The organism is Elizabethkingia argenteiflava, from assembly GCF_009904105.1.
In the GTDB taxonomy this organism is placed as follows: domain Bacteria; phylum Bacteroidota; class Bacteroidia; order Flavobacteriales; family Weeksellaceae; genus Elizabethkingia; species Elizabethkingia argenteiflava.
In genome coordinates, this window is record NZ_JAAABJ010000518.1 from 1 (window position 1) to 57671 (window position 57671).

At 36.7% G+C, this 57671-nt stretch carries 52 protein-coding genes (1 of these 52 running past the window's edge); 31 read left to right on the forward strand and 21 right to left on the reverse strand.

Annotation, left to right across the window (positions count from 1 at the left end):
* A partial coding sequence (locus GNY06_RS15660) for a transposase-like zinc-binding domain-containing protein (protein ID WP_449390389.1) occupies positions 1–120 on the reverse strand: 120 nt, incomplete at its 3' end.
* 63 nt (positions 121–183) lie between these two features.
* Between GNY06_RS15660 and GNY06_RS07575 the strand changes: the two genes are divergently transcribed.
* On the forward strand, positions 184–1455 hold the full coding sequence (locus GNY06_RS07575) for an alkaline phosphatase family protein (RefSeq protein WP_166519509.1): 1272 nt from the start codon (positions 184–186) through the stop codon (positions 1453–1455).
* Between the two features lie 246 nt (positions 1456–1701).
* On the opposite strand, the gene GNY06_RS07580 is transcribed toward GNY06_RS07575, so the two are convergent.
* The 3 genes from GNY06_RS07580 to GNY06_RS07590 form a co-directional block, all read right to left on the reverse strand.
* Positions 1702–2865 carry a putative sugar nucleotidyl transferase gene (locus GNY06_RS07580; protein WP_166519510.1) on the reverse strand — a complete coding sequence of 388 codons (1164 nt, stop codon included), beginning with the start codon at positions 2863–2865 and terminating at the stop codon, positions 1702–1704.
* A 45-nt stretch (positions 2866–2910) separates the two neighbouring features.
* Positions 2911–4218 (reverse strand): branched-chain amino acid transport system II carrier protein, encoded by a 1308-nt coding sequence (gene brnQ, locus GNY06_RS07585; RefSeq protein WP_317163769.1) that lies wholly within the window; start codon positions 4216–4218, stop codon positions 2911–2913.
* A gap of 97 nt (positions 4219–4315) precedes the next feature.
* On the reverse strand, positions 4316–4570 hold the full coding sequence (locus tag GNY06_RS07590) for a type B 50S ribosomal protein L31 (protein WP_166519511.1): 255 nt from the start codon (positions 4568–4570) through the stop codon (positions 4316–4318).
* A 246-nt stretch (positions 4571–4816) separates the two neighbouring features.
* On the opposite strand from GNY06_RS07590, the gene GNY06_RS07595 reads away from it, so the two are divergent.
* The 5 genes from GNY06_RS07595 (at position 4817) to GNY06_RS07615 (ending at position 9354) form a co-directional block, all read left to right on the forward strand.
* On the forward strand, positions 4817–6361 hold the full coding sequence (locus GNY06_RS07595; RefSeq protein ID WP_166519512.1) for a MazG nucleotide pyrophosphohydrolase domain-containing protein: 1545 nt from the start codon (positions 4817–4819) through the stop codon (positions 6359–6361).
* Positions 6362–7156, forward strand: coding sequence for an SDR family oxidoreductase (locus tag GNY06_RS07600; protein ID WP_166519513.1), 795 nt, complete (start codon positions 6362–6364; stop codon positions 7154–7156).
* 121 nt (positions 7157–7277) lie between these two features.
* Positions 7278–8066 carry a hypothetical protein gene (locus GNY06_RS07605; protein ID WP_166519514.1) on the forward strand — a complete coding sequence of 263 codons (789 nt, stop codon included), beginning with the start codon at positions 7278–7280 and terminating at the stop codon, positions 8064–8066.
* 33 nt (positions 8067–8099) lie between these two features.
* Positions 8100–8774, forward strand: a complete 675-nt coding sequence (trmB, locus tag GNY06_RS07610; protein ID WP_166519515.1) for a tRNA (guanosine(46)-N7)-methyltransferase TrmB — start codon at positions 8100–8102, stop codon at positions 8772–8774.
* A 16-nt stretch (positions 8775–8790) separates the two neighbouring features.
* Complete coding sequence (locus GNY06_RS07615; protein ID WP_166519516.1) at positions 8791–9354, forward strand: DUF6759 domain-containing protein; 564 nt, start codon at positions 8791–8793, stop codon at positions 9352–9354.
* Positions 9355–9550: 196 nt separating this feature from the next.
* Here GNY06_RS07615 and GNY06_RS07620 read toward each other — a convergent pair whose 3' ends face one another.
* Complete coding sequence (locus GNY06_RS07620; RefSeq protein ID WP_166519517.1) at positions 9551–10189, reverse strand: Crp/Fnr family transcriptional regulator; 639 nt, start codon at positions 10187–10189, stop codon at positions 9551–9553.
* Positions 10190–10352: 163 nt separating this feature from the next.
* On the opposite strand from GNY06_RS07620, the gene GNY06_RS07625 reads away from it, so the two are divergent.
* The 3 genes from GNY06_RS07625 (at position 10353) to aspA (ending at position 15168) form a co-directional block, all read left to right on the forward strand.
* A complete protein-coding gene (locus GNY06_RS07625) occupies positions 10353–11684 on the forward strand; it encodes an anaerobic C4-dicarboxylate transporter family protein (protein WP_166519518.1) in 1332 nt (443 codons plus the stop codon).
* A 31-nt stretch (positions 11685–11715) separates the two neighbouring features.
* The gene (gene ansB, locus GNY06_RS07630; RefSeq protein ID WP_166519519.1) at positions 11716–12768 is read left to right on the forward strand and encodes an L-asparaginase 2; all 1053 of its coding nucleotides are present in this window, start codon (positions 11716–11718) and stop codon (positions 12766–12768) included.
* A 996-nt stretch (positions 12769–13764) separates the two neighbouring features.
* Positions 13765–15168, forward strand: coding sequence for an aspartate ammonia-lyase (gene aspA, locus GNY06_RS07635; protein WP_166519520.1), 1404 nt, complete (start codon positions 13765–13767; stop codon positions 15166–15168).
* Between the two features lie 124 nt (positions 15169–15292).
* On the opposite strand, the gene ruvC is transcribed toward aspA, so the two are convergent.
* Positions 15293–15847, reverse strand: coding sequence for a crossover junction endodeoxyribonuclease RuvC (gene ruvC, locus GNY06_RS07640; RefSeq protein WP_166519521.1), 555 nt, complete (start codon positions 15845–15847; stop codon positions 15293–15295).
* Between the two features lie 125 nt (positions 15848–15972).
* Complete coding sequence (locus tag GNY06_RS07645; protein WP_166519522.1) at positions 15973–17100, reverse strand: serine hydrolase domain-containing protein; 1128 nt, start codon at positions 17098–17100, stop codon at positions 15973–15975.
* 285 nt (positions 17101–17385) lie between these two features.
* On the opposite strand from GNY06_RS07645, the gene GNY06_RS07650 reads away from it, so the two are divergent.
* The 6 genes from GNY06_RS07650 to guaB all read left to right on the forward strand — a co-directional run bounded on the left by GNY06_RS07650 (position 17386) and on the right by guaB (position 22675).
* A complete protein-coding gene (locus GNY06_RS07650) occupies positions 17386–17718 on the forward strand; it encodes a hypothetical protein (protein ID WP_166519523.1) in 333 nt (110 codons plus the stop codon).
* 336 nt (positions 17719–18054) lie between these two features.
* Entirely contained in the window at positions 18055–18510 is a 456-nt protein-coding gene (gene rplM / locus GNY06_RS07655; protein ID WP_166519524.1) for a 50S ribosomal protein L13, read from the forward strand.
* Between the two features lie 6 nt (positions 18511–18516).
* Positions 18517–18903: a 30S ribosomal protein S9 gene (rpsI, locus tag GNY06_RS07660; RefSeq protein WP_166519525.1), complete on the forward strand. Its 387-nt coding sequence runs from the start codon at positions 18517–18519 to the stop codon at positions 18901–18903.
* A 190-nt stretch (positions 18904–19093) separates the two neighbouring features.
* Positions 19094–19852: a 30S ribosomal protein S2 gene (gene rpsB, locus GNY06_RS07665; RefSeq protein WP_166519526.1), complete on the forward strand. Its 759-nt coding sequence runs from the start codon at positions 19094–19096 to the stop codon at positions 19850–19852.
* Between the two features lie 432 nt (positions 19853–20284).
* The gene (tsf, locus tag GNY06_RS07670) at positions 20285–21106 is read left to right on the forward strand and encodes a translation elongation factor Ts (protein ID WP_166519527.1); all 822 of its coding nucleotides are present in this window, start codon (positions 20285–20287) and stop codon (positions 21104–21106) included.
* Between the two features lie 108 nt (positions 21107–21214).
* A complete protein-coding gene (guaB, locus tag GNY06_RS07675; RefSeq protein WP_166519528.1) occupies positions 21215–22675 on the forward strand; it encodes an IMP dehydrogenase in 1461 nt (486 codons plus the stop codon).
* Between the two features lie 82 nt (positions 22676–22757).
* Here the strand turns inward: guaB and GNY06_RS07680 are convergent, their stop codons facing one another.
* The 3 genes from GNY06_RS07680 to gltX form a co-directional block, all read right to left on the reverse strand.
* Positions 22758–23804, reverse strand: coding sequence for a hypothetical protein (locus GNY06_RS07680; RefSeq protein ID WP_166519529.1), 1047 nt, complete (start codon positions 23802–23804; stop codon positions 22758–22760).
* Between the two features lie 106 nt (positions 23805–23910).
* Complete coding sequence (locus tag GNY06_RS07685) at positions 23911–24867, reverse strand: acetyl-CoA carboxylase carboxyltransferase subunit alpha (RefSeq protein ID WP_166519530.1); 957 nt, start codon at positions 24865–24867, stop codon at positions 23911–23913.
* A gap of 46 nt (positions 24868–24913) precedes the next feature.
* Complete coding sequence (gltX, locus tag GNY06_RS07690) at positions 24914–26425, reverse strand: glutamate--tRNA ligase (RefSeq protein WP_166519531.1); 1512 nt, start codon at positions 26423–26425, stop codon at positions 24914–24916.
* Positions 26426–27321: 896 nt separating this feature from the next.
* Between gltX and GNY06_RS07695 the strand changes: the two genes are divergently transcribed.
* Positions 27322–28437: a glycosyltransferase gene (locus GNY06_RS07695; RefSeq protein ID WP_166519532.1), complete on the forward strand. Its 1116-nt coding sequence runs from the start codon at positions 27322–27324 to the stop codon at positions 28435–28437.
* Positions 28438–28439: 2 nt separating this feature from the next.
* Positions 28440–29519 (forward strand): glycosyltransferase family 4 protein, encoded by a 1080-nt coding sequence (locus tag GNY06_RS07700; protein ID WP_166519533.1) that lies wholly within the window; start codon positions 28440–28442, stop codon positions 29517–29519.
* A gap of 1 nt (position 29520) precedes the next feature.
* Here GNY06_RS07700 and rocD read toward each other — a convergent pair whose 3' ends face one another.
* The 6 genes from rocD to pdxA form a co-directional block, all read right to left on the reverse strand.
* Positions 29521–30756: an ornithine--oxo-acid transaminase gene (rocD, locus tag GNY06_RS07705; RefSeq protein WP_166519534.1), complete on the reverse strand. Its 1236-nt coding sequence runs from the start codon at positions 30754–30756 to the stop codon at positions 29521–29523.
* Between the two features lie 116 nt (positions 30757–30872).
* Positions 30873–32231, reverse strand: coding sequence for an acetyl-CoA carboxylase biotin carboxylase subunit (accC, locus tag GNY06_RS07710; protein WP_166519535.1), 1359 nt, complete (start codon positions 32229–32231; stop codon positions 30873–30875).
* 91 nt (positions 32232–32322) lie between these two features.
* Entirely contained in the window at positions 32323–32805 is a 483-nt protein-coding gene (accB, locus tag GNY06_RS07715; protein WP_166519536.1) for an acetyl-CoA carboxylase biotin carboxyl carrier protein, read from the reverse strand.
* A gap of 103 nt (positions 32806–32908) precedes the next feature.
* A complete protein-coding gene (rpmF, locus tag GNY06_RS07720; RefSeq protein ID WP_166519537.1) occupies positions 32909–33112 on the reverse strand; it encodes a 50S ribosomal protein L32 in 204 nt (67 codons plus the stop codon).
* Between the two features lie 30 nt (positions 33113–33142).
* Positions 33143–33673 carry a YceD family protein gene (locus tag GNY06_RS07725; RefSeq protein WP_166519538.1) on the reverse strand — a complete coding sequence of 177 codons (531 nt, stop codon included), beginning with the start codon at positions 33671–33673 and terminating at the stop codon, positions 33143–33145.
* Positions 33674–33721: 48 nt separating this feature from the next.
* Positions 33722–34810 (reverse strand): 4-hydroxythreonine-4-phosphate dehydrogenase PdxA, encoded by a 1089-nt coding sequence (pdxA, locus tag GNY06_RS07730; protein WP_166519539.1) that lies wholly within the window; start codon positions 34808–34810, stop codon positions 33722–33724.
* A gap of 43 nt (positions 34811–34853) precedes the next feature.
* On the opposite strand from pdxA, the gene GNY06_RS07735 reads away from it, so the two are divergent.
* From GNY06_RS07735 to GNY06_RS07745, 3 genes are read left to right on the forward strand one after another with little or no spacing between them, the layout of a single operon-like run.
* Complete coding sequence (locus GNY06_RS07735) at positions 34854–35435, forward strand: riboflavin synthase (RefSeq protein ID WP_166519540.1); 582 nt, start codon at positions 34854–34856, stop codon at positions 35433–35435.
* 3 nt (positions 35436–35438) lie between these two features.
* Positions 35439–36893, forward strand: coding sequence for a sensor histidine kinase (locus GNY06_RS07740; RefSeq protein ID WP_166519541.1), 1455 nt, complete (start codon positions 35439–35441; stop codon positions 36891–36893).
* Positions 36893–37582 carry a tRNA1(Val) (adenine(37)-N6)-methyltransferase gene (locus GNY06_RS07745; RefSeq protein ID WP_166519542.1) on the forward strand — a complete coding sequence of 230 codons (690 nt, stop codon included), beginning with the start codon at positions 36893–36895 and terminating at the stop codon, positions 37580–37582. Before GNY06_RS07740 ends, GNY06_RS07745 begins: the two co-directional genes overlap by 1 nt.
* Before the next feature lie 51 nt (positions 37583–37633).
* Here the strand turns inward: GNY06_RS07745 and GNY06_RS07750 are convergent, their stop codons facing one another.
* Together GNY06_RS07750 and rpmH are read right to left on the reverse strand one after the other, a co-directional pair.
* A complete protein-coding gene (locus GNY06_RS07750) occupies positions 37634–38344 on the reverse strand; it encodes a cell division ATP-binding protein FtsE (RefSeq protein ID WP_166519543.1) in 711 nt (236 codons plus the stop codon).
* Between the two features lie 205 nt (positions 38345–38549).
* Entirely contained in the window at positions 38550–38705 is a 156-nt protein-coding gene (gene rpmH, locus GNY06_RS07755; RefSeq protein ID WP_166519544.1) for a 50S ribosomal protein L34, read from the reverse strand.
* 536 nt (positions 38706–39241) lie between these two features.
* Here rpmH and GNY06_RS07760 point away from each other — a divergent pair.
* Together GNY06_RS07760 and GNY06_RS07765 are read left to right on the forward strand one after the other, a co-directional pair.
* Positions 39242–40246: a DHH family phosphoesterase gene (locus tag GNY06_RS07760; RefSeq protein WP_166519545.1), complete on the forward strand. Its 1005-nt coding sequence runs from the start codon at positions 39242–39244 to the stop codon at positions 40244–40246.
* Between the two features lie 115 nt (positions 40247–40361).
* Positions 40362–43457 (forward strand): TonB-dependent receptor, encoded by a 3096-nt coding sequence (locus tag GNY06_RS07765; RefSeq protein WP_166519546.1) that lies wholly within the window; start codon positions 40362–40364, stop codon positions 43455–43457.
* Between the two features lie 57 nt (positions 43458–43514).
* Here the strand turns inward: GNY06_RS07765 and GNY06_RS07770 are convergent, their stop codons facing one another.
* From GNY06_RS07770 to tilS, 3 genes are all read right to left on the reverse strand, one after another.
* Entirely contained in the window at positions 43515–44273 is a 759-nt protein-coding gene (locus GNY06_RS07770; RefSeq protein WP_166519547.1) for an alpha/beta fold hydrolase, read from the reverse strand.
* A gap of 67 nt (positions 44274–44340) precedes the next feature.
* Complete coding sequence (locus GNY06_RS07775; protein ID WP_166519548.1) at positions 44341–46383, reverse strand: protein-disulfide reductase DsbD family protein; 2043 nt, start codon at positions 46381–46383, stop codon at positions 44341–44343.
* Positions 46380–47675 carry a tRNA lysidine(34) synthetase TilS gene (tilS, locus tag GNY06_RS07780; RefSeq protein WP_166519549.1) on the reverse strand — a complete coding sequence of 432 codons (1296 nt, stop codon included), beginning with the start codon at positions 47673–47675 and terminating at the stop codon, positions 46380–46382. Before tilS ends, GNY06_RS07775 begins: the two co-directional genes overlap by 4 nt.
* 140 nt (positions 47676–47815) lie before the next feature.
* Here tilS and GNY06_RS07785 point away from each other — a divergent pair, with 140 nt between their 5' ends.
* From GNY06_RS07785 to GNY06_RS07830, 9 genes are all read left to right on the forward strand, one after another.
* Positions 47816–48463: an O-methyltransferase gene (locus GNY06_RS07785; RefSeq protein WP_166519550.1), complete on the forward strand. Its 648-nt coding sequence runs from the start codon at positions 47816–47818 to the stop codon at positions 48461–48463.
* Complete coding sequence (locus GNY06_RS07790; RefSeq protein WP_166519551.1) at positions 48463–49200, forward strand: C40 family peptidase; 738 nt, start codon at positions 48463–48465, stop codon at positions 49198–49200. Before GNY06_RS07785 ends, GNY06_RS07790 begins: the two co-directional genes overlap by 1 nt.
* 64 nt (positions 49201–49264) lie before the next feature.
* Positions 49265–50506, forward strand: a complete 1242-nt coding sequence (locus GNY06_RS07795; RefSeq protein WP_166519552.1) for a 3-deoxy-D-manno-octulosonic acid transferase — start codon at positions 49265–49267, stop codon at positions 50504–50506.
* 140 nt (positions 50507–50646) lie between these two features.
* Positions 50647–53466, forward strand: a complete 2820-nt coding sequence (gene leuS / locus GNY06_RS07800) for a leucine--tRNA ligase (protein ID WP_166519553.1) — start codon at positions 50647–50649, stop codon at positions 53464–53466.
* 319 nt (positions 53467–53785) lie between these two features.
* Complete coding sequence (locus tag GNY06_RS07805; RefSeq protein ID WP_166519554.1) at positions 53786–54652, forward strand: MotA/TolQ/ExbB proton channel family protein; 867 nt, start codon at positions 53786–53788, stop codon at positions 54650–54652.
* Positions 54653–54722: 70 nt separating this feature from the next.
* The gene (locus GNY06_RS07810; protein WP_166519555.1) at positions 54723–55313 is read left to right on the forward strand and encodes an ExbD/TolR family protein; all 591 of its coding nucleotides are present in this window, start codon (positions 54723–54725) and stop codon (positions 55311–55313) included.
* A 20-nt stretch (positions 55314–55333) separates the two neighbouring features.
* On the forward strand, positions 55334–55879 hold the full coding sequence (locus GNY06_RS07815; protein ID WP_166519556.1) for a biopolymer transporter ExbD: 546 nt from the start codon (positions 55334–55336) through the stop codon (positions 55877–55879).
* Between the two features lie 29 nt (positions 55880–55908).
* Positions 55909–56736, forward strand: coding sequence for an energy transducer TonB (locus tag GNY06_RS07820; protein WP_166519557.1), 828 nt, complete (start codon positions 55909–55911; stop codon positions 56734–56736).
* Positions 56737–57033: 297 nt separating this feature from the next.
* Positions 57034–57671 carry the 5' portion of a PstS family phosphate ABC transporter substrate-binding protein gene (locus GNY06_RS07830; protein ID WP_244614385.1) on the forward strand. 169 nt of this gene lie beyond the right edge of the window, so only the first 638 of its 807 coding nucleotides appear in the window; its start codon is at positions 57034–57036; the stop codon falls past the right edge of the window.

A 57671-nucleotide genomic window follows, 5' to 3' on the forward strand; every position in this document is an offset into this window, starting at 1 on the left:
TTCACCCCCTCTTTTATATACTGTAAAATTAAATCCACAATTTTTACATTTGTATCTTTGAAGATTCCTGACAATACCGTTTTTTACTTTTTCAGACTCATGACATTTTGGACAATCCATTATTTTTTTTAGTAAAGACAAGAAAAACTATCTTAATTTAGCAATACTAAAATTTTAAATAAAATGAAACATATTTTTTTTATTTTTTATTTTCTGCTAGCGTCATATATATGTGCTCAGAAAAAAGTAGATACAGCACAAATTGTAGTATCTGGTAGAGTAAATGCTCCCGAGACCTTTACCAAACCCTATGTTATATTGATATCTGCAGATGGTTTTAGATATGATTATATGCATAAATACAAGGCAAATAATCTTTTAAAACTTGCAGAAAATGGAGTATGGGCATCTAAGGGGATGTATCCATCTTATCCCTCTATTACCTTTCCCAATCATTATAGTATTATTACAGGCCTATATCCTTCTCATCATGGGATTGTAGATAATGATTTTTACGATCCTACCAGGCAGGAAACTTATACAGTAGGGTCTTCAAATGTGACGGATGGGAGTTGGTATGGAGGTGCTCCCTTATGGGGAGTGGCAGAGAAACAGGGTGTTTTATCGGCCTGTTTATTTTGGGTAGGTTCTGAGAGCGATGCAGGAGGTATTCGCCCTACTTACTCTTATCAATATCATGAAAAGTTTTCCAGTGACGATAAGGTAAAAATTGTTAAAAATTGGTTAGAGCTTCCGGATGAAAAAAGGCCTCATTTTATTACTCTTTATTTTCCAGAGGTAGATAAGGCAGGTCATAAATATGGACCCGATGCCCCACAAACGGAAGAGACGGTGCAGTATATTGATTCTGCAGTACAGAAACTTACAGAAGCGCTAAAACCTTTGAATTTACCTATTAATTTTATTTTTTTATCGGATCACGGTATGATTAAGATTGATCCTAAGGATTATATTCCCGTACCCGATATTATCGACAGAGATAAATTTACAGTAATCAATAGTAATACTTTTGTGAGGATTACGGCTCGGCATCAAGAAGATATTTTACCCCTTTATAAGGCCCTGAAGAAAAAAAAACATAAGGATTATAAAATTTATTTGGCCGAAAATTTTCCCAGAAAACTGCATTACAGCCGTGCGGATGATCCCCATCGGAGAATAGGGGATATTCTATTGGTGCCTCGCGGAGCCAAAGCTTTAGTCGATCCAGGAAAAAAAAACTCTCTCGGTAAGCATGGATTTAGTCCTTATAGGGTACCCGAAATGAAAGCTACTTACTTTTCGTGGGGTCCTGCGTTTCAAAAACGTCAGAGAATAAAACCTTTTGTAAATGTAGATGTTTACCCGATGATGGCTAAAATACTAGGACTGAAAATAGAGGATTCTATAGATGGCTCGGTCAGAACATTGAATAGAACACTACAGAAAAAATAAAATATACTTCATAAACAAAAAGAGGGAGATATTTTTATTTTTGAGTATAGTTCACCATTCTTTGTGCAGTAGTAGCTCTTTGAAAGCTTACACTAAAATAGATACTAACTTGCTGTATAAATCAGTACGGCAAGTTTTTATTTTATACAAAACCCTATGATATGAATTGAGAGGATTTATATCCTGCCTAATTAGTACGATGAAATAACAATAGAAGAGAGCTCTCCTATTTTATTATTAATATTTCTAAAATTGATGGTAAATATATTTTAAAATAGCTTTATCTTCCTCAGAGAGCGTAATTTTCCTTCTGGACATTACAATTTCGGCTGTTTCATAAACTTTATCAAGGTGGAATTTAGGAGCATTATTTTCCCCTCCCCAAGAGAAGTTTCCCACGAGATTAGGAGGAAAGCCAGCCTTGAAGATATTGCAGGCTACTCCTACTGTAGTACCCGTATTCAGTTGTGTATTGATGGCTGTTTTAGAATGGTCTCCCATAATAGTTCCACAGAATTGCAGTTCCGTGGGTTTGAATGTTTTTTCCGCATAGGACCACATTTTTACAGGAGCGTAATTATTTTTTAGATTAGAGGTATTGGTATCTGCACCCAGGTTACACCATTCACCCATTACCGAGTTGCCTAAATAGCCATCGTGACCTTTACTGGTATAGCCAAAGATTACGACATCGCTGACTTCTCCACCTATTTTAACATGAGGCCCAAAGGTACAAGCTCCATATATTTTTGCTCCCATTTTTATAACAGAATGTTCACCAAGAGTAACAGGCCCTCTCAACATGGCACCTTCCATCACCTCGGCCTCTTTTCCAATATAGATAGGGCCTTTTTGTGTGTTAAGAGAGGCATATTCTACTTCTGCACCTTCTTCGATAAAAATATCTTTAATATTTCCACGCAGCCGATTGGTCGCTGAGAGACTTTGGGAAGATCTTCCTCCAGTTACCAATGGAAAATCGAAAGCAATGGCTTTATCATTATAGGAGAAGAGATCCCAAGGTTTTTTAAAGATCATCAGATTCTCCGTGATATCGATACATTTCTTAAGCTGACCGATATGAAAATTATCCAGATCTATATAAGAAGCAATTACTTCATTTTCATATACCAATGCTTCACCTTTTTTTAAATTTTTAATCTGTTGTAATACCCCTGTGGTAGGAAGGAAATTAGGGACAATTAATAATGCTTCCTTTTGCTTGGGTGCCGGATATTTTATCTGAAGGTACTTTTCAGTAATAAAAAAACTCTTATCAAAACCCAATAGTTTCTCCCATCTTTCCTGGAAAGTTAAAATACCTACTCGCATACAGGCGATAGGTCGGGTAAAACTAAGGGGTAAAAATTCTTCCCAGTATTGAGCGTCGGAGAATACAAGTTGCTTCATTGCTTTATGATAATGGAATTACAAATTTAATTAAAAACAGGGTTTTCAAAATGGGCGTGAGTCTAAAAAATCTTTATTTTTAGAAAACAATGATGAGATGATAAAAGCAATAAAAGAAGGGAGTAACCAATCCATGTTGTGCTCGGCGAAAGGAAGTTTGTTTCTAATAGCCCCCAGAATGGGCATATGCGGGAAATAATACAAGAAAGCGGATAAAGAAGATACCAAAGAGGTAACGATAACGGCTGCTATATAAGGCGCTTTGGCTTTAACAAACTTTCCTAAAAATACCAGATAGATTACCAGTGCAAAGACAATAGGGTAGATTAGGCCCAGTAAAATTTCCGCGTAGCTGATAATTTCATCTACTCCTTTTACCGAGAGGATCGCCGATAAGAGGCTACACAAAATCACATTCAGCTTGTAACCTATTTTTCCTTTGGTTATTTTTTCCATAAAGCTAGCAAAGGCTGAGGTTAATGCAATAGCAGTGGTTAAACAGGCTAAAGTCATTGTTAATGCAATAAGGTAGGTGCCGATAGGGCCTAAGATAGAAGTTGAAATATACAACAGAAGGGTAGTTCTGGAAATATGATCTGCTAAAGGGTAGTCCGATATAGCACCTAAATAAATTAAACCAGCGTAGATAAAAAATAGTGCTAGTGCAGCAATAAGGCCTGCCTTAATCGTTGTATACAGTCTTTGCTTAGGTGCTAATTCACCTTGTTCACTCATCGTTTTGAGAATAATACCCGCGAAAATAACCGCAGAGAGAATATCCATGGTTTGGTAGCCTTCATGAAAACCTAAAGCAAAGAGATTAATGGTATTTACTTCAGGTAGATGTTGTACATGGGAAGGGAATATGATACCGATTAGAATGAGGGTTAAGAGTAAGATAATAAGAATAGGAGTCAGGTATTTACCTATGATATCGATAATTTTATGGGGAGAAATAGATAAGCTAGCGTTTAGCGTAAAAAAGGCCAGAGCAGCCATATTTGGAGAGATATTTGGAAATATTGGGCGCAGTCCTATTTCAAAAGTGGTTGCTCCTGTCCTTGGAATACCAATGACTGGACCAATTAGGCATATGGTGATAAAAGCCAGGATCATAATGAGCTTAGGGTTAACACGCTTCCCCATATCCATGAAGTTATTTCCAACTTGTCCAACAGCGATCAGGCTGATAAAAGGAGCAATAACGGCTGTTAGACTAAAGCCGATGAGAGCATAGATCCAGCCCGAGGTAGAATTTATACCAATGAAAGGAGGAAGTATAAGGTTACCTGCTCCAAAAAACATTGAAAATAAAGCGAAACCTAAAGTAAACGTTCTGTTTTTGTTTTTCACTTGTGCGAATAATTTTAGATTTTTTTAATCTGGTTTTAAAAAAAAACACCAAAGCCTCCAAGACTCTGGTGTTTTCATTCGAAATATTGTCTATATATTAGTTTTTAGCAAACTTTTTATATTTATTCATAAACTTATCAACTCTACCCGCCGTATCAACGAGTTTCACTTTACCTGTATAGAAAGGGTGAGAAGTATTAGATATTTCCATTTTTACCAATGGATATTCTACACCATCAACTTCCAAAGTGTCTTTGGTCTCTGCAGTAGATCTTGTAATGAAAACTTCATCGTTGCTCATATCTTTGAAAGCAACTAATCTGTAATTGGATGGATGGATATCTTTTTTCATTGTCTTAACTTTAGACTGCAAAATTATAAATATTTTTTTAATTGACAAAAAGATTTTTAATCAAAAAATTTACAATCAAATATTTAGCTAAATATGAGAGTGGAATAGAAAAATAAGGAAATAGCTTATCCACTAATATAAAAGATTTTGAAATTAGGAATGGTTAATTCTTCTATTTGTATCTTTGTTAAAAATAAGTAAGCTACAAGATGTAAAAGGGCTACAAGCTAATATATAAACGGATTTATGGAGGAAATTAAAAGTCTACAATTTCAGGTTGATGAGTGGATAAGAAATGTAGGATTGCGTTATTTCGACGAGTTGACCAACATGGCCATGCTTACTGAGGAAGTAGGGGAGGTCGCCCGTATTATCGCTAGAAGATATGGAGAGCAATCGGAAAAGGATTCCGATAAGCTTAAAGATTTAGGAGAAGAGTTGGCTGATGTACTCTTCGTAAGTTTATGCCTTGCCAATCAAACAGGATGCGATTTACAGAAAGCTTTTGATAAAAAGATGAAAATGAAAAGTGTAAGAGATAAAGAAAGACACCAAAACAATATGAAATTGCAATCCCGTATCCCTTTATGCGAAATGCTATCCGGAGAAACCATTCAAATTGGGGGATCCAAAAGCCTTACCAATAGACTGCTTATTTTAGAAAAAATATTTGGCAATATAGAGCTGGTGAATATTTCTGACTCTCAGGATTCTTCATTGTTACTGAAAGCTCTTCATTCAAACATCAATACGATAGATATTCATCATGCTGGCACGGCGATGCGGTTTCTCACTTCTTATTATGCCATACAAGAAGGTGAAACGGTGGTGCTCACCGGATCAGAAAGGATGCAGCAGCGGCCTATTAAACCTCTGGTAGAGGCTTTGCGAAAATTGGGAGCCGAAATTGAATATATGGGAGCGGAAGGATTTCCACCTTTAAAAATAACAGGAAAGTCCATAGAAAAAAACAAGGTAAGTATTTCTGCTCATGTCAGCAGTCAGTTTATTACGTCTCTTTTACTGATAGGAGCACGGTTGAAGAATGGACTCAATTTACATCTTGAAGGTAAAATCACCTCACTTCCTTATCTTTTGATGACGATTGAAATATTGAAAAAAATAGGCGTTGAGGTAAGGATGGAAGAAAGCAGTATTTGTATACAGCCAATATCTAGCAACTTAAAGCCATTATCTTGTGTGGTGGAAAGCGATTGGTCATCAGCTTCTTATTTTTATTCCTTAGCAGCGATAGGTAGAAAAAAAATTAATTTAAAGAGTTTGAATATGAAGTCTCTACAGGCCGATTGCCGTTCTGTAGTCTTATATCGGGAATTTTTTGGTATAGAAAGTATACAGGTTTCCGAGAATGAGGTGGCTTTGCAGCCCCTGCCAGCATTTAAATTTCCAACACAAATAGATGTAGATATGAACGATTGCCCCGACATTACACAAACGCTTTGTGTAACAGCGGCAGCGCTTCATATCCCCTTTCATATTACGGGATTAGAAACTTTAAGGGTAAAAGAGACCGATCGTTTGGTTGCCTTACACAATGAACTCAAAAAAATAGGATTAAATACCGAGATTACAGACGATAGTATTCGTTCGATGGAAGAAATATCAATGCCTGAGGAGATTAAAATTTCCACCTACAATGACCATAGAATGGCCATGGCGTTTGCTCCCTTCGCATTGAAAAAGGCTGTGGAAATAGAAAACCCGTCTGTAGTCGAAAAGTCGTATCCCCACTTTTGGAAAGATTTTTATAAAGTAATAAAAAGAAAATAAATGATTATTATTATTACGGGCACCTCTAAGGGGATTGGTTTTGAGATAGCAGAGCTATTAGGAAAAAAAGGGCATATCGTGTATGGATTCAGTCGCAGAACGGTGAATAGTTCCTATTTTACTAGTCTTTCAGTAGATGTTACCGATAAGGAGCAGATTGAAGAGGCTGTGAGCATGATTCTACGTAAAGAAGGACGCATTGAAGTGTTGATTAATAATGCGGGCATGGGAATGGTCGGTGCTGTTGAAGATACTTCTAAGCAAGATATTCAGAATTTATTTACACTCAATTTAATAGGGCCCGTACAAATGATAACAGCCGTCCTACCTGCCATGAGAGAACAAAAACTAGGTAAGATTATTAATATATCGAGTATTGGGAGTGAGATGGGATTACCTTTTAGAGGTTTTTACTCGGCTTCTAAATCTGCGCTGGATAAAGTAAGTGAGGCCTTGCGTTATGAGGTTAAAAACTGGCATGTTCAGGTGACCACAGTCCATTTAGGAGATATTAAGACTACCATTGCTGAAAGTCGCATTAGGACAAAAGTATCGCAGGTTTATAAGAAAGTATTTGAGAGGGTTTATCATTTAATGAATCAACATGTAGCTAAAGGTACAGAGGCTATAGAGGTGGCCGTCTATATAGAGGGCTTGTTGGAGCGCCGAGATTGGAAAGCGCATTATTATTTTGGAAAACTGGGGCAGAGGATAGGGGTTCCCTTAAAGTGGATACTCCCCCAGAATTTCTATGAAAAGTTAATGCGCAAATATTCGCAGATGGATGAATATTGAGGTGTTTTTTTTCAGTTTCTTTTCAACAAAGCATATTAAAATTTAATAAAACTTTAGCGGCTAGGCTCTACAGCTCATCAAAAGCATGTATCTTTATACTTAATGAAGTTATCTTATTTTTATGAAGAAGCTTTTCATCGGCTTGTTGTTTTTATTAATCTGTAAGGTCCAAGGGCAGACTTTTGAGGGTATCGTTTATATAAAAGACAACACAGCCGCCTATCTTAATCAAATCTATGTTACCAATCTCAATACTCGGATCACCATTCTGGCAGATTATCGAGGCGGATTTAGAATTCCTGCCCAGGCTGGGGACACAATTAGATTTACCTCTGTTAATACAGAAAGAAAAGATTTGCAGTTGCCCCCTCAGTATTTGCGGAATAAAAAAATGTTGATTGAACTTTCCGTCGCTTATCGGGAAATTCAGGAGCTTGTTATCCATAAGTTTAAGCCTACCGGAAATTTTAAAGTGGATGTGCTTTCCACAAAACAGGACAAAAGAATAGCCCTTACCAATAAAATAGGATTACCTTCTCCTAAAGAAGGTTTTCCCCAGGCTCCCATTGCTTCACTTAATAATGGGAGTGTTCAATTGAATATACAGAGTGTATTCGATATAATAACGGGTGAGCGTAAGAAGCAGGAACGCCTTTATGCCTATGAAATGATGTTAAAAAATGTAAAACAGTTGCATAATTACTATGGAGATAATTATTTCACCCAGATGAAAATACCTAAAAATTTAATCAGTAATTTTTTAGAGTTTGTCTATACATCAGATGATCTGGGGAGACAGGTAAAGGAAGGAAATTATCCTCTAATAGAAATGTCTATACAAAAATACCTTCCCATTTATCTTAAAAGGTTGCACAATTCGAGTTTGCAGACCCTGGGAGGGAAGCAATAATCTTAAAATGATTACTTTTGTTCCCAAAAAAAATTGGGAAAGAATAAGATTAGACGTTTTGAAGAGAATAAAACTCTTGTAAACGTATTTCAACCTACACGCGAACAAGCATTAGCAGGCTATGAAATGAAAGGGAAATGGAGGGAAGACTTCTTTAAAAACGATCATCCCATTATACTGGAGCTCGGATGTGGGAAAGGAGAATATAGTGTGGGAATGGCAAAAGCTTTCCCCGATAAGAATTTTATAGGAGTGGATATTAAAGGGGCTCGTTTTTGGTTTGGAGCCAAAGAAGCGATAGAAAATAAACTCTCCAATGTGGCTTTCCTAAGAACTCAAGTAGAATTAATAGATTGTTTTTTTGAGGAAAATGAGGTGGACGAAATATGGATTACCTTCCCAGATCCTCAGATTAAATTTAAAAGAGCTAAACACAGAATGACGCATCCTGATTTTTTAGAGCGTTATAAAAAAATTGTTAAAAAAGGGGGGTATGTCCACCTAAAAACAGATTCCGAATTTTTACACGGCTATACTTTAGGTCTGCTTCAAGCTTTGAATTATGAAGTGGAAGCATCGCATCATGATATTTATGGAGCTCCTGAATTTGAAGCTGATTTCGACTATCTCAGAACGATTAAAACTTATTATGAAGATCTTTTTTCAAAAAAAGGAAAAACAATAACCTATCTGAAATTTAAAATTTAATTATATTTGCCATAAGATGAAAAAAAATTTAACCATAATGATTGGCGTATTTCTCTTGTGGAGTTGCGCCAGTCGAGTTCCTCGGTCCCATATATTGAACACGAATGATATTAAGGAGCTAGAAGCCTATATTAAAAAGTATCCTAAAGACAAGGACATTCTTTTTTTAAAACAAAAATACTTAGCCTTAAAGGTGGCGGCACAACCTAAAGTCGCTGCTGAGGTTCCGATGCCTAAGGTGCAGACCTTTATAGATGAGGAGGCAGAAGAGTTTGCTAAATTGATGGAGCACGACCGGAGAGTCCATAATGACAAAACGGTGAAAATTCTCAATCAAATTTTTAACAACGACATTAGCGATACCAATGCCATACTCTTGGTGCACAATACTTCGGATTGCAATATGATTCTAAGGATTCAAGGGGAGAAATTCTATAATCTTGCCATACCCGCTCATGGGGAAAACTCTCTGGTATTAAAGCAAGGGGAGTATGACCTTAAAGGTTCTATGTGTGGAGTGATTTATAATTCGCGCAAGGTAATAAAAAAGAACCTCTCTTTGGGACTAGGGGTCCAATAAAAATAAGGTTGCAATAAAAAAGAATATTTCTCAGTTCGCCTATTAGGGTAAGGAGAAACAATTTTTTGAATGAGTTTTGTTGAGAAAATAGACCAGATCTATTTTCTCCATTATAAAAAGAATACCTATTGATAATCGACGTTTTAGCTCAATAGAAGCGTCGCAGTAGATTGTTTTGTTCGGCTATTTTACAACTTTAACCATTTTTGTAGAGATTTCGTAATTTTTCTTTATCAATAATTTCAAAACCATATGTATGGTTAGCTATAAAATCTTCTTCTAATAATTTTTTAAGGGTATGGGTAATATTTTCTCTTGAGTATCCTGTGAATTCAGCGATTTCTTTTCGGGTGAGTTCCAGTGTAAAAAGATTTTCTTTCTCATATTCTAAAAAGAAATGTGCCAAGACTGCCTGAATATTTTTATAACGATAATCCAATAGGCGCTGGATCATTTTATTTGCACTTTTATGGGCTTCGTTAAAAATACCGATAGCGAAGTTCGTATTTTGTAGCATAAGCTCTCGAAAAATTTTGGCACTTATCTGTAAGGCTTTTGTTCCTTTTGCGGCGACCGCGGAGTAATTAAATCTCTCTTCAGAATAGATATAACTGAGACCTACAAATTCTGAGCAGGTAGAGATGTCGTACAGACCCTCTTTAGAAATGAGTTTAAGGTAACCTTCTTCAATATAATATACAAAATGCGCCATTCCGCAACGTTTAAATACCATCTCTTCATTCTCAAACTCCAGTAAAGAACAATTAGAGTGTAAAATACTCCGTTGGTCTATAGTTAACAATTGAAATAAAGGATTCTCAATAATTTCCCCCATAAAAACATCCACGATTTAATGTGAAATATTATTATTTTATATATAAAATAATAATATTTATGCTATACAAATGTACTTAATTGCAAGTGAAATATAACATGTAATTTCATAGTAATAGCGCTATTTAATTATATAAATTTGCTTCATAAAATAATATGAACAAATGATTCTTACTTTTATTCAGTTTTTAATTGTACTAGCATCCATATTTATAGGAGCGAGAATAGGGGGTATAGGGCTTGGTATTTTTGGCATGATAGGTTTGGCTATATTGGTTTTCTTCTTTGGGTTGCAGCCTGGTGAAGCCCCCATAGATGTTATGTTAATGATACTTGCCGTTATTACGGCTGCGGCAACTCTGCAAGCCGCAAAAGGTTTAGATTATATGGTATATCTAGCAGAAAAGATATTAAGATCTAAACCCTCAGCCATTACCTTTTTAGGACCATTGGTGTGTTATTTATTTACCTTTTTAGCCGGTACAGGTCATATAGCCTACTCTTTGTTACCTATTATATCCGAGATTGCCACACAGAGCAAAATAAGACCTGAAAGGCCTTTAAGCATTTCTGTCATTGCCTCTCAGCAAGCCATCACAGCAAGTCCTATTTCAGCGGCTACGGCAGCTTTGTTAACGCCCGCATTACTGGGGGGCCAAGGAATTACTTTATCACATATATTGATGATTAGTATTCCTGCCACCTTAACCGGAGTATTGGTAGGAGCATTGATATCCAATTATATGGGAAAAGAATTGGAGCAAGATCCTGAGTATTTAAAACGATTAAAAGCGGGACTTATTGCTACAAATGTAGATGGGGATCAAAAATCAAGTATTCAAAATGATAAAAGGGCAAAACGATCTGTGCTTATTTTTCTATTAGGAGTCGCCTTGGTAGTGCTATTAGGCTCGTTAGAAAATTTACGACCCAGTTTTAACGTCAATGGTCAGGTGCAGAGACTACGAATGCCAGAAGCCATTGAGATGATCATGATGGTTACGGCAGGTCTTATTTTGTTTTTTTCAAAAGTAAATATAAATAAAGTGCCTAGCAGTAGTGTTTTTCTTGCCGGGATTCAAGCTGTAGTCGCTATCTTTGGCATCGCTTGGTTGGGAAACACTTTTTTTCAGGGCAATTTGAAATTTTTTCAAGAAAGTATACACAGTATAGTGACTCAGTATAATTTCTTATTTGCCTTAGCTTTATTTATTATGTCGATTTTTCTATTTAGTCAGGCAGCGACTGTTCGAACTTTATATCCCCTAGGGATTGCTTTAGGGATATCACCATGGGCTTTACTGGCCATGTATCCTGCTGTGAATGGATATTTTTTCATTCCTAATTACCCTACTGTGGTCGCAGCGATTAATTTTGATAGAACAGGCTCTACTAGAATTGGGAAATATTTGTTGAACCATTCGTTCCAGGTGCCTGGGATTGTATCAACAATTATCGCAGTATCGATGGGATTTCTTTTGATTAGTTTTATTTAAGTATATTTCATATTTTTTAAATTTTATGAACATGAAAATTATAGCACGCTTTTTTATCCCTGTTTCATTGTTGATGGCCCTCTTTGCATATGCTCAGAAGCCAAGAATAAGAATTTTGGCAACAGGAGGTACTATTGCAGGGGTGAGCAGGTCCATAACAGAAACCAACTATAAAGCAGGTGAATTGGGGATATATCAGTTAATACAGGCAGTACCTCAAATTAAGGATAACGCGGAGGTTTCAGGCGAGCAAATTGTGAAAATAGGTTCACAAGATATGAACGATCAGGTATGGCTGACGCTAGCGAAAAGAATTAATAAGTTATTGAATGAAGAGGCTTATGATGGGGTGGTCATCACCCATGGTACCGACACGATGGAAGAAACGGCTTATTTTCTTAATCTGACGGTAAAAAGCGATAAACCCGTCGTATTGGTGGGGGCTATGCGTCCGGCCACGGCTATGAGTGCTGATGGCCCGCTTAATTTATACAATGCAGTGAGAACGGCAGCAGACAAAAATGCAAAAGGGAGAGGGGTAATGGTGTGTATGAATGATGCGATCTTGAGTGCAAAAGATGTGATAAAAGCACATACAACTGGTGTCCACGCCTTTCAGTCTAGCAATTTCGGTAGCCTTGGTTATATTCATAACGGGCAAGTTTTCTTTAATAATATACCCGAAAAAAAGCACACACTTCATTCTGTATTCGATGTAAGTAGTCTGAGCCAACTGCCTAGAGTAGGTATTGTTTATAATTATTCTAATGCTTCTTCTCTTCCCATGAAAGCATTCATAGAGGCTCAATTCGATGGTATTATAAGTGCGGGTGTAGGCAATGGCAATCTCTACAAAGACATTTTAGAATTAGCAATCCAAGCTCAGAAAAAGGGCATTCAGATCGTGAGATCATCTAGAGTGCTAACCGGAGCCACTACTTTAGATGCGGAAGTGGACGATGCTCAATATCACTTTGTGGCAGCCCAGTATTTAAATCCGCAAAAGGCTCGTATTCTTTTAATGCTAGCGCTGACTAAAACTAAGGATTGGCGTCAGATCCAAACTTATTTTAATGAATACTAGTTGGTAGAAGTATGTTTAGATAAGAGAAATATCGATAGTTAGAATAGGAACCTGCCGTTACACGCAAGGTCCAATGTCCATATCAATAGTGAAAATCCGAATGCGCTTACCACTGAAATTACAGTGTGTCAGTTCCAGTCCGCAACAATAAAAAGTGAATCACCTATTTTATAGATTTCGGCAGTGTATCCGTGAAAAGATACTTCTTCTAAAGTTCCCGATATGTCGGCTATAACATCAGCGATAAATCTTCTATGATAGTGGGTAAATAAGTTTGGACTCGGGTATTTGTTTAGGTATATGAACTTTCAATATTATTGAATAGCTGAATACTTTATCTATAAATTCTTGAATAATTATGCATTTGATTTACGGTTTCCCAATCAGGCAAGGGTCGGTTGAAAAAATAATATGGGTATGAAAGAGCTGAGATACCACAGGTTAAATCTCCAAAAATATTCGAAAATCTATCTCTTAAACAGGAATGATAACTTATTTTAAGAATAAAATCTTGATGATGGGTACAGAGTTTAGGGAGCGATATACATAGGGTACTCTGGATAAAAAACTTTTAGCATTGGCTTGTAATTAGATGCATCCCTGTGATGCTTGTAAGTAGAAGACTTATTGCGATCCAATAGATCCGAAGTCTATCAAAATAAAAAATAGCTGAAAATGTGAATATAATAGCTTTTTAGCCACCTAAGAGTGGTCTTTATGCAGAAAAAGGATTTTTTTGTAAAGGATATAATATCAAATCAACAGCTTTAGTGATAATCAAAATTTTAGAAAAGTAGATTTCCGAAGCTTAAAGAAATTCAGTTTTTCAACTTGACGAAGAAGCTTTGAAAATATTTTAGACCCTTGTAGTTCGCCAATATAATTTTACACCGATAAAAGAAGCAGGAACATTTTAAATTTGATGCAGAACGCATATCTATTAAGACTTATTTTTGCAGTATAAAAACGATTGAATTAAAAATAAAAATTAACCTTATGAAAAATTATAGATTGGAGAGTGATCTTTTGGGAGAGTTACAAATTCCTGAACAAGCTTATTATGGAGTGCAGACCCAAAGAGCCATAGATAATTTTAAAATATCCAAAACCAAGTTATCGGATTATCCAGTATTTATTAAAGCCTTAGCATATGTAAAACTCGCTGCGGCCAGGACAAATTATGAATTAGGAGTGCTAGAAGAAAATATCTTTAAAGCCATTCAGTTTGCGTGTCATGAACTCCTGGAAGGTAAATATCGAGACCAATTCCCTATTGATATGATACAAGGTGGTGCCGGAACTTCTGTCAATATGAACGCCAATGAGGTTATAGCAAATATTGCATTAGAGTATATGGGGTATCAAAAAGGAGATTATCAGTACTGTTCGCCCAATGACCATGTGAATCTTTCTCAATCCACCAATGATGCCTATCCTACCGCTATAAAATTGGCATTTCTGAAGATGAATCAAGAACTGGTGAAACGGGTAGAAAGATTGGTAACAGCATTTAGAACCAAGGGTGATGAATTCTCAGGTATCCTAAAAATGGGGAGAACTCAATTACAGGATGCCGTACCTATGTCATTAGGTCAGGAATTTGAAGCCTTTGCGGTGAATATGCAGGAAGAAGTAACAAGATTGAATTCCAATGCGGATTTGTTTCTTGAAATTAATATGGGAGCCACTGCTATAGGTACAGGTCTAAATTCCATACCCGGATATACTCCGTTGTGTACGCAGCATCTCGCAGACGTTTCCGGTTACCCGTTTACGCCAGCTCCTAATCTTATAGAGGCTACTCCAGATACGGGTTCTTATGTAATTTATTCCTCTTCATTAAAAAGACTAGCCGTAAAACTTTCAAAAATATGCAATGATCTCCGCTTATTATCTTCAGGTCCTCGGGCAGGTTTTAATGAAATTAATCTCCCTGCTATGCAACCGGGATCATCTATTATGCCAGGAAAAGTAAATCCTGTTATACCGGAGGTGGTCAATCAGGTATGTTTTAAGGTTATTGGGAATGACCTTACCGTTACTTTTGCTGCAGAGGCTGGACAGTTACAACTCAATGTAATGGAGCCTGTTTTAGGATTATCCATCATTGAATCCATTACATTTCTTCAAAATGCTATTGATACGCTGGTTGAAAAATGTATTCAAGGGATTACAGCCAATGAAGATGTATGCAAAAATATGATTATGAATAGTATAGGTATTGTGACAGCCCTAAATCCTTATATTGGCTATAAGAAAAGCACTAAAATAGCCAAAGAAGCATTGGAAACGGGTAAAGGCATATATCAATTGGTATTAGAGCATCAACTTTTGTCTCAGGAAAAGTTGGATGAGATCTTAAATCCTGAAAATATGTTAAATCCAACGATCCACCATTAATAGCTTCGTCTATCCGTAATAGAAATAGGCTAAAACATGTATGAGACTCAATAAGAGCGGTTCAAAAACTGCTCTTATTGAGCCCTACAGAACAGAGAGTGTGTAGCAGATAGATTTTTCAGTCTTATTTCAGGCGATTTTGATTTTGTGAGATAAAACTTTCCCAGCTAGAATAGGATTTGTCTGACCTATGGGATTTGGCGTTAAAACAGTGGCATACAGCAACGGCCAATCCGTCTGAAGCATCTAAATATTTGGTGGGGAACTCTTTAAGTTGTAAAAGATTTTTTAACATGCCAGCGACTTGCTCTTTGCTGGCATTACCATTGCCTGTAATGGCCATTTTAACTTTCTTAGGGGAATATTCTGTAATCGGAATGTCTCTCGCCAGACTGGCGGCCATAGCAACGCCTTGGGCCCTCCCTAACTTTAACATAGACTGAACATTTTTTCCAAAAAAGGGGGCTTCTAAGGCTACTTCATCCGGATGAAACTCATCGATTAATGATAAAGTTCTATCGAATATCTTTTTAAGCTTAATCTCATGACTATCCAATTTTTTTAGAATAAGTTCGTGGATTGTGATAAGCTCTATTTTTGGACCTTTTACCGAGATAATGCCAAAGCCCATAACCGCTGTCCCGGGGTCTATTCCCAAAATAATTTGTTCCTGTTGCATTTGCCTACAAAGATACTGTTAAATATTAAAGTACGATTTCTCTCTACTGGTGAGGAATAAACTTGGAGATTGAAGTAATAGGCGTTGAGCTGCTTATGTAGATGTTTTGTAAGATTAGAATCTATTTAGTTTTTATTTTTAGAAGTTTTTAGTTTCATTTTTTGTAATTCGGTTACCACATTTTGTAATTGATCTATGTTGTGCTTAATCTCTCGATGGGTGTGGAATATATGTTTAATACCTAGGTTTTCATCTGCGATATTCGAAAGAATGATAACTGATGTTTGGGTTTCCGGATAATAAATATTTAGAGAGGGAGAGCCTTTTACGTAACCGCTATGGAAATAGGCTTTGGGAGGAAAGATATTACTCATAATACCGTAGCCATAGCCTGTCTTTCCAAAAATAGCATGCTCTCGTTCGGAGCTATGCGCTATAAATTTAGAGAGGGTTTGTGGCTGTATTATTTTACCGGTATATAATTGCTGGTTCCAAAGATGTAAATCGTTTATGGTAGAGAGGATTCCTCCAGCTGCAAGACCTATTTCTCTTTGGGAAAGTCGGTAAGGCATATTTTTTACAGCTTCCTGAATCTTAGAATTTCCGACATAAGCTCCTGCAAAATTTACAGGTGAAGATTTGTACCCTGCCGAGGTATGATGTAAACCTACCTTTGTAAATAAATCATTGAGATTTTGCACAAAAGATTTTCCCGAAACTTTTTCTATGATTTGTCCTGCAGCATTAAAACCGTCGTTAGAATAAAAAAAATTAGTACCGCTTTTAAACCTGAGCTTCTGTCCCATGAGATCTAAACCCGAGGTATGATTCAGGAGTTGGTGAATGAGAATATTTTCATAACCAAGCGTATTGAATTCAGAGAGGTATTGAGAAGCTTTGTCGGTTAAGCTCAGTTTGCCTTGTTCTACCTGGAGTAGAAGTAGCACGGCGGTAAATTGTTTGCTAATGGATCCTATGGCAAATACAGTGCTGCTGTCTATTTTTAAGTGTTTTTTAAAATCTGAGAATCCCTTTGTTCTCTCATATAACAGCTCGTTGTTTTTAAAAACAGCGACACTTCCGTTAAAATGATTTTTCTCTAATAAAGAATCGATTTGTAATGTTAAGAGTTTTTTTTCAAAAGCTAGAATAGTAGCATCAACGATGAGATTATGTTCCTTAATTTTTTTTTGTTCCGTTTGGCAAGAGTATAGTAGAGATAATATTATAAAAAAGAATAATTTTTTTAGCATATCGGTATATTTACAGTTGATATAAAATTAAAAATTATTACTGATTAAAAGTAGCAAATCATACATAAATGCAAAGAAGCAGCATTGCGTTTATTTATACAGGGATCCATTTTCGGTTAAGTTCGTGGTGAGTGAGCTCAGAAAGTCCCTTTGTAAAAACTTTAGTTTAATGTTGAAATTGTTTAATTTTGGGTCGACTTTAAGAACAGCCTCTTCAGAAAGGTAATGTCATCAACAGTATTCTTAACCTAAAAAAAGGATCTTATAATTAGTTCATATAATAAAATGAAGAAAGCTTTTCTATTTATGTTGTGTGGTACCATCGCTAGTTTCCTTTTTCACCACTTTTTATCTGGATTTGGAGGGGAAGCTTTGAATCTCTATTATGCTTTTGCCTTCGGGTTGGGTTGGGGCATGGCTTATTTTTTAGATAGAATAGATTTTTCACTTTCTAAAAAATTAACTTTCTCTTTCTTAGGCCTTATGGTATTGATAATACTGGGGATAGTTTTTTTTAATATAGAGATAGCCGTACCTTCTGTTATACGTTTCTCGACAGTATTTGTTGCCTATTATCTATTGGCTAGTTTTAAATCCAGCAAATCCTTACGGCGTTGATGTTGTAAATGGATCAAAAAGGCAAATATCTTTATCGGTAACACAAACTAAAAAAGTGGCTTGAGGAAAAGGCAAAAAGCAGAGACTATTGAAGATCCCCTGCTTTTTTTTATGTTGATGTGTTTTTGTGATAAGCTATAGACAATAGGTATGCCAAAACAATAAATAGTCTGATTTTAGGGGTATCACTAAATGGTTAAAATTTGGAAGTCAGCGATTTATGGCCAAGGCTTGAAGCACCTATAAAAAATAATTCCCTGTTTTTTTTTTGTAAAAATATTCATACCTTTGCAACCCCGTAATGGGTAAAATATGTTTAATCGTAAACGATAAGTAGTGAATACATTAAGTTACAAAACCGTATCGGCTAACAAGGCTACCGCAAATAAAGAATGGGTTGTGGTAGATGCTGCCGGGCAGCCTTTAGGGCGTTTAGCCTCTAAAGTTGCAAAGATTTTGAGAGGAAAGCACAAAACTAACTTTACACCACACGTTGACTGTGGCGATAATGTTATCGTTTTGAATGCTGAGAAAGTGGCACTTTCAGGAAATAAGTGGGCTGACAAAGAGTACATCTGGCATACTGGATATCCAGGAGGTCAAAAATCTTTGACTGCTGAGGAACTTCAGAAAAAAAATAGCACATTAGTGGTTGAAAAATCCGTAAAAGGAATGCTACCTAAAAACAAATTAGGGAGAGCTATCTTTAAGAACCTTCACGTGTATGAAGGTGGTGTGCATAAGCATGAAGCGCAGCAGCCTAAAGAAATTAATATTAACGAAATTAAATAATTGAAGATGTCTACAGTACACAAAATTGGAAGAAGAAAAACATCTGTAGCCAGAGTTTATGTTAAGCCAGGTGCTGGTAACATGACTGTTAACGGTAGAGATGCTAAAGAGTACTTCTCAACAGAAATGTTGGTTTATAAATTAAATCAGCCCTTTTTATTAACAGAAACTGCTGGACAATATGACGTTACCGTTAATGTATTCGGTGGGGGAATAACAGGTCAGGCAGAAGCTATCAGATTGGGTATTTCCAGAGCACTTTGCGAAATTAATGAAGAGTTCAGAGGCTTTTTAAAACCTCATGGTCTTCTTACCAGAGATGCCAGAATGGTGGAAAGAAAGAAATTCGGTCAGAAGAAAGCCAGAAAGAGATTCCAATTCTCCAAGCGTTAATATTTTTGGATCTCGCTTTACACAATTTGCACAAAGCGTATTGCACAAATTAAAATTTAAATTAACTCGCCTAAAGCTCTTTGTAGCTTGAAGCAAAAATTGCCCGTTTAGTTTAGCACCCAAACACTTCTCCCGTTCTTTGAAGTTGTTGATTGCGATTAGCGGAAAGTAAACTAAAAACTTAGAAAAAATGGCAAAAGCAAATGTAAAAGACCTATTAGAGGCTGGTGTACACTTTGGTCACATGACTAGAAAGTGGAATCCAAACATGGCTCCATACATTTTTATGGAGAAAAACGGTATTCACATTGTCGATTTACATAAAACAGCAGTAAAATTAGATGAAGCTTGCAGTGCTTTAGAAAAAATTACTTCTGCGGGTAAAAAAGTTCTTTTTGTAGCAACTAAAAAACAAGCTAAAGAAGTTGTTGCAAAACACGCCCAAGAGCTTAATATGCCTTACATTACCGAAAGATGGCCAGGAGGTATGTTAACCAACTTCGTTACGATCAGAAAAGCGGTTAAGAAAATGAACGCTATTGATAAAATGAAGAAAGATGGTACTTTCGAAACATTATCTAAAAAAGAAAGACTACAAGTAGACCGTCAAAGAGCCAATCTAGAGAAAAACTTAGGTTCTATTGCTGATATGGTTCGTCTTCCATCTGCGATCTTCGTAGTGGATATTATGAGGGAACACATTGCGGTTACTGAAGCGAAAAAACTAGGTATTCCAGTTTTTGCAATCGTAGATACAAATTCTGATCCTAGAAAAGTAGATTTCGTTATCCCAGGGAATGATGATGCTTCGAAATCTATCGATATGATTCTTTCAGTAGTTTCTGAAGCGATAAAAGAAGGTCAATCTCAAAGAAGAGCTGAGAAAGAAAAATCTAAAGAAGGAGAGAAAGTAACAGCGGAAGCTGATGCTGATTTTGATGCAGAATAAGATTTTCTTATATATTATGAAAGAGGCTGTTTTAAAATTTTAAAACAGCCTCTTTTTTAGAAGAAGTTTTCAGATCTAGATTTATCAAATCATGTATTTATAATATGAATCTTGATGGATTATATTGATAACAAGAGCTAAATCATTATTTTTAGTATGAAAAAGAAGAGACACTCCTTAGATCTTTATACGAAACAATAGATGAATCGGAGATGCCTTATAATTTCCGAGAGCCAAAAGTAGATATCTATGTTCTCTTTTACATCTTTTTCAATAGTATATTTTATGGCCTTAAATATTAATTAACCGTCTTATAATTAAATTTTTTAAGGGTATCTCCAAATCTCAACTGTTTTTTTAGATTTGGTGTATTTTTTTTATCTTTGCACTGCTAAAATTTCAAGCATTATTTAATTAAAAATATTTCGAACTATGTATACACCAGTAGCAGCAGATGTAGCTAAACTAAGAAACCAGACAGGTGCAGGTATGATGGACAGCAAAAAAGCTTTAGTGGAAGCTGAAGGCGATTTTGAAAAAGCTATTGAAATCCTTAGAAAAAAAGGGCAGAAAGTAGCTGCAAATAGAGCCGACAGAGAAAGTACTGAAGGAGCTGTTATCGCAAAAGTGAACGAAAATAATACGATGGGAGCTATTATTAGTCTTAACTGTGAAACCGACTTTGTTGCTAAAAATGAAGCCTTCGTAGAGTTAGCTTATGAATTAGCGGAAATGGCAATTACCGCTGCTTCGAAAGAAGAATTATTAGCGGCTGATTACCATGGTATTAGTGTAGCTGAAAAATTAACAGAACAGACAGGTGTTATCGGTGAGAAAATTGAAATTGGAAGATTCGAGAGAATCGAAGGTCCTTTCGTAGGAGCCTACATTCATGCGGGGAATAAGATTGCTGCTATTACCTCCCTTTCTGCTAACGTAGACGGAGCTGCTGAAGCGGCGAAAGCTGTTTCTATGCAAATTGCTGCGATGAATCCTATTGCACTTGATGAAACCCAAGTATCTCAAGAGACAATCGATAAAGAATTGGAAATCGAAAGAGAGATTTTAACCAAAGAGGGAAAACCTGCCAATATTATTGATAACATCCTTAAAGGTAAAATGCAGAAGTTCTATAAAGAAAATACTTTAGTGCATCAGGCCTTTATTAAAGATGGGAGCTTATCTGTAGCAAATTACGTTAAATCGGTTAACGAAGAGCTCAAAGTAGTAGGCTTTGTAAGAGTAAGCCTCTAATAGAAATAAACAATATTAAAAACCCTCGAGACATCCTCGGGGGTTTTTAATTCATCTAATCAGTATTTCCATTCCGTATAATTTTTATAACTTTGCAAAGAAAGTGCTATGTCTATACACGATAAAATTATAGAGACGGCCATCACTTTTGATGACGTCCTTTTGGTTCCTTCCTATTCAGAAGTATTGCCTCATCAGGTGTCTTTAAAATCGAAACTCTCAGATAAAATAACATTGAAAGTGCCTATTGTTTCGGCGGCAATGGATACGGTGACTGAAGCTTCCTTGGCTATTGCTTTGGCCAGGGTAGGGGGATTAGGTTTTATTCACAAAAATATGTCTATTGAGGAACAGGCCAGTCAGGTTAACAGTGTGAAACGCTCTGAAAATGGAATGATTTCTGATCCCGTGACCTTATCCAAAGAGCATACCTTAGGCGATGCCAGAGCCCTCATGATGCAATATAGAATATCGGGATTGCCAGTGGTTGATGGGGAAAATAAATTGATAGGTATTATTACCAATAGAGATGTAAAGTACCAGCAAGACCTGGATCGAAGAGTCGAAGAAATTATGACCAAGGACAGGCTTATTGTCTCTCATCAATCGACTACCTTGGAAGAAGCTAAAGAGATACTTCTTAAGAATAGAGTAGAAAAGCTTCCGATCGTAGATGAAGAGAATAAATTGGTTGGTCTGATTACGATTAAGGATATAGATAATCAACTAGAATATCCTCATGCGAATAAAGATGAAAGAGGACGTCTTATCGTCGGAGCAGGTGTAGGTGTCGGATCCGATACTATGGAGAGAGTGAAAGCATTAGTAGAGGCTGGTGTTGATATTATAGCAGTAGATTCTGCACACGGACATTCTGCTGGTGTGATACAAAAAATAGAGGAGATTCGTAAGGCTTATCCGAATTTAGATATCGTAGGGGGGAATATTGTAACCAAGGAAGCTGCGAAAGCCCTGATAGAAGCGGGTGCCAATGTATTAAAAGTAGGAGTTGGGCCAGGTTCTATTTGTACCACTAGAGTGGTAGCAGGGGTAGGTGTTCCTCAATTGTCTGCCATTTACAACGTGTATGAGTATGCTAAAACAAAAGGAGTAGCTGTGATAGCTGATGGAGGGATTAAGCTCTCTGGAGATATTGTAAAGGCCATTGCAAGCGGAGCGGGAGCTGTAATGTTGGGCTCTCTTTTAGCGGGTACAGAAGAGGCGCCTGGAGAGGAAATTATTTTCCAGGGGCGAAAATTCAAGTCTTACCAGGGAATGGGTTCTTTAGCTGCGATGAAGAGAGGAGGTAAAGAAAGATACTTCCAGAGTGAAGCTAAAAAATTTGTTCCTGAAGGGATTGAAGGAAGGGTACCTTTCAAAGGAAAATTAGAAGAAGTTATCTTCCAATTAAGTGGTGGTTTAAGAGCCGGAATGGGCTACTGTGGAGCCGCCGATGTCGTTTCGCTACAAGAGAACTCCAGAATGGTGCGTATTACCGGATCGGGTTTAAAGGAATCCCATCCCCACGATGTTATTATTACACAGGAAGCACCCAACTATTCTTTATAATAAATATATTAGATATTATAAATTTACAACCCCGGTTCTAGAACCGGGGTTTATGCTTTTTTATAAATAAAGGAATAGATTCTTAATAATAAATCTTATAGTTGCGGATGACGAATTTTATACCAGTATCTACAATATCCCCCATGCTTTTGCAGTATTTAAAATTGACATCATAAGTGAGCTTTTGTAAGCCGGCTTTTAGTTCCTCAACATGAGCTTGTGGAGCAATTTCCTCTTTTTTCATAATAGAAATAAGCTCTTCAAATCTGCGCTGGCTACTGGTCACTCTTTTTACGATATGAGACCTCACCTCTTTTTGATATTGCTCTATGGAGTTAGGCTTTAGTTTTTCCAGTACCATTTTTACAATTACACTATTTTCCTTAAAACATTGTGGCAGGTATACTTTAACGTTGCCTTCATAGGTTTGTTGGTCAAAGTCTATAGGGCGAATTCTATAGATCACCTGATCAAAATCGTGTACCGGAATAATAACATAGTTGTAAGAACGCATATCTCCCAGAAGGCCTATCAGGCAACGTTCATTAAATTTTACAAATTCTTTAGAAATCTGTGATTTTTCTAATTCGGAACATCGGGGTAAATAATCCTGAATAAAAATATCTCCGGGGATACCTAAAATATGCTCTTCTATCAAGGTGTTTTTATATACCAGGAAATTGATGCGATTGGTGGAGAGTAAATCTTCCAATTCCAAGCCATATATACGGGAGGCATCTGCTTTTTTAATATAGAAATTGGTGTAATTATCATTAAGAATATTTCTTACCCGAACCCGAAAAGGTCTGGAATTTCCAAAGGTACAAAAATCAATAGTATCTACCTTTAGATAAGGTAAGGTAGCCTCATGCCCATCCGAGTGAAGCAGTGTATAAATTTTATTAAGACAGGCTTCTATTTCTTGAAATTCGTGTTCTGGATATAAAACACTCAGCCACAAAGTATCCTTACCATTTTTATCAAGAATATTTATGCTGTCACTGAACCTGAGAAGATCTTCGTATAAAAACTGAAGTTTAACCGTTCTGTTATTTTTTTCCAAATATTTTAGCAGTTTTTCCGAAACTGGAAATATGGGCTTTCGGAATGCTATTTTAATATCTCCCATGGCAGACCTAAAGATAAAAAATATTTCTTCAGCTTATAAATACTTATTTCACAAAAAAAAGAGGTTATCTAAAATGATAACCTCTTTTTAGTGAGCTCTTAAAAATTTATCCTTTAAATTTCCCCATATTGATAAATTTGTCCTGTCTTTGTTTCATCAGTTCTTTTCCGCTGAATTTCCTTAAGGACTTTAAATTATTCTGAATGGTATTTTTTACATTTTGAAAAGCGATTTCAGGATCATAATGCGCACCGCCTAAAGGCTCTTCGATAATGCCGTCGATTAACTTTTCTTTAAGCATGTCTGGAGCAGTAAGCTTCATGGTTTCAGCGGCTAATTCTTTATATTCCCAGCTTCTCCATAGTATGGCAGAGCAATTCTCTGGCGAGATCACCGAATACCAACTATTTTCCATCATGTAAACTTTGTTCCCTACACCAATGCCTAGGGCCCCTCCACTGGCCCCTTCACCAATAACGATAGTGATAATCGGGACTTTCATCCTAGTCATTTCATAAATATTGCGGGCGATTGCTTCTCCCTGCCCACGTTCTTCTGCTTCTAAGCCCGGGTAGGCCCCAGGAGTATCCACCAATGTAATAATAGGGATGTTAAATTTTTCGGCCAGTTTCATTAAGCGAAGCGCTTTTCTATAGCCTTCGGGATTTGACATCCCAAAACGCCGGTGTTGCCTTTCTTTAGTCGTACGTCCTTTTTGGGTGCCGATAAACATTACACTTTGGCCTTCAATAGTAGCCAATCCCCCTACCATAGCTGGATCATCTGCAAAATTACGATCCCCATGTAGCTCTAAAAAACTTCCTTTATCAGCAATACCATTGATAAAATCTAAGGCATAAGGTCTGTTAGGATGTCGGGAGAGTTGTACCTTTTGCCACGGTGTCAGTTTTCCGTATATCTTTTTCTTTGTGGCAATGATTTTGTCTTCTAACTGATTGCATGCCAGTTTCATATCAATTCCACTTTCTTCACCTACCAACGAGCATTTGCTATGTTGCTCCATTAACTCTTCAATAGGTTTTTCAAAGTCTAAATACTCCATGTGTCTGAATTCAAGATGTCAAATTTAAAGATTTTTTTTTCAATCTTTATTTTAATGTTTCAATTGCTTGGCTAATTCTGAACAAGCTTTCTTCCTTGCCTATAATTTCCATAAGCTCTGGTATATCTGGTCCTTTTAGTTCGCCTACCAAACAAAGGCGCAGAGGCATCATGATCTTGCCCATACCCATACCTTTTTCTTCTGCCAGATGTTGAAATTGTTCCTTAAGGGATTTTGATTTGAAGTCCAGTGTGGAAATCTGATTTTTTAATATTTGCATCAGGTCTCTTGTTTCGGGAGACCAAACTTTTTTTACGGCTTTTTCCTGATAAGATTCTGGGCTATGAAAAAAATATTTTCCTTCTTCATAAATATCTTTAATAAAGATAGCTCTTTCCTTCATAATAGCAATGATTCTTAAAGCTTTATCATCACTTACCTCAATGCAGTTTTCGCTAAGTATTCTTTTAAATGCGGGAATAATATGCTCATTAGACATTATTTGCAGGTATTGTTGGTTAAACCACTTTGCTTTTTCAGCGCTGAAACGCGCTCCCGCTTTGTGCACTTTGTGAAGGTCGAATTCCTCGATCATTTCTTCTAGGCTAATCATCTCTTTATTGTCAGCTGGAGACCAGCCTAAGAGGGCTACCATATTGATAAAAGCTTCCGGAAAATAGCCTTCCTCACGATAGCCTATAGATACTTTCCCAGTGTTAGGATCTTTAAAATTGAGCGGAAAGACTGGGAATCCGAATTTGTCGCCATCTCTTTTACTCAATTTACCTTTACCTTCCGGTTTAAGAATAAGAGAAAGATGAGCAAATTCAGGAGCTTTCCAACCCATAGCTTCATATAACAGAACATGTAGTGCCATAGAAGGAAGCCATTCTTCTCCACGGATTACGTGGGTGATTTTCATTTCATGATCATCGATAATGTTGGCAAAATGATAAGTAGGCATGCCGTCATTTTTTACCAATACTTTATCATCTAAGGTATTGGTATTGACACTAAATTTTCCGCGGATGATATCCTTAAGGTTAACGCCCCTATCCAAAGGCATTTTAAAGCGAATTACATAAGGCATTTTTTCCTGTAGAAGCCGCTCTACTTCTTGTTCAGGAAGGGAAATACTATTTTTTAGGCGTTGACGAGTTTCGTAGTTATAAGCAAAAACCTCTCCTCTTGCTTCATACTCGGCTCGTATTTGGTCCAATTCTTCAGGAGTGTCAAATGCAAGATATGCATAATCGGTTTCTAAAATTTGTGCGGTGTATTGATCATAAATAGCTCTGCGTTCGGACTGACGATAGGGACCGTAGGGGCCTCCATGTTTTGGACTTTCATCAGGGATCATACCAATCCATTCCAAAGCTTCCATTATATATTCTTCGGAACCTTCCACATAACGTTGGGTGTCGGTATCTTCAATTCTTAGGATAAAATCTCCGCCGTTGTGCTTTGCAAAAAGATAATCATATAGTGCGGTCCTTACACCACCTAAATGTAAAGGCCCCGTAGGGCTGGGAGCAAAACGTACCCGTACTCTTTCCATGTAAAAAAATTTGGTGCAAAGTTACGGATATTTAAGAAGAAGAAATATAAAATAAGGGCTTATATTGACTTCGAGGCTTAATTTCCGATTTTTATGAAAAGGGGTTACTAAAATCAAAATAAGTATTTTTAGAATATACGCTGGGCTAAACCTTAGTAGTAAAGCCTCCCAAATGTAAAAAATCTGGATAGGTGTAGCGTGTGACTAACATTGGGATAGGGCCTGCGAAAAATTTTATTTAAGCCCAAAAACTGTTTTTACTACAAATGGATTATTTTTTTCTCTTCAAAAGATATAGGTATATTTAGCAAAAGTATAAAGGTTTATTTATCAGTGTAATGTGTAGATGTTATCAAGGTTAGACTTGTGATAAACATCACAAAACGAAGAGTGGAATCTCTTATAAATATATATCTATATAAGTAGTTTCAGGAGGTAGTGTTCGTTTAGTTGTTTTCATATGAGTGTTATGTAAGGTATTCAGTCGCAAAATGTAAATCCACTTTAAATAGCGGATACTCCCTATCTATAAAAGGGGGGTGAACCCCCGGCAATGTCCTTATGTCTATTTTCATGTTAACCAAATTAAGAATGAAGAAGTTTTTTACGCAATTTTTAAATAGAATATGGAGAGAACCCATTTTTATAGATATTATTTAGTTTTTAAATGATTTTATTTACAATAAATAGTTTTCTATGGAGTTAAAAATAAGGGGAATGAACAGAAAAAAAGAAATGCTTTTAATGAAAAATGTATCTTTACGCCATAGATTGTTAAATATATGGGGCATGGGCCTATAGTAAGTTCATTGTTGAAATAATAGAGAACAGCTGGATGACATGATATAGGATAGACGTTGAGGATGAGAATGGTAAAAAATAAAATATTATACTTTATGCCGGATAATCCCATTTCGGGTAAAGCTGGCAATATCACAAGGCTGATACAAATGCTTTGCTATTTTGATAGAAATCCCGAGTTGGAAGTGGATTTTGTTTCTCTAGGTGATTGGAATGATGGCTGGACGAAAAGTGAACAGGAAAGCTTTTATCAAAAATACCCCAGTATCAAGCTTCATATTTTAAAGAGAAAGTATAAAGAAAAGATATTTAAATATTTATTCCTTTATAAATTGCCCAATCTCTTCAAGCGAAATCATATCGACATGAGCAGTTTTATCCTAAGAAAAGAGTTTCGAAAAATTGCGCGGGCAAAAGCTTATGATAAAATTATGATCAGCTATGCTTCTTTCGGATATTTGATTAAGGGGCTTAATGTGAAATCTGATTGTATAATAGATACCCATGACTTTATGACTTCACAAAAGAAAAATACAATAAAGAAGGTCGGTAAACTATTCCAAGATGAAATAGATATTCTAAATAAATTCGATCAAATATGGACCTATTCGGCAGATGAAGAATATATTTTCAATCAGTTTATAAATAGTAAAGTGCTACGGGTGCCTATTTCTTTCCCTTTTCAGGAGTGTTATACAGATAAAAAGTACAGTTGTGATATTATTTACGTTGCCAGTGATAATGAACATAATATTGCAGGGATAACTTGGTTTATAAATGAAGTTTTGCCTCACTTAGGCGATCGTAAAGTAGATATTATAGGTAATATAGGAAAGGTTATACCCGACCATCCTAATTTGTTGAAGCATGGGATTGTGGAGCATTTGGAGGCATATTATACAAGCGCTAAAATAGCAATATGCCCTATGCTTAGTGGAACGGGTATTAAAATAAAAGTTTTAGAAGCCTTATCTTATTTTTTACCCGTTGTTACCAATAAACGTGGGGTAGATGGATTAATTAATAAATCTTTAAATGGATGTCTTGTCACAGAAAATAGTTTTGAATTTGCCAATAATATTATAAGTTTACTCGATGATCCGGCTTTGTATGCAGAGATACAATATAATGCGAAAAAATATTTCATAGAAAATCATTCGAGTCATAAAGAAATAGAAATATTGGATAGAGTTTTACTAAATCGTCAATGAAAATGAATAAAAAAGTACTTATCGACTTGGAGCGCCTTCGCTATCCGAACTCAGGAATTGCGAATGTTTTTAGAAATTTGGCTAAAGGCTTGAGAGGACATACCGATGATCTGCAAATAGAACTTTTTGGTCCTAAAGATGAATTCTCCAAACATCAATTTGGCTTTAAGGAAGTGTCCAGAAAAACATGGCATAAGTTCCTTGTTCCCTTTAGCCATAGATACGGAATTATTCACGTAAGCCATCAGTTTTCTTCTTATTTTAATGGGAATCATAAATCGGGAGTGAAAATCGTAACACTTCATGATTTAAATTTTTTGCATGAGCATATTAAGAATAAAAAAAAATATATTGATAAGGTAAATGATAATATCAGGTATGCCGACTATATTGTATGTATATCGGATTTTGTAAAGCAGGATTTTATTAAAAATCAATCTCTTTTCGCTTTAGAAAAGCTAAAAGAGGTGGTTACCATTTATAATGGGCTACATTTCCCAGATAAAAAAGACGATTCTATTAGTTTAAAAGAAAGGTTTGAGGATTTAGATTCCCAGGGTTATCTGCTCAATATTGGAGTTTTGTTTCCTAAAAAAAACCAGCTATCGCTGATTAAAATGCTTCCCTACACAACCTATCATTTGGTGTTAATCGTGTCCGATAGCAAAGCTGAATACGAATTGGAACTCTTAAATGAAGTTAAACGATTAAAATTGGAGAAAAGAGTACATATTTTTAGAAATGTAAGTGAGCAAGACAAAAATATACTCATCCAGCACTGTGCAGCTCTATGTCACCCTTCCTTAGCAGAGGGCTTTGGTATCCCTGTTATTGAGGCCATGTATTTAGGTAAACCCGTGTTTCTTTCTACTTTAACAAGCCTTCCGGAAATTGGAGGCGAATACGCTTGTTATTTTAAAGATTTTGATCCTCAAAATATGGCGCAGACATTAGAGGAAGGGCTATATAAATATAAGGACCAACCAGAGCTGCAGCAACAGATCATTGACTGGTCCTTACATTTTGATTATAAGATTATGGCGAAAAACTATCTGAATTTATACCATAAAATATTGGGGTAAACTAGAATGCTAAAACTGTTGTTTCAATAATTTTTACACAATCCATCAGTTGTTCTTCAGTAATTACCAAAGGAGGAGCCAAACGGATAATATTCCCATGCGTAGGCTTTGCCAATAAACCGTTTTCTTTTAAAGCCAAACAAATATCCCAAGCGGTAGAGCTTTGCGGGGTCGAATTGATGAGAATTGCGTTGAGCAAACCTTTTCCTCTTACGTGTGTAATCAGCTGGGTTTTGGAGATTATTTTTTGAATTTCACTTCTGAATAATCGTCCCAATTCTTCTGCTCTTTCGGATAAATTCTCTTCCAATACCACATCTAAGGCCGCCATAGCCACTGCACAAGCCAGTGGATTACCACCGAAAGTAGAGCCGTGTTGCCCTGGCTGAATAACATCCATAATAGAGTTATTGGCTAATACTGCTGAAACGGGGTATACTCCTCCGGACAGGGCTTTTCCTAGTATCAATATATCAGGCTGCACGTTTTCGTGATGACAGGCGATGAGTCTCCCTGTTCTGGCGATTCCAGTTTGCACTTCATCTGCTATAAAGAGTACATTATGCTCTCTGCACAGTGCTGCTGCTTTTGACAGAAATCCCTCGTCCGGTACATAAACTCCGGCCTCTCCTTGAATAGGTTCTACTAGAAAGGCGGCAATATTTTTTGCCTCTTTAACTAAAATTTCTTCTAAAGCGGTTACATCATTATACGGAATTCGGATAAATCCAGGAGTAAAAGGTCCATAATGGTCATGAGCATCTGTGTCGTTGGAGAAAGAAACTATAGTGGTAGTCCGTCCATGAAAGTTGTTTTCACAGACGATAATTTTAGCGTTATTTTCAGGAATTCCTTTTACCTCGTAGCTCCATTTTCTTGCTAATTTTACTGCTGTTTCTACAGCTTCGGCACCAGAGTTCATTGGTAGTACTTTATCAAAGCCTAAGAGGGATGTGATTTTCTGTTCGTAAGCGCCTAGTTTTGAATTATAAAAAGCTCTGGAGGTGAGAGAGAGTTTTTGAGCTTGTTCTATAAGAGCATTTATAATTTTAGGGTGAGAATGCCCTTGGTTAACAGCAGAATAAGCAGAAAGGAAATCATAATATTTTTTGCCTTCGACATCCCATACCCATATCCCTTCGCCTCGCTCTAAAACCACTGGGAGAGGGTGATAGTTGTGGGCACCGTGTGCTTCTTCGAGATCAATAAAATATTTTGAAGTTTGTATTTCTGCCATATCTCAATAATTTAAAGTTAATATGACGAAATTACGTTTTCTCTTTTTCCTTTACAAATAAAGAAGCATATAAATAAAAGAGGCTACTTCAAAAATGAAAAAGCCTCTTTTATTTTTTAGAAGTGGTTTTCGTAACTCTTATCCATTACGAAACTTTCCATAAATTTTGTAGTATAATTGCCTGCCACGAAATCTTCATTATCCAGAAGCTGTCTGTGGAAAGGTATAGTGGTTTTTACTCCCTCGATATAAAATTCGTCTAAGGCTCTTTTCATCTTAGAAATGGCCTCTTCACGTGTTTGAGCCGTGGTGATCAATTTAGCGATCATAGAGTCGTAGTTAGGTGGAATAGCATAACCGGCATACACATGGGTATCTATTCTTACACCGTGTCCACCAGGAATATTTAAGCCTTTAATAACACCAGGTGAAGGTCGGAAATCAGCATAAGGATCTTCTGCATTAATTCTACATTCTATAGAGTGTAGTTTAGGATAGTGGTTAATTCCTGATATCGGAGTCCCAGCTGCTAATAAAATTTGCTCTCTGATTAAGTCATGATCAATGACCTGCTCGGTGATGGGGTGTTCTACCTGGATTCGAGTATTCATCTCCATAAAATAGAAATTCCGATGTTTGTCTACTAGAAATTCGATCGTCCCCACACCTTCATAGCCGATATATTCAGCTGCTTTAATAGCTGCATCTCCCATCTTTTCTCGAAGTTCGGGCGTCATAAAAGGAGAGGGGGTTTCTTCAATAAGCTTTTGGTTTCTTCTTTGGATAGAGCAGTCTCTCTCGGAGAGGTGACATGCTTTTCCGTTTTGATCACCTGCAATTTGAATTTCAATATGGCGAGGCTCTTCAATGAGTTTTTCCATATACATGCCTCCATTTCCAAAGGCAGCAACAGCTTCTTGTATTGCAGATTCCCAGAGCTCTTTAAGATCTTCTTCTTTCCATACGGCACGCATCCCTTTACCGCCACCGCCTGCTGTGGCTTTAATCATAACCGGATAGCCTATTTCCTTGGCGATTTTCAAGGCGTCTTCATAGGAATCAATTAAACCATCCGAACCCGGTACGCAGGGGATGCCAGCTTCCTTCATCGTGGCTTTGGCTGTCGCTTTATCGCCCATTTTCTCGATTTGTTCAGGTGTGGCTCCGATGAATTTAATGCCATTTTTATGGCAGATCTTAGAGAAATTTGCATTTTCCGAAAGAAAGCCATAGCCAGGGTGTATTGCATCGGCATTGGTGATTTCTGCAGCAGCAATAATATTAGGAATCCTTAAATAAGAGTCTTTACTAGGGGCAGGGCCAATACATACAGCCTCATCTGCAAAACGCACATGTAGGCTGTCTTTATCCGCTGTACTATAGACCGCCACAGTCTTAATTCCCATCTCTTTTGCAGATCGTAAGATACGCATGGCAATCTCACCTCTATTGGCAATTAATATTTTTTTGAACATCTTTTAAAATTTGAAAATTTAGATGATTGAAATTAGGTAAGCTTTCATGAAAATGCTAGAGTTGCATTTTTTTAAGCTTTCATGCTAATATTTAAGAGGGGTCTACCAGGAATAACGGTTGATCATATTCAACCGGAGAAGCATCATCCACAAGGATTTTCACAATTTTACCGCTTACTTCAGATTCTATTTGATTGAATAATTTCATTGCTTCAATCACACAAACGGTATCACCAACAGCTACCGAATCGCCTACGTTTACAAAAACATTTTTATCCGGTGAGGGTTTTCTATAGAAGGTCCCAATCATAGGGGACTTAATGGTAAGGTATTTACTGTTGTCCTCTGATGCCTGCGGAGCTACAGGTGTAGTGGACGCAGCCGCTGCTGGTGCAGGTGCAGGTTGATGCACTGCTGGTTGGAACACAGATGGTTGAGGGATATAGGCGACGCCCTCCGCAGCAGCACTGGGAGTCTTGATATTGATCTCAAAATCCTTTGTTTTATACTTAACTTCAGATACTCCAGCTTTGGAAACAAACCTGATGAGGTTCTGTATATCTTTAATATCCATAAAATAGTTTTTTAGGGGGCAAATATACGAAATAACAACAAAAAACCATTCAATTTCGTAAAATCAAATGGTTTTCGTATACGTGTTCTAGGGAAAACTAAGTTTAGTTTTCTTCAGTAGTTTCAATTTCTTTTTCTAATACCACTTTACCTCTGTAGTAAAGTTTACCTTCATGCCAGTGTGCTCTGTGATAAAGGTGAAGTTCTCCAGTTGTAGCATCTTTAGCTAACTGTGGAGCTACAGCTTTGTAGTGAGTTCTTCTTTTATCTCTTCTTGTAGCAGACTGTCTTCGTTTAGGATGTGCCATTGTCTGTTATTTTTATGTTTTTTTAATATTTTAATTTTTCTTTCTTAATTTATCTAGAGCGCTCCATCTCGGATCAATCTTAGCTTCCGTTTGTTGGACTTCCTTGCTCTCCTTGGGAGCATATTGATTGAGGATTTCCAAGTCCTTATCTGTTAATGTAGGAGCTATTTTTTTCATGGGGATAGCTAACACCGTAGTTTCGAATATGAGTTGAGCTATATTAAACTCGTGTTCATGCTCAGGAATGTTAATAATCTCTTCATGGCTATCATCATATACTTCCCCAAATTTTACCAGTACTTTTAGTTCACTGCAAATAGGGTATTTAAATATCTCATTGCTAATGTCGCAAATCAAATCTACTGTCCCCTCTACGGTGATTTTAAAATCCAAAAAGCTACTGTGTTTTTCTAACAACACTTTTACATTGAGTTTGGCATTGTCAAACTCTTGTTCAGCTTCAAATAAATTAAAGAACTCCTGTTTTACATCAAAAATAAAATCGTGTTTACCATTTTTTAAACCTGTAAATGCGATATTGTAGTTTCTGATTCTGTCCATATAAACGGTTTGCAAAAGTAAATTAAATAATTGATATTACAAAGTAAATTATTCATTTTCTTCGGGTAAGTCCTCATCTATCCCGTTGTTATAAAAAGTTTTCTTGGGTTGTAGTTTGTTTTTAAGTAGGTCCTGATATTCTTTCCTGTTTTGGAAAATTTTTATTCCCCAAAAAATAGCTTCTTTAAATGACCTGGCATCTGCCATGTTTTTTCCAGCAATATCATAAGCTGTGCCATGATCTGGAGAGGTTCTGATAAAGGGAAGTCCAGCGCTATAGTTTACACCCTCTTCATAGGCAATGGTTTTAAAAGGAGCTAAACCTTGGTCGTGGTACATAGCGAGTACAGCGTCATAAGCTTTGTATTTTTCAGGCTGAAAAAAGCTATCGGCAGGAAAAGGGCCAAAGGCAAGAATTCCATTATTGAACAATTTGTGAATGGCTGGGGAAATAATTTGGATTTCTTCTTTGCCAATACTTCCCGAATCACCTGCGTGGGGATTAAGACCTAAAAGAGCAATCTTGGGCTTTTGAATACAAAAATCTTCACGGAGGGTATGATTAAGTGTTTTAACTTGGGCAATAATGTTTTCTTCCGTTATTTCAGAGGCTACTTGGGTAACAGGAATGTGGTGAGTGGAGACGGCTACCTTGAGTTCTTCAGTGATCATAAACATGAGGGCCTTTTGTTGGAACTTAGCCTCTAGATAAGAGGTATGCCCTGTATAGCTAAACCCTTGTTTTAGCATTTCATCTTTATTAATAGGAGCGGTTACCAAGATGTCAATTTCTCCTTTAATGAGAGCTTCGGTAGCGGATTCTAAAGATTGTATGGCTAGAGATGTCGATGTTGTGGAGGGGGTTCCAAAATCAATATTGAGATTATCCTTACAGAGATTTATCATATTGATTTCACCATTCTTTAACTGTGAGGCTTGCTCTATTAAATGATAATTTTGATTGATTTTAAAAATGTTTTTCTGGTACGAAAATATTTTGCCACTCCCAAATATTACAGGGGTAAATAAATCCAGTATAGATTTGTCTCTTAAGGCTTTAATAATGACTTCTGGCCCTATGCCGTTATAATCTCCCATAGAGATCCCGACGCGAATTTTATGCTGTTTGGCACTCATTTTTTGCTATCTTTGAAGCTACAAATTTAATATTTTTAAATCAATGTTTACGGGTATTATTGAAGCGATAGGAAAAGTAGAAAATATTGTTCAAGAAGATGCGAATATTCATCTAAGGATTAGCTGTCCTTTTACTGCCGAGCTTAAGGTAGATCAGAGCGTAGCTCATAATGGTTGTTGTTTGACTGTGGTTGAGATAGAAGAAGACAGCTATGTGGTAACGGCTATAAAGGAAACTCTTGAGGTAACCGCACTCCAGCATATAGAGGCAGGAGATTTGATTAATTTAGAACGATGTATGAGAATCAATGGGCGTCTGGATGGGCATATTGTACAGGGGCATGTGGACCAGACGGCTGTATTAGAGGGTATAGAAAACCAAGATGGAAGTTATATTTTGACTTTTAGCTATGCCGAAAAAGATTTTACTACCGTACACAAAGGCTCTATAACTGTAAATGGGATCAGCTTGACAGTGGTAAAGAGTCTAAAAGGCCAATTCTCTGTGGCGATTATTCCTTATACTTGGGAACATACCAACCTGCATCGATTGAATAAGGGAGACTTTGTTAATTTAGAATTCGATATTATAGGAAAGTATGTTTCTCGATTCATAAATAAGTAAAACATGGCAATAGGTCAGAGGGAGTTAAGTCTTCAGCTTAGGGTTTTTTTAGGAATACTTTTAGTGTCTTTAGTATGTATTGCAGGGACCACTCTTATTTCGTATCTCGTGATAAATCGTGTTGCACAGGTCCAAAATGAAAGATCGCTACAGAGTAAAAGCCTTGCTTTAATGGCCTCTTTAGAATATGCTATTTCGCATGACGATATTGACCGGCAGAATATCGCGAAAAAAATGCGAAATAAATTGATGGAGATTTCTGATATTAATAAGTTAGACGTTGTTTTATACGATAGTAAAGGACGCTTTTTAGTATCTAATCTAAGTGAGGATTTGATTAAGCAAAAGCTAGTCCCTGCAAAAGTATTGGACAAACTCTACGATAGTGACAATGGAATGGTGGATTATACTTTTTTTGATAGTGAAAAAGGTGCCGTTGTTTCCTCTTCTTATAGGATGCTGAGGGATGAACCAGATCCTAAGGTTCCGCCTTTGTCTATTGTATACCTGCCTTCTTATTACTATAACAACCAATATATCGATATATTTAACAAGTATATTCATTTTATTGTTTTGGTGAATGTTCTCGCCGTGCTATTGAGTGTCTTTATCAGTTGGAGAATTTCTAAAAAAATTACTCAAACCATTACCAGTATATCCTCTAAAATCAGTGATGAGGGAAGGGATTTAAAGCCGATTAAATATTCGAGCAGGGATGAATTGAGTGTACTCGTACGGGCCTACAACAGGATGATTTATCAATTGCGTGAGCAAACCGAGCTTAAAGCTCAAGTAGAGCGGGAAATAGCTTGGAGAGAAATGGCGAAGCAGGTGGCTCATGAGGTTAAGAATCCACTTACCCCTATGAAATTAACCATTCAGAATTTCCAAAGAAAATTTGATGCACAAGATCCACAAATTGTAGATAAAGTGGATAAAATGAGTAAAGTGATGGTAGAACAGATTGATCTTATTGCAGAAGTAGCGAGTGCTTTTTCTGAATTTGCTCAGTTGCCTGAAAAAGAAGATGTAGTGCTTAATTTAAATGAGGAAATCAAGAATATTGTCAATATTTTTGATAAAAAAGATATCTTTATACATGCGAATAAAGATAATATTATGTTGAAATTTGATAAGATCTATATTAGTAGAATTATGACCAATCTTATTACCAATGCTCAGCAAGCAGAAGTATACGGGAGACGTCCTATTATTAATATAGACCTGGAGCAATTCAATAAAAAGGTAACGATTAAGGTTGAGGATAATGGTAGTGGAATTGAAAAAGAAAAACTGGAGCAGATCTTTGAACCTAACTTTACGACTAAGAGCAGTGGTATGGGGCTGGGTTTAACTATGGTACGTAAGATGGTAGAAGAATATCAAGGTAGTATCTCTGTTAAATCCCAATTGGGGAAAGGTACCTATTTTACCATTATTTTACCAGTGGGGCTTTAATGAAGTCATTTATATTTAAGAAGTTCGAAATTCGTCAGGATAAAGAGGTCTTTCGAGTAGGAACCGATGGAGTTGTGTTAGGAGCACTGTCCGATGGGCAAAGGGCTCGGCATATATTAGAGGTGGGGAGCGGAACAGGTCTTATTGCTCTTATGTTGGCCCAGAGATATCCTTTTGCGAGACTTACCGCCTTGGATATCAATCCTAAAGCGTTTGAACTGACCCGGTTGAATTTTAAGAACTCTCCTTTTTCCACAAGAATGGAGGCTATAGGAGCTGATTATAAGCTTTATACTCCTTCGTTAAAATATGATCTGATCGTCAGTAATCCTCCGTACTTTGAAGCTGAGAGTGCAAAAGACCTGATCGCCCGGCATCAGGTTTTGTTATCTTTTCAGCAGTTGATATCAAAAAGTACAGAGTTAATTTCAGATGAGGGGATATTATCTTTTATTATTCCTAGTGATAATACGGCACGCTTTACGGAGGTTGCTCAGCAAAAGCAGTTAAACCTTATTAGGAAAGTAGATATTTATGGAATAGCTGGTGGAGAGCTAAAAAGAAATATTTTAGAGTTTTCTAAAGCTTCAAGTCCCTTGGTGCTAGAACAACTGACTTTAGAAAAAAGTCCCAGAATCTATACAGACGAATATAAGGCTTTAACAAGGAATTTTCATCCTATGTTTTAAAGAAATACCCCTCGTTAAAATAGTGAGGGATACTTCTTTATTAATAGTTGATTATTCAAATAGCTCTGTAGTATTCATAGTGAAAACTTTTCCGTCTTCGCAGCGAATCGCTTCTGCGGGGTAATTTTGGATCATGTGGTAATCATGTGTAGCCATCAGTACTGCACAATTGCGCTCTTTAGAGATGCTGTTGAGCAAGAGCATAATTTCGTTAGAGGTTTCAGGGTCTAGGTTTCCTGTCGGTTCATCTGCGAGGATAAGCTTTGGATGGTTTAAGAGGGCTCTGGCAATGGCTACCCTTTGTTGCTCTCCTCCAGACAGCTCATGTGGCATTTTGTGTTTCTTAGTTTTCATGCTAACACTATCCAATACCTCATCAATGCGGCTGTTGATAAGATTTTTATCTTTCCAGCCGGTAGCTCTTAATACAAAAATTAAATTCTTTTCTACCGTCCTGTCCGTAAGGAGTTGAAAATCTTGGAATACAATTCCTAACTTTCTTCTTAGAGGAGGGATGTCTGAAGCTCCTAGTTTGGACAAATCGAAGCCTACCACTTTTCCGATCCCTTGCTTTAGAGGGAGATCTCCATAGAGAACTTTTAATAAAGAACTCTTACCAGATCCTGTTTTTCCAATAAGATAGCAAAATTTTCCTGTTTTAATGTTGATGTTAACATCGGAGAGAACTGTAAAGTTTTTCTGAATTATTTTTGCATTCTTAAGAACGATGACGTCGTCACCAAGTCCGTGTCTATGTGGCATAACTATACTTTTAATATTAAAATAGGCACTTTGCGCCTATTTTCGAAGGTTAAAAATACAAAAAAGTTTTTTAGTCCAGGTGGTTTTGTGTCAAAAATTGAATAAGAAGTCCAGCTATTATCCTTTTATTTATAGCGTATATATAATAAAAATGCTTGAAATAAATATTTATTTCAAGCATTTAAAGTCTATAATAATACGAAAATTATCTTTTAGCTCTTGTTACGCTAACAGTTAATCTCTTTCTGCCTTTTGCTCTTCTTGCAGCCAAAACTCTTCTTCCGTTTGGCGTTGACATTCTTTCTCTGAAACCATGTTTGTTTCTCTTTTTTCTTTCTGATGGTTGGAATGTTCTTTTCATTACCGGATATATTTCGAATTAGTAATATTCTATATTTATTTTCAGAGTGCAAATGTATATAAATTTTATTAATTACAAAAATATTTTTTATTTTTTTGGAAGCTGCTGCGGTGTTCTTATAGCTGGCTTAAAACAAGCGATACCTTAATTATATGGGGATCAGAGTTACATTGCTCTGACCGGTTGGAGAATCAACAGCGTTCTAAATCCTTTATTGAATGGGAGCAGAACGAGTAAGATTAAAACGCTATAAATTATTTATAGCAGCTTTATTGTACAGAATAAATTATTAGTTAGAGGAGAAATACACCACAAAAAGGATAGGAGAATTATTTCACTCTCTAGCTCAAAAAAAGCGAAAAGCGATTGGGTGTTAATATAGCTTGTTTTTCAAGTTTATATATTCTGTATTCTGGGACATCTCTTCAGTTGTGTATTAATCTAGTCAAAATTTATAAATTTTAATCATTGTATCAGTAGATCTTACTTAATTGTTTTATTTAGTTAATATCTTTGCAAGAATTTAATTTTAAAGTATGTTTACACCTCTAGAACTCTCTACGATAAAAAATCTGCTAATTCCTGAAAAAGAAATTGTTATTGTCACCCATTATAACCCCGATGGAGATGCCGTAGGATCTAGTTTGGGATTGAAGCATGCCTTAAAAATGCAGGGAGTGGAAGCCACGGTTATTGTCCCCAATGATTTTCCGAAATTCCTCAAGTGGATGCCCGAAGCGAGACAAATATTGGTAGCAGAGTTTAGGCGTAAAAAAGTAGCAGAGGTATTGCATAACGCAGATGTTATTTTCTGTCTCGATTTTAATACCCTTTCTAGAATAGGATTTATTGGTGAATGGATTGCCAGATCTTCAGCGGTAAAGATTCTTATTGATCACCATCAAATGCCCGATGCGTTTGATTATGTTTACTCAGACACCTCAGTTCCTGCTACCTGTCAGATGATATATCATTTTTTAGAAGCTTTAGAGTGGCAGGATAAAATCTCAAAAGATAGTGCGGAATGTCTTTATACGGGTATTATGACAGATACCGGAGGATTCCGCTTTCGATCAACCAGCGGAATAACCCATCATATCATTGCTAACCTTATCGAAAAAGGTGCAGATCCTGCACAGATCGCTTCCGATACTTGGGATACCAATAGCATCAGTCGTTTACATCTACTGTCTTTAATTTTAAGTCGGGTAGAGCTGGTAAAAGAGGGGCAAGTGGCAATATTATGGCTTAAGCGTGCAGAAATGAAACAATTCGGGTTTGAAAAGGGAGCTACCGAAGGTTTTGTCAACTATGGCTTGAGCATACAGGGGGTTAAAATGTCTGCTTTTTTTATGGAAGATTTACAGGAAGACTTTATTAAAATATCTTTTCGATCCAAAGATGATCTGGATGTCAATCAGTTTTCCAGAAACTATTTTAATGGAGGGGGGCATATTAATGCTGCTGGAGGAAGATCGGAATTATCCATGGAAGATACATTAGAGCGATTTAAATCCATTGTAAGTTCCGAAATATGCTAAGCTTTTATTAAAGATAAATTAAAATATAAGCTCAATAAATTAACAGTCTTTTAAAGGCAGCTTATTATTCTCGAAAAAAACAAAAGATACCTTTGTCACTAACATAAAAGTATCTATGAAATCTATTCAAGCGGCCTTATTATGTATACTGTTAAGTTTTTTTGGAGGGTATATGCTAGCACAAACGACTCAAGCTTCTATATTAGGCAGGGTAGTGGATCGTAGCGATCTCCCACAATCACGACTCAAGGTAAAGATTATCAATGAATCCACAGGCTTTACCTCAGAAACTCTCACCAATGTTCAGGGAGAATATGTTTTTAGAGAAATTCCGTTAGGGGGACCTTACACTATTATTGTGGATGGGCGTCAGAAAAAAGAGGGTTACTACGTGAATTTTGGAGACCAACTCAGTGTGAATTTAAAGCTGGCGGATGTTTATGAAAAAAATATTCAGGAGGTTGTGGTCAAAGGCAATTATAAAAACACAAGAGCTAACCTTGGGGCCTCCACTGCTATTACAGCCAGAAATATAAGTGTTCTGCCCGTTAACGGGCGGAGCTTTACCAGTCTTACAGAGCTTTCCCCCTTGAGCGGAAAGAACGGAAGTTTATCAGGTCAGCTAGAATCCTCAACAAACTTTACCATTGATGGAATGACAGCAAAGAACCCTACTTCAGCAGGTTCTACTACCAGTAGAAGCGGGGCACCTTATTCAATTTCTATAGAGTCGGTTCGCGAATTCAAAATTACTACTAATCAGTATGATGTAACCTTAGGCAGAAGCGGCGGCGGTACGGTTAGTGCTGTTACCAAATCCGGAACCAATACCTTTAGCGGAAGTGTCTTTGAATATCAGCGAGCAGGCTGGCTATCCAGTGGTTTCGATATTAAGGGAAATAGAAGAACAAACGACTTTTCTACTTATCAATTCGGGTTCTCTTTAGGAGGGCCTATTATTAGGAATAAATTGCATTTTTTTTTAACATGGGACCACCAATTGGACAATAGGCCACTGATGGTTGCAGATATTCAAACTCAAGAAGATGAGCTTCGTCTGAATGTTACAAAAGAGACTTTAAATAAAGTATTGCAAATAGGCCGCGATAAATATGGGGTAGGGGCTACCCCACAATTCGGTTCATTTGGTAAGATCAGAAATTCTGATGCTGCATTTTTGCGTTTGGACTGGCAGATGAATACTAATAATTTGTTAACGATTCGAAATAACTTCACCTATGATCTTAATAAAAATGCTTTGGAAGATAATAGCCGCATTAATTTTTATGAATCGTATGCTAGCGATAAAAATTGGGATAACAGTTTGTTGCTCACATTAAGATCCAATCTGAAAGAGAGTTTAACCAACGAATTTAAATTTCAGCACTTGTACACTTTTCAAAATACCTTTCAAAATGATCAATTGAAGCACGCTGTTCCTCGCATGATCATAGATAACCTGACCTCTAAAGTAGGAGCTATTGATCTCAGCACAAATATTCAATTGGGAGGACATCGCTTCGGGCAGGAATCATTTAAAAACAATGTGTTACAGTTAGTCGACAATCTTTATTACAATACGGATAAAATTAAATATACTTATGGAATAGAGGTGATGTACACAAGGGCTCAGTCAGTATATGGTAGTGAAGTGAACGGGAGATATCACTTTTCTAGTCTTACGGATTTTGAAAATATGCGTCCCTATAGATTTTATCGAGAAGTTCCTTTATTAGAAGATACTTCCGTAAATTCTGATATCTGGAATTTAGGTGGGTATGGACAGTTGATAACTACTATAGGGACCGGACTTCAGCTTACAGCTGGACTTAGATTCGATTATGGAGCTTACCCTAAAGCACCACTTAATAAAAATTTGTACCAGCAAATGGAAATCCGAACCGATTATAAAATTAAATCGTTTGTCATTCAACCTAGATTTCAGTTGGATTGGGATGTTCAGCAAAGGCATAAGGATCTTTTTAAGTTTGGAGGAGGTATATTCTCTTCTGATATTAATAATTATATGCTGATTAATAATCTTTATTTCGACGGAAAACGATCTGCTACGGTGGATATAGATCCGCAGGCGCTAGGTTTGGTAACCGATTTTGAAAGTTATAGAAAAAACTACGTTACTACCCCCACCTTACCACAATACCAGTTGCCTACGATTAACTATACGGGTCAGAATGCTAAAATACCCGTTATCTATAAATCTCACATCGCTTATACTCATTTTTTTACCCCAAAGTTGAGAGCAGGACTGGCTGCCTATGCGGCTTGGGGGAGAAATAATTATTTCTATTACGATCGCAATATGCAGTCTAAGCCCTATTTTACAATCTCCAGTGAGGGGGATCGTGGTGTTTTTGTACCTGTGGATAAAATTAATATAGAGAATGCTACCAGTAATTGGAAGGATGGTCGCATTAATAAAAACTTTGGTAGGGTATTGGAACTCGTGAGCGATGGTAAAGTTAATCAGTATTCCATCGTCTTAGATGCCAGTTATAAATATGCTAAAGATGGTGAGCTGAATGCCAGTTATACATGGTCCGATATTAAAGATAATACTTCCTATAGTGGTAATGTGGCCAACACGGCTACCTTGTATACTCCTGTCAGCAGCGACCCCCGTGATTTGCGTATGCGTTATTCTGATAATCAATTTCGACATAAATTGGTATTATATGGAAACGCTCCAACTTTTCACGGGTTTACCCTTGGAATAAGATATGCTGGTATGGGAGGTACCCGATTTTCCTTGATGGCTGGAGGAAATATCAATGGTGATTTCGTAGATGGTAATGATTTAGCCTATATATATCCTAATCTAACAGCTCCTCTGTTAGGCGATGCTCAGGTAGGAAAAGCTTTGAAGGATTATATTAGACATTACAATGGACGAATCGCACATCGCAATGGGGGGAAAAATGGATTTTATGGAGTATGGGATATCAGGATTGCCAAAAAGCTAAAATTAGACCAAAAAGATGCGCTAGAATTGTCCCTGGATATCTTCAACTTTGCTAATCTTTTAAATAAAAACTGGGGGGTGAACAGATCTTATGAAAATCTAAACTTATATAAAATTAAAGGATTTGATCCTACAGGGCGATATTTTACTTATACTTTAAATACTGCAGGTCTGCCCCCTTTATCTGGAGACCCTTATCAGATACAGTTGGGGATGAGATATTCCTTTTAAAGACAATGTTTTGAAAAATTTTAGATATTGATTTTGGAGAAGTACACCCTCTTAAATTTAGGATATTAGCTCGGTCTTAATAATTTCTGTGCATATAGTAGGCTTTTCCCAGTGTCCATTATGTCCACAATCTAAGGTATAGATTTTTATATTGGGGTTTTCTGGCAAGCTTTTTATCATTTCAAAAGTGTTGACGGCAAGGTCCAAACGTCCCGAAATAATTAAAACTTTTAAGTGTATATTTTCCAAAACTTCTCTTTTGTCGGTCCGTTCTAGCATTCCTTTTACCGAGGCTAAAGCCCCTTTTATCGGAGTTTTAAGTGCGATTTCTTTAGCTAATTCAATTTTAGAATCAAGTTTTTCTTTTTCATTTGGGTTAAAAAGATTGGGGATGCCTAGGGCAATATATTTTTTAAAATCTTCCTTAATAATCTGAAGAGATTTATGGCGGATATTTTTTTTATCCTCAGAGTCAGGTAAGGGCGAAGAAAAGAACAATGTGAGAGATTTTAGAGTACCGGGATAGCGTTCAGCATAGCTAAGTGAAACATAGCCCCCCATAGAATGTCCCAATAGATGAAACGAATATATTTTTAGCTTTTCCAAGGTGTTTCGAACGGCTGTAGCCATGGATTCCATGCTGATAGTTTTGTCATTTGAAGGTGATTTTCCGTGTCCTGGCAGATCAATACGGAGAACTGTGAAATTTTTTTCCAATTCGGGGAGCATGTCATACCAAACTTCGGTGCTTTCCATGAAACCATGGAGTAATACTAAAACAGTTTTTCCGCTACCGGAAATTTCATAATGAAGCATTGTAATTTTTTTACGAAAATATGATTTTAATAAAGTAAACAAAAAGCAACCTAAGGTTGCTTTTTGTTTACTTCTTATTTTTGTAATAGTGAAGACCACATTCCAAGAATTTTTTAAATTCTTCCTTGGGCATATATCCTGATACAGGAGTGTTGATCACCTTTTGATCTGGGGAGACCAGTACATAATGAGGTTGGGAATTGTTATTAAAATTCACCTGTTGGAACATCGACCATTTATCTCCAATGGTTTTTATTTTCTTTTTTTGGCCGTTTCCCATATCGATAGTAGTTTGTTCGTTGGCAGGGAGTACTTCTTTATCGTCTACATATACGGATGCCAAGACGACTTCCTCCTGAAGAAGTGGAAGAATATCAGGTTCGCTCCATACAAATTCTTCCATTTTTCGACAGTTTTCACAACCATAACCCGTAAAGTCTATTAATACCGGTTTGTTTTCTTTTTGGGCTATTTCAATAGCTTTAAAATAGCTGTGTTCAGGTTTTAAGCCTAAAATTCCGTCTTTATCACTTTTGTATAAGCTTATATTCATCGGAGGGAGAATACCGCTCAAGGTGTAGAGTCGGGGTTTCTCTGAAGGGAAAAGCCCTGGAATTAAGTAAAGAATAAAACCTATACTTAATCCTCCCAATACTTTGCGGGTTATTGATATTTTTGGTTTTTTATCATCGTGAGGAAATCTTATTTTTCCAAACAGATAGGCTGCCAAACAAATACTGATTACAATCCAAAGCGCTATAAAAATTTCTCTCTTTAATAAAAATGTTTTCGAAACCAGATCTGCTTTAGACAGAAATTTTAAAGCTAAAGCTACTTCTATAAAACCTAAGACTACTTTTATCGTATTCATCCAGCCACCCGATTTCGGCAGGGCTTTTAGCGTCTGAGGGAATAAGGCCAATAAACCGAAAACGATTGCCCAGGCCAATCCAAAACCCGCTAAGGCAAACGTGAGTAAAACCGGTATATTTCGTGCGCTGGAGGCTACACCTCCCAATAAACTCCCCAGGATAGGGCCGGTACATGAAAAGGAAACAATGACCAACGTAAGGGCCATGAAAAAAATACCGATAAGTCCACCGGCTTCTTCTGATTTTGAAGATTTGTTCACGATCCAGTGCGGAACTCTAATTTCGAAATAGCCGAAAAAACTGAAGGCAAAAAATAAAAATATAGCGAAGAAAAATAGATTCAACCATATATTGGTGGATATATCATTGAAAATATTCCCGCTAATACCATCAATAATATAAAATGGAATACTCAATGCAACGAAAATAATGAGGATAAAGAAGCCATAGATGATCGCATTTCTTTTTCCTTTATTCGTATTATCAGCACTTTTGGTAAAAAAAGAGACTGTGAGAGGGATCATCGGAAAAACGCAGGGTGTCAATAGAGCGATTAAACCACCCAGAAATCCCAAAATAAATACCAGTCCGCTTCCTGAATCTTCTTTGATTTGCTCTGTGCCACAATCTACTAAAGGAGCTCTATAGTTGAGGCTGTTAATCTTAATGATGCCAGGCTTAAGACTAGATGCGTCCTCTGCATTAGTTTTAGCTGCTAGGGTTTCAGGGCTTATGATAGGTTCCGGCTTAGAATTAATATTTTTCTCCTCCACAGGAGTGGAGATAAAGCTGGGGATTTCCTTTTCGAACTCCAAGGTATTAGGAGCGAGGCAAACACGATCATTACAGGTTTGAAAGGTAATTTCCGTAGCCACTTTAGCGCCTTTCTTAGCATCTTTTAATTTGAATTTTTGGATAAATTTAGCAGTGTCAGCATAATATACGATCTGAACGCCGAAGGCCTCACTAAATTCTTCGATTTTTTTGCCTATTTCCCTAAATTTCCCTAGGATTTCAATATCTTTTGAAATGATATTCATCTCGGTAGGAATGCCGCTGTCAGGAGGTAAATCTTTTGAATACAGGTGCCAGCCTTTATCCATTTTAGCCGTGAGCACCGCTTCGTATTCAGTGTCATTGATTTTGTTGAGTTGGTAGTCCCATTTTACAACTTCCTTTACCTGAGCATTAAAGTTTGCAAATAGAAAGAATAAAAAAAGCCATAGACATTTTTTCATAAGTATAAGTATATTTTTGGATGATTAGTTTTAGGTAGAAACCTTCTGTCCTGACGATGATTGATAATGCCAATAACCTGCTCTTTGGAGTCGGCTAACAACCATGTTTTTCGCCTAGCTAAAATAGACATTTTTTCGTCTTTAAAGAACTTTGAGATAGATTTTTTACCCGTCATGCCTTGGGGGTAAAAAAAATCTCCGACTTTTGCCTTTCTCAACTTAAGAGGGAAAGCTATTTTTTCAGGATCGAGTTCCCAATATTTTTGATGGGTAGGCTTTTGCTCACACAGCAAGAGGGGTTGAGGAAAAGAGATTTGTTCATTTAGGTTGAGTATAATTTCGGAAGTGATTTCCGAGGTTATTTTCTCAGCTGTAGTTATGGTCAGTTCATTTCGATAGATAAATAAATGCCACTTGGTATTTTTAAACTGGCTACCTGAATGGGCGGAAAAAATCTTTTGTTGCTCTTTAGGGTTTGTAAATTCATATTTCTTTAAAATTTCATAACGTACAAATTCAGGCTGATCTGCTAATTTTTCTTTGTCTAATACGATTTCGTTAGGAGTTTGGGTCAGAGTGATTTCTTTTATAATTCGATCTAGTTGTTCTTCTATGAAAGCTTTCGCTTGTTTCAGGTGAGAAAGACTTCTGTCAAAATTGCTCCAAAAAGAAGGGTTGATTTTTTCTAGTTCCGGGGTAATATCGTGTCTGATTTGATTGCGTAGATAATCTTTGCTTTGATTAGTATGGTCTTCTCTAAAACAGAGCTTTTTTTGTCGGGCAAAGTCATAAATTTCGTATTTGGTGTTGTGGAGTAGGGGGCGGAGGATTTGATTGCTATTTTCTGGAATCCCGCTTAAACCATTAATTCCTGAGGCTTTAGAGAGATTGATCAAGAAAGTTTCCAACTGATCATTCAAGTGGTGAGCCGTTACAATATAATCAAGCTTCTGTTTTTCTAATATTTCGAAGAAAAATCTATAACGAATCTTACGGGCCCAAAGCTCAATAGAATTTTTAGGTTTGTTGTCTCTATCAGATACCTTATAGAGGTGAAATTCAATGCTGTGTTGCCTGCAGAAATCTTCTACAAGCCATTGATCGAGATTGGAATCTTCTCCTCTTAAATGGTAGTTAACATGGGCGATCTCAAAAGGTATATGGGCTTCCAGAAACAAATATGAGAGTACCATGCTATCGGCTCCTCCACTGACAGCTAATAAGAATTTATGCTTTTCCAAGCGATTGCACAAGTGTTGTAGATGTTTTTTAAAAGATGTAAGCTCTATCATAACAGATCACAAAGTTAGGATTTTGATAGTTGAAAAAATAATCTGAAATTTGGAAAACGTTTTTTCTTATACACAGCTATGGATAGAGTGTTTATAAAAAAACGAAATCTAGTATAATGGTGTTTAAATAATAATATAAAATGGCAATATTTGAAGAAAAATTCCCAGAAATAGAAAGATATATGGAGGATAACGCTTCTGCTGAACCCGATATTTTAAAAAGCTTGAGAAGGGAGACCTTTCAAAAAACTACCCAGCCTCATATGATATCAGGATATTTGCAGGGCAGATTTCTCAGTATTTTTTCTCATTTGTTAAAACCTAAGAATATTCTTGAGATAGGTACTTTTACAGGCTATGCTACCTTAAGTTTGGCGGAGGGGTTGGCAGAAGGAGGTACTATTTATACTTTGGATAAAAATGAAGATTTATCCTATCTGCCTAAGAAATATTTTGAGCAAAGCGAATATGCAAATCAGATTAAATTTATCTTAGGAGATGCGCGTGAAGAAATCCAAAAGATCAATGAGATTTTTGATCTGGTATTTTTAGATGCAGATAAAGAAAGTTATGTAGACTATATCCGGTTAATAAAGCCTAAACTCCGAAAAGGAGGCGTGATATTAATAGATAATGTGTTGTGGTATGGAAAGGTCATAGAAGAAAATCCAAAAGATAAATCGACTCAGCAAATAAAACTTGTTAATAAAGTGGTTACAGAAGACCCCGATTTCGAAAATGTAATTTTACCTTTGCGCGATGGTGTGCATTTAATTAGAAAAAAATAATGAATAAGGGAATTTGTAACGTTTCTGTGGCTCCAGTAAGAGCAGATACAACCGACACTTCTGAAATTATTACCGAAATATTATATGGGGAAAGCGCTGATATTTTAGAGTTTCAGCGGAATTGGGTGAAAATAAAAATGCATTACGATGGCTATGAGGGCTGGATGGATGTCAAGCAGGTTACTTTAATAGAAGATGATTTTCTTGCTAAAAGAAAAACCTATCTGATTGCAGAACCTTTCCAGTCTTATGTTCAGGATAGCGGAAAAATATTGTTATCCATAGGTTCAGAGGTTTCTTTTTATACAATATATGCAAAAAGATCTCCAAAAAGAGGGATTAATCTGCGTCAAAGTATTGTGGAAACGGCTCAAGAGTTCCTTAATGTACCTTATCGGTGGGGAGGTAAGAGTTTTTTTGGAATCGATTGTTCTGGTTTGGTACAATTGGTATTAAAGATACACGGTATTAAGATGCCTAGAGATGCTTATCAACAAGCGGAAAGAGGTATTCCGCTAAGTTTTGTAGAGGAATCTCAGCCTGGTGATTTGGCTTTTTTCGAAAATCCAGAAGGGCGCATTATTCATGTGGGTTTTATGCTGGAAAATAGTGATATTATCCATGCCCACGGAAAGGTCCGTATCGACAGTTTAGATTCTTTGGGCATTTTTAATCAAGAACAGAATAAACATACCCATAAGCTAAGGTTTATTCGCAATATTTTAGACGAGTGCTAGGAAGTGTTAGGAAGAGGCTTTCTCAAAAGCCTGAGCGATTACAGATTAAAAGGTACCACTTATAATGTTTTTTTTATACGATGTATTTATCTTCTTGATGGTTTTCCTCATGAAGATTCTTTCTCACTTTAATGAAAAAATGAGAAAGGGAGTAGAGGGTAGAAAGGAGGCTTTATCCAGAGTACAACAAAATTTTTCTACAAAAGATAAAGTAATCTGGATGCATGCGGCCAGTCTTGGCGAATATGAGCAGGGGCTGCCTGTTTTGGAAAAATTAAAAATACAACGTCCGGACTGTAAAATATTAATTACTTTCTTTTCACCTTCGGGCTATGAGCATGTGGTGAAGAGAAAGCATATTGCAGATGTTATATGCTATTTGCCTTTTGATCAGAAGGGGGCTATCCGGGATTTTGTAAATTCGTTTCAGCCTGTTGTGTTTTTTACAGTTAAATACGATTTTTGGTATCGATTATTAGAGACTTTGAAGAGGAAAAAAATCCCTGTATATGTAGTTTCTGCTTTATTTTACCAAAGGCAAATATTCTTTAGTGCGAAGGGCAAATTTTTCGTAAACCAGCTCAAGAAAAACATAGATTTATTTTTTCATCAGACAACAGATTCTTTAAAAAAGGCCCAGTCTATAGGTTTGTATAATTCATTGTACACAGGAGACACCCGTTTTGAGAGGGTGAAGAGCAATGTCCAGAACTTTTCAAAAATCCCTTGGATTCAGGACTTTGTTTGTGGCAAGCCAGTGGTCGTCGTTGGAAGTTCCTGGGAGACTGAAGAGACCTTGGTCGAAAAACTGCTCACTGCTTGCACATCGGTTAAAGTGATTTTAGCTCCTCACGATATCAAGCGTGCACCCCATATTCAAAAACATTTTCAAGACAAAGCTCTGAGGTATAGTCAATTAGAAGAGTATTGGACGTCGGTACAGGATTATCCAATTCTGATTATAGATAATATAGGAATGCTCTCGCGATTATATTATTACGCTGATATTGCGGTTGTAGGTGGAGGTTTTCACAGTGCAGGCTTACATAATATCTTAGAAGCTGCGGGCTTTGCTATTCCTGTAGTATTTGGAAATCATTATCGTAAGAATCCGGAGGCAGATGCTTTAATCCGGGCAGCAGCTGCTAAGAGTTTTGCCGATGCAGAGCAAGCGGCTCTTTTTATTCAGCGTTTATTAGAGGATGGGGGGCTTAGGAAAAAAATGGCACTTCAAGCTAAAGTATTTATAGAAGAGCAGCCTAAAGCTACGGTGGCCATTTTAAGAGAAATGCAGCTTTTAGATTAAAGGGCTTTCAATCTTGGCAAAAGAAAGCTCATCCGTTTTTCACTTTATGTTTTTGGGCTCTATACAAAACAGTCTCTTGTTTTTGTGTTTTATATCGTATTTTTGTGAGAACTTAATTTTTAACAAAATTTCATAAAATAGTGTATTACGATCATAAGTATATTGAAAGTAAGTGGCAGCAATATTGGGCTGATAACCAAACTTATAGAACGGAGGCAAAATCTGATAAACCTAAATATTATGTACTTGATATGTTTCCTTATCCTTCAGGAGCGGGATTACATGTGGGACACCCTTTAGGTTATATTGCTTCGGATATTGTAAGTCGCTATAAAAGGCATCAAGGTTTTAATGTTTTACATCCTATAGGTTATGATAGTTTTGGTCTGCCTGCCGAGCAATATGCCATTCAGACGGGGCAACATCCTGCGATTACGACTGAAGAAAATATAAACCGTTATGAAAAGCAGATGAGGCGCATTGGCTTTTCTTTTGATTGGTCAAGGCAATTTCGTACATCGGATGCTGCTTATTATAAATTTACGCAAAGGATTTTTATAGAGCTTTTTCATTCTTGGTATAATCGTGATACAGATAAAGCAGAACCTATAGAGACGCTGGTAAAGCATCTCTCTGAAAAAGGGACAGCATGTTTAAATGCTGTAGAAACAGAAGCCTTGTGTTTCAGTGCCTCAGAGTGGTGCACACAACCTGAGAAAAGAAAACAAGAAATTTTATTGAATTATCGTTTGGCTTTTCGAGCAGAAACCAGTGTGAATTGGTGTCCGGCTTTGGGTACAGTATTGGCAAATGATGAGGTGGTTAATGGTAAATCGGAGCGTGGAGGCTATCCTGTTTATCAGAAGAAAATGATGCAGTGGAGTATGCGGATTACGGCTTATTCGGAAAGACTGCTGCAGGGATTAAAAAAAATAGACTGGCCACAGCCTTTGAAAGATACTCAGGAGTATTGGATTGGTAAATCTCAGGGGGCCGAAATTAATTTTAAAATTGAAAATTCTCAGCTGCAATTAAAGGTTTTCACCACACGTCCCGATACTATATTTGGCACTACTTTTATTGTGCTGGCTCCTGAGAGTCCTTTGGTAAATGCTATTACTACAGATTCACAAAGAGAGGAAATACAGAACTATATAAAGCAAACTTCTCTAAAATCAGAAAGAGATAGAATGGCGGATGTAAAAAATGCATCGGGGGCTTTTACGGGTGCCTATGCTTTGCATCCCTTCACTGGAAAAAAACTCCCAATTTATATAGCTGATTATGTATTGATGGGCTATGGAACAGGAACGGTTATGGCTGTACCTGCTCATGATGAGCGGGATCACCGCTTTGCCAAGAAATTTGGATTGGAGATTGTTGAAGTGATTGAAGGAGGCGAAAATATCCAAGAAGAAGCTTTTGTGGAAAAGAACGGGGTATGTATTAACTCAGATTTTTTGAATGGATTAACCTATGAGTCTGCAAAAGAAAAAATAACAACCGAAGTTGTGAAAAGGGGACTAGGGGAAGCTAAGACCCATTATCGTCAGAGAGATGCTATTTTCTCACGACAACGTTACTGGGGAGAGCCTATACCGATTTATTATAAAGATGAGGTTCCTTATACCCTACCTGTTTCAGCATTGCCTTTGCGTTTGCCCGAGGTAGAGAAATATTTACCTACCGAAGCCGGAGACCCTCCTTTGGGCAATGCCAGGCAATATGCGTGGGATGAAGTCAAGCAACAAGTGGTAAACACCCATCTTATCGATGGTAAAACCGTGTTTCCGCTGGAGCTGAGCACGATGCCAGGTTGGGCGGGGAGTTCTTGGTATTTTCTTCGCTATATGGATCCTCACAACGATACTCATTTTATAGCTAAGGAAATGAGTGAATATTGGGGCCAAGTCGATTTGTATATGGGGGGGAGTGAACATGCTACCGGGCACTTATTGTATTCCCGTTTTTGGAATAAATTTCTTAAAGATAGGGGTTATATAACACAGGAGGAGCCTTTTCAAAAACTTATTAATCAAGGGATGATTTTGGGAATGAGCGCTTTTGTATTTAGAATTGAAGGCACCAATCAATATGTATCCAAAAATTTAGCTAAAGATTATGTTACCCAAAAGTTACATGTGGATGTTGCTTTACTAAAGGGGGCTACGGATGAACTGGATACTGAAGCCTTTAAAAAATGGAGACCTGAATTTAAAAACGCTGAATTTATTTTAGAGCAAGATACAAAGTATATCACAGGGCGAGAAGTAGAAAAGATGTCCAAGTCTAAATTCAATGTAGTGAACCCAGATGATATTTGTGAAGAATACGGAGCAGACTGCCTTCGTTTATATGAAATGTTTTTAGGGCCCTTAGAGCAATCCAAGCCATGGAATACACAAGGACTAAGTGGGGTGTATGGTTTTCTTAAGCGTTTTTGGAATCTCTATTTTGATGCTGATGATCAATTTAGAGTAACTGACGAAGCGCCTACTAAGGAAGAATACAGGACCTTACATACTTTAATACAAAAAGTAGGTTTTGATATTGAGAATTTCTCTTTTAACACCTCTGTAAGTTCATTTATGATTGCGGTGAATGAGTTTACTAGGCTTAAAACCCATAAACGACAGATTCTAGAGCCCTTAGCTATTATTCTTTCTCCCTATGCACCGCATATTACCGAAGAAATATGGGAACGATTGGGACATCAGGAGAGTATAGAATATGCGGCGTTCCCTACTTTCAACGCCCAATATCTGGCTTTAGATGAAATAGAATATCCTGTGAGTTTTAATGGTAAGATGCGTTTTAAAATAGCCCTGCCGGCAAACCTGACACCACAGGAAGTAGAACAAGCCGTATTCCAGCATGAGAAAACAATTGAGGCGCTTAATGGTAAACATCCTAAAAAAGTAATTGTGGTTCTCAATAAAATTGTTAATTTCGTTGTTTAGTGAAAGGCAAGCATATAAGCAGTTGTTTGATCATAAAAAGCAGAGGTACATAGAGGCAAATGAAGAAAAATTAATATTAATTTATTCGTAAAAAAACAGGTTGTTTTTTTTATATTTTTAAATGATTCTGACTTTTTTAACAAATTTATACTTGTATTTTAGACCGAAATATTATTCGAATCCCTTAAGGGTATTTGAAAAAAAAGCTAAAATTATGATTATTCATGTTCTATCTTGCATTTTTCAATAAAAAAACTTTATTTTACAACTTTAAAATATTAAATACTATACATAATTAAATAAATAATTTTAGATTGATATGGAAATGAATGTTTCAAACACCGAGCAAGAAGTTGTTGCTAAAAAGAAAGCAGGCCTCAATCCTGCAATTGTAATTCCAATTCTGCTCGTCATCGGGATCGCTATTTACGTATTTATTTTAGGGAACCCAGGCAATTTTAAAGCAGATGCGGCATTGGACGGAGAAACCTCTGTAGCTTTAGCTAATATTGAATCGAAAAAACTTCACCCCGAATCTTTTATGGGGATTATCTACATGGGGGGGCCTATCGTACCCATCCTGATTACTTTTATGATAACTGTAATCGTATTCTCATTCGAAAGATTTTTTATCATTAATAGAGCCGCAGGAACGGGTAATCTCGATAATTTTGTGAACAACATCAGAACTTACCTTAATAGAGAAGAGATTAATGGAGCCTTACAAGAATGTGATGTACAGCAAGGATCTGTAGGGAATGTTGTTAAAGAAGGTCTTGTAACCTATAAGGCACTTCAAAATGATGATACCATGAATAAAGAGCAAAAACTTGCCGCTTTGGGTAAAGCTTTAGAAGAGGCCACAACGCTTGAAATGCCTATGCTTGAAAAAAACATGATGATTCTTTCCACGTTGGGAACAGTTGCCACCTTAGTAGCGCTTTTAGGTACCGTAATTGGGATGATTAAAGCCTTCTTTGCTTTAGGTTCAGGAGGAGGCACCCCAGATGCTGCTGCATTATCCATCGGTATTTCTGAAGCATTGATTAATACCGCTTTGGGTATTGGTACTTCGGCTGTTGCAATTATCCTTTACAACTTCTTTACTTCTAAAATTGATGGGCTGACATACAAAATCGATGAAATCGGAATGAGTATCCAGCAGTCTTTCGCTGAATATAATTAATATTTAGTTAGGGATTGTTGGCGATGATTATGCCGAATTTTGTATAAGTTTAATATAATAAAGAATAATAATGGCGAGAGTCAAACCTAAAAGACATGGTGTAGTAACAGATATGACGGCAATGTGTGATGTTGCCTTCCTGCTACTGACATTCTTCATTCTGACGACTCAGTTTAAAGAGCCAGATGTAGAAAACATCACTACACCGTCTTCCATATCAGAGAAGAAACTTGATGATAAAAACCTCATGACGATAAGTGTCACCCCGGACGGAAGGTATTATTTTACGCCTGTAGACAATAATGATGAGAAAGTACAAGTCTTGAATAAAATGGGAGAGAAATATGGAGTTTCTTTTTCAAAAGCCGACCAAAAAGCTTTTGTGACCTCTTCCGGAATTGCAGCAGGAGTAAACCAGTTGCCTCAATATTTGGGACTAGGCGATGAGCAGCGGAAAGTACTCAAAGGTGCTACCGTACCTATGGATAGTGTGAATAAACAGCTTATTGATTGGGTCAAGTTTAGTTTGGAAGTTAATCCCGCTGCACAATTGGCAATTAAAGGAGATGCGAAAGCACAATACCCTAAATTTAAAGCCTTATTTGAGGGATTAAGAGATATTAATTTTTATAAATTTGTTCTGATTACTTCAACAGAGTAACAGATTTAAATCAATAACAAATGGCTGAAGTACAAGTACAGGACAAACACAATAAAGGAGGAAAGGTACGCTCTAAAAAGCATAATGCTAGAGTGGATATGACGCCCATGGTGGATTTAGGCTTCTTGCTGATTACATTCTTTATGTTTACTACAACATTTAGTAAACCTAATATAATGGATATGAAGTTGCCGGCAAAACCTAAGCCTGGAGAAGTTATCGCACAAAGTGAAATCGATCTTTCAAACTCCATCACTTTCCTATTAGGCAAAGATGATCGAATTTTTTACCACCAGCTAGAGAGAAGTAGTCTGACGGGACCAGAAAAGTTACAGGAAACTACTTTCGATAGGGATGGTGTAGAAAAGGTGATTGATGATGCCAAGAAAAGGGCTAAAAAACCAGAACTTTTTACCGTAATCATTAAACCCACAGATGACTCCAACTATAAGAATTTTGTAGACTTATTAGATGAAATGGCTATTACCAAGAGCGAAAGATATGGTATTGGTAAGGTAAATCCCGAAGAGCTAAAAGTTTATGATCAAAAAGTAGGAATTAAGTAATCTACTTTAATAAATTAATAATAAATAATATGTCAGTAGATAATATAAATGCAGATTATAATAAGGCTATTGAGTTAGACGAAATTGTATTTGAGCATAGAAATAAAGAATACGGGGCATATGATCTGAGAAAGAGATACAGAAATGTACTGACAAGATCTTTCGTTATTGGTACTATTGTTTTCTTAGTGTTGGTGTTAGCACCATTTGTCTATATGAGAATAAAGTCCGGTGAAAAGAAGGAAGAAATTGCCGTATCTGTTGATTTAACAGACATTAAGGATATTCCACCACCACCAAAAGAAGAGGAACTTCCACCCCCACCCCCACCAAAACACGAAGAACCTCCAAAGCAAGAAATTGTTAAGGACATTATCCCCGAGCCTAAACCCAGTCCAAAAGTAGAAGAACCCCCTAAAAAAATAGAGGAGCTCAAAAATACGACTTCAGGTACGGTAGAACAGAAAGGGGAGAAGGTCGCTGTTTATACGCCTCCTCCACCCGTATCAACCGGACAGGGGAAAGTCGCTGAAATCAAACCTAGCAATGAAATTGTGGAGAATGTAGATCAGGAAGCTGATTTTTCTGGAGGAATTAAGCGATTTAGAAGTTTATTTGAAAGTAATTTTGATCCCTCTTCTGTAGATGGCGAAGGAACATTGAAAACATTGGTTACCTTTGTTGTAGAAAGAGATGGTTCTATCTCCAGTGTTAAAGCTACAGGTGCTGATACCGATTTTAACAGAGAAGCGGAGCGAACCATAAGGTCTATAAAGGGAAAGTGGACTCCAGGTAAATTAAATGGAAATCCAGTAAGATCAAGATTCAGATTTCCCGTTACCATGAATTTTGAATAAGATTTTTAATATAAAAAAGAGAAGCCTAGGACTTCTCTTTTTTTTGTATTTTTGTTTCTATGACTTTTAACTTACTGTCCCTTTTTACGGGGACCTGTTATATTATATTGGGTATTTGTGTGATCAAGTATAAATTTTTCGTGGTTTATCTTGAGAAAAATATGGCATATCCCCTGGGCGCTTTATTGGTGGTATACGGTATATTCAGAATTGTAAGAGCCATAATTCGATTGAATAAAAGAAATGAGTAATAAATTTTTTTTTGTTTTCTTTTTTGTTTTCTTTTTTTCCTGTAAAATGGATAAAAAGGATACCTACGCAACCGGAGAGATAAGTCTTGCTATAGATCCTTCGTTATACGATATTGCCGATGCTTTAACTTATAGGTATATGCAGGCTTATCCTGAAGCTAAAATTAAATTGCAGCAGGTTAAAGAAAAAGAAGCATTAAAGGATTTGCTCAACCGAAAAGTATCTTCCATTATCATGTCTCGGGATCTGACTGCGGAAGAGAAAAGTATATACCAGCAAAAAATAGATAAAGACTTTCAACCAGCCTATTTTGCTGCGGATGCATTGGTTTTTATAGTTCCTAAAAATTCGCCCTTAGAGCAGATTTCGGTAGATGAAATTAAAAATTTTCTAACCGATGGAAAACGAAAACTAATATTTGATGGAGCCAATACTAGCAATACGGATTATATTGCCGAGCGATTAAAATTAGATCAGGGTAAGATAGAATATTCATCTTTACAATCTAATGAAAATATAATAGAAGAATTGAATCACTATCCTCATCATATAGGGGTAATTAGTCTTAACAGTATCAGCAGACCTTTCGGCGAAAAGGCTAAAGCCTTAAGATCCAAAATTAAAATATTAGCAGTTTCTAATGGGCAGGGGAGCTATCTACCTGAAAAGCCTTATCTGAAAAG

What these genes read in the sequence shown, in the direction of transcription:
- GNY06_RS07795 (WP_166519552.1), top strand. Translation starts at nt 49,265, where the DNA reads ATGTTTTTTTTATACGATGTATTTATCTTCTTGATGGTTTTCCTCATG.
- tilS (WP_166519549.1), bottom strand. Translation starts at nt 47,675, where the DNA reads ATGATAGAGCTTACATCTTTTAAAAAACATCTACAACACTTGTGCAAT.
- ansB (WP_166519519.1), top strand. Translation starts at nt 11,716, where the DNA reads ATGAAAATTATAGCACGCTTTTTTATCCCTGTTTCATTGTTGATGGCC.
- GNY06_RS07810 (WP_166519555.1), top strand. Translation starts at nt 54,723, where the DNA reads ATGGCGAGAGTCAAACCTAAAAGACATGGTGTAGTAACAGATATGACG.
- GNY06_RS07775 (WP_166519548.1), bottom strand. Translation starts at nt 46,383, where the DNA reads ATGAAAAAATGTCTATGGCTTTTTTTATTCTTTCTATTTGCAAACTTT.
- GNY06_RS07595 (WP_166519512.1), top strand. Translation starts at nt 4,817, where the DNA reads ATGGAGGAAATTAAAAGTCTACAATTTCAGGTTGATGAGTGGATAAGA.
- GNY06_RS07745 (WP_166519542.1), top strand. Translation starts at nt 36,893, where the DNA reads ATGAAGTCATTTATATTTAAGAAGTTCGAAATTCGTCAGGATAAAGAG.
- GNY06_RS07765 (WP_166519546.1), top strand. Translation starts at nt 40,362, where the DNA reads ATGAAATCTATTCAAGCGGCCTTATTATGTATACTGTTAAGTTTTTTT.
- GNY06_RS07575 (WP_166519509.1), top strand. Translation starts at nt 184, where the DNA reads ATGAAACATATTTTTTTTATTTTTTATTTTCTGCTAGCGTCATATATA.
- GNY06_RS07695 (WP_166519532.1), top strand. Translation starts at nt 27,322, where the DNA reads ATGCCGGATAATCCCATTTCGGGTAAAGCTGGCAATATCACAAGGCTG.
- GNY06_RS07700 (WP_166519533.1), top strand. Translation starts at nt 28,440, where the DNA reads ATGAATAAAAAAGTACTTATCGACTTGGAGCGCCTTCGCTATCCGAAC.
- GNY06_RS07625 (WP_166519518.1), top strand. Translation starts at nt 10,353, where the DNA reads ATGATTCTTACTTTTATTCAGTTTTTAATTGTACTAGCATCCATATTT.
- GNY06_RS07590 (WP_166519511.1), bottom strand. Translation starts at nt 4,570, where the DNA reads ATGAAAAAAGATATCCATCCATCCAATTACAGATTAGTTGCTTTCAAA.
- GNY06_RS07680 (WP_166519529.1), bottom strand. Translation starts at nt 23,804, where the DNA reads ATGGGAGATATTAAAATAGCATTCCGAAAGCCCATATTTCCAGTTTCG.
- GNY06_RS07735 (WP_166519540.1), top strand. Translation starts at nt 34,854, where the DNA reads ATGTTTACGGGTATTATTGAAGCGATAGGAAAAGTAGAAAATATTGTT.
- GNY06_RS07605 (WP_166519514.1), top strand. Translation starts at nt 7,278, where the DNA reads ATGAAGAAGCTTTTCATCGGCTTGTTGTTTTTATTAATCTGTAAGGTC.
- rpmF (WP_166519537.1), bottom strand. Translation starts at nt 33,112, where the DNA reads ATGGCACATCCTAAACGAAGACAGTCTGCTACAAGAAGAGATAAAAGA.
- rpsI (WP_166519525.1), top strand. Translation starts at nt 18,517, where the DNA reads ATGTCTACAGTACACAAAATTGGAAGAAGAAAAACATCTGTAGCCAGA.
- GNY06_RS07725 (WP_166519538.1), bottom strand. Translation starts at nt 33,673, where the DNA reads ATGGACAGAATCAGAAACTACAATATCGCATTTACAGGTTTAAAAAAT.
- GNY06_RS07815 (WP_166519556.1), top strand. Translation starts at nt 55,334, where the DNA reads ATGGCTGAAGTACAAGTACAGGACAAACACAATAAAGGAGGAAAGGTA.
- GNY06_RS07750 (WP_166519543.1), bottom strand. Translation starts at nt 38,344, where the DNA reads ATGCCACATAGACACGGACTTGGTGACGACGTCATCGTTCTTAAGAAT.
- GNY06_RS07820 (WP_166519557.1), top strand. Translation starts at nt 55,909, where the DNA reads ATGTCAGTAGATAATATAAATGCAGATTATAATAAGGCTATTGAGTTA.
- GNY06_RS07645 (WP_166519522.1), bottom strand. Translation starts at nt 17,100, where the DNA reads ATGCTAAAAAAATTATTCTTTTTTATAATATTATCTCTACTATACTCT.
- ruvC (WP_166519521.1), bottom strand. Translation starts at nt 15,847, where the DNA reads ATGCAACAGGAACAAATTATTTTGGGAATAGACCCCGGGACAGCGGTT.
- aspA (WP_166519520.1), top strand. Translation starts at nt 13,765, where the DNA reads ATGAAAAATTATAGATTGGAGAGTGATCTTTTGGGAGAGTTACAAATT.
- GNY06_RS07615 (WP_166519516.1), top strand. Translation starts at nt 8,791, where the DNA reads ATGAAAAAAAATTTAACCATAATGATTGGCGTATTTCTCTTGTGGAGT.
- accB (WP_166519536.1), bottom strand. Translation starts at nt 32,805, where the DNA reads ATGGATATTAAAGATATACAGAACCTCATCAGGTTTGTTTCCAAAGCT.
- tsf (WP_166519527.1), top strand. Translation starts at nt 20,285, where the DNA reads ATGTATACACCAGTAGCAGCAGATGTAGCTAAACTAAGAAACCAGACA.
- GNY06_RS07760 (WP_166519545.1), top strand. Translation starts at nt 39,242, where the DNA reads ATGTTTACACCTCTAGAACTCTCTACGATAAAAAATCTGCTAATTCCT.
- guaB (WP_166519528.1), top strand. Translation starts at nt 21,215, where the DNA reads ATGTCTATACACGATAAAATTATAGAGACGGCCATCACTTTTGATGAC.
- GNY06_RS07785 (WP_166519550.1), top strand. Translation starts at nt 47,816, where the DNA reads ATGGCAATATTTGAAGAAAAATTCCCAGAAATAGAAAGATATATGGAG.
- accC (WP_166519535.1), bottom strand. Translation starts at nt 32,231, where the DNA reads ATGTTCAAAAAAATATTAATTGCCAATAGAGGTGAGATTGCCATGCGT.
- GNY06_RS07770 (WP_166519547.1), bottom strand. Translation starts at nt 44,273, where the DNA reads ATGCTTCATTATGAAATTTCCGGTAGCGGAAAAACTGTTTTAGTATTA.
- rpsB (WP_166519526.1), top strand. Translation starts at nt 19,094, where the DNA reads ATGGCAAAAGCAAATGTAAAAGACCTATTAGAGGCTGGTGTACACTTT.
- gltX (WP_166519531.1), bottom strand. Translation starts at nt 26,425, where the DNA reads ATGGAAAGAGTACGGGTACGTTTTGCTCCCAGCCCTACGGGGCCTTTA.
- GNY06_RS07600 (WP_166519513.1), top strand. Translation starts at nt 6,362, where the DNA reads ATGATTATTATTATTACGGGCACCTCTAAGGGGATTGGTTTTGAGATA.
- GNY06_RS07580 (WP_166519510.1), bottom strand. Translation starts at nt 2,865, where the DNA reads ATGAAGCAACTTGTATTCTCCGACGCTCAATACTGGGAAGAATTTTTA.
- pdxA (WP_166519539.1), bottom strand. Translation starts at nt 34,810, where the DNA reads ATGAGTGCCAAACAGCATAAAATTCGCGTCGGGATCTCTATGGGAGAT.
- GNY06_RS07620 (WP_166519517.1), bottom strand. Translation starts at nt 10,189, where the DNA reads ATGGGGGAAATTATTGAGAATCCTTTATTTCAATTGTTAACTATAGAC.
- GNY06_RS07685 (WP_166519530.1), bottom strand. Translation starts at nt 24,867, where the DNA reads ATGGAGTATTTAGACTTTGAAAAACCTATTGAAGAGTTAATGGAGCAA.
- GNY06_RS07790 (WP_166519551.1), top strand. Translation starts at nt 48,463, where the DNA reads ATGAATAAGGGAATTTGTAACGTTTCTGTGGCTCCAGTAAGAGCAGAT.
- rpmH (WP_166519544.1), bottom strand. Translation starts at nt 38,705, where the DNA reads ATGAAAAGAACATTCCAACCATCAGAAAGAAAAAAGAGAAACAAACAT.
- GNY06_RS07650 (WP_166519523.1), top strand. Translation starts at nt 17,386, where the DNA reads ATGAAGAAAGCTTTTCTATTTATGTTGTGTGGTACCATCGCTAGTTTC.
- GNY06_RS07740 (WP_166519541.1), top strand. Translation starts at nt 35,439, where the DNA reads ATGGCAATAGGTCAGAGGGAGTTAAGTCTTCAGCTTAGGGTTTTTTTA.
- rocD (WP_166519534.1), bottom strand. Translation starts at nt 30,756, where the DNA reads ATGGCAGAAATACAAACTTCAAAATATTTTATTGATCTCGAAGAAGCA.
- GNY06_RS07805 (WP_166519554.1), top strand. Translation starts at nt 53,786, where the DNA reads ATGGAAATGAATGTTTCAAACACCGAGCAAGAAGTTGTTGCTAAAAAG.